The sequence below is a fragment of the Endozoicomonas arenosclerae genome, assembly GCF_001562015.1.
In the GTDB taxonomy this organism is placed as follows: Bacteria; Pseudomonadota; Gammaproteobacteria; order Pseudomonadales; family Endozoicomonadaceae; genus Endozoicomonas_A; species Endozoicomonas_A arenosclerae.
Window position 1 is genome coordinate 1 of sequence record NZ_LASA01000069.1, and the last position, 55,404, is coordinate 55,404.

General features: G+C 48.6%; 50 protein-coding genes and 1 tRNA gene. 30 read left to right on the forward strand and 21 right to left on the reverse strand.

The features are described from left to right. Positions 1–165 precede the first annotated feature (165 nt). Both WG89_RS10330 and WG89_RS10335 read right to left on the reverse strand, forming a co-directional pair. Positions 166–2,388, reverse strand: a complete 2,223-nt coding sequence (locus WG89_RS10330) for a hypothetical protein (RefSeq protein WP_062265240.1) — start codon at positions 2,386–2,388, stop codon at positions 166–168. A 57-nt stretch (positions 2,389–2,445) separates the two neighbouring features. Continuing rightward, on the reverse strand, positions 2,446–3,135 hold the full coding sequence (locus tag WG89_RS10335; RefSeq protein WP_153301516.1) for a hypothetical protein: 690 nt from the start codon (positions 3,133–3,135) through the stop codon (positions 2,446–2,448). A 258-nt stretch (positions 3,136–3,393) separates the two neighbouring features. Between WG89_RS10335 and WG89_RS10340 the strand changes: the two genes are divergently transcribed. The 3 genes from WG89_RS10340 to WG89_RS10350 are packed head-to-tail and all read left to right on the forward strand — an operon-like array spanning position 3,394 to position 5,063. Beyond that, positions 3,394–3,993: a YceI family protein gene (locus tag WG89_RS10340; protein ID WP_172806775.1), complete on the forward strand. Its 600-nt coding sequence runs from the start codon at positions 3,394–3,396 to the stop codon at positions 3,991–3,993. 60 nt (positions 3,994–4,053) lie between these two features. Next, positions 4,054–4,563 (forward strand): DUF2878 domain-containing protein, encoded by a 510-nt coding sequence (locus tag WG89_RS10345; protein ID WP_062265248.1) that lies wholly within the window; start codon positions 4,054–4,056, stop codon positions 4,561–4,563. After that, positions 4,560–5,063: a chalcone isomerase family protein gene (locus WG89_RS10350; RefSeq protein ID WP_062265251.1), complete on the forward strand. Its 504-nt coding sequence runs from the start codon at positions 4,560–4,562 to the stop codon at positions 5,061–5,063. The genes WG89_RS10345 and WG89_RS10350 overlap by 4 nt, the downstream gene beginning before the upstream one ends. Before the next feature lie 29 nt (positions 5,064–5,092). Here WG89_RS10350 and WG89_RS10355 read toward each other — a convergent pair whose 3' ends face one another. Further along, positions 5,093–6,919 carry an HAD family acid phosphatase gene (locus tag WG89_RS10355; RefSeq protein ID WP_062265254.1) on the reverse strand — a complete coding sequence of 609 codons (1,827 nt, stop codon included), beginning with the start codon at positions 6,917–6,919 and terminating at the stop codon, positions 5,093–5,095. 349 nt (positions 6,920–7,268) lie between these two features. Here WG89_RS10355 and WG89_RS10360 point away from each other — a divergent pair, with 349 nt between their 5' ends. After that, positions 7,269–8,657 carry a tyrosine-type recombinase/integrase gene (locus tag WG89_RS10360; protein ID WP_062265258.1) on the forward strand — a complete coding sequence of 463 codons (1,389 nt, stop codon included), beginning with the start codon at positions 7,269–7,271 and terminating at the stop codon, positions 8,655–8,657. 25 nt (positions 8,658–8,682) lie between these two features. Here the strand turns inward: WG89_RS10360 and WG89_RS30290 are convergent, their stop codons facing one another. After that, positions 8,683–8,844, reverse strand: a complete 162-nt coding sequence (locus WG89_RS30290; protein WP_153301518.1) for a hypothetical protein — start codon at positions 8,842–8,844, stop codon at positions 8,683–8,685. Then, on the reverse strand, positions 8,841–9,377 hold the full coding sequence (locus WG89_RS10365; RefSeq protein WP_062265261.1) for a hypothetical protein: 537 nt from the start codon (positions 9,375–9,377) through the stop codon (positions 8,841–8,843). The genes WG89_RS30290 and WG89_RS10365 overlap by 4 nt, the downstream gene beginning before the upstream one ends. Before the next feature lie 123 nt (positions 9,378–9,500). On the opposite strand from WG89_RS10365, the gene WG89_RS10370 reads away from it, so the two are divergent. From WG89_RS10370 to WG89_RS10420, 11 genes are all read left to right on the forward strand, one after another. Next, a complete protein-coding gene (locus WG89_RS10370; protein WP_062265263.1) occupies positions 9,501–9,695 on the forward strand; it encodes a hypothetical protein in 195 nt (64 codons plus the stop codon). Continuing rightward, the gene (locus WG89_RS10375) at positions 9,692–9,952 is read left to right on the forward strand and encodes a type II toxin-antitoxin system RelE family toxin (RefSeq protein WP_062265265.1); all 261 of its coding nucleotides are present in this window, start codon (positions 9,692–9,694) and stop codon (positions 9,950–9,952) included. The genes WG89_RS10370 and WG89_RS10375 overlap by 4 nt, the downstream gene beginning before the upstream one ends. A gap of 146 nt (positions 9,953–10,098) precedes the next feature. Then, entirely contained in the window at positions 10,099–10,812 is a 714-nt protein-coding gene (locus WG89_RS10380) for a hypothetical protein (protein WP_172806776.1), read from the forward strand. Positions 10,813–10,898: 86 nt separating this feature from the next. Beyond that, positions 10,899–11,099 (forward strand): helix-turn-helix transcriptional regulator, encoded by a 201-nt coding sequence (locus WG89_RS10385; protein ID WP_062265277.1) that lies wholly within the window; start codon positions 10,899–10,901, stop codon positions 11,097–11,099. Positions 11,100–11,170: 71 nt separating this feature from the next. Further along, entirely contained in the window at positions 11,171–11,560 is a 390-nt protein-coding gene (locus tag WG89_RS10390) for a hypothetical protein (RefSeq protein ID WP_062265280.1), read from the forward strand. Between the two features lie 87 nt (positions 11,561–11,647). Beyond that, positions 11,648–12,259 (forward strand): hypothetical protein, encoded by a 612-nt coding sequence (locus WG89_RS30295; RefSeq protein ID WP_153301520.1) that lies wholly within the window; start codon positions 11,648–11,650, stop codon positions 12,257–12,259. Beyond that, positions 12,256–12,720, forward strand: coding sequence for a hypothetical protein (locus WG89_RS10400; RefSeq protein ID WP_153301521.1), 465 nt, complete (start codon positions 12,256–12,258; stop codon positions 12,718–12,720). The genes WG89_RS30295 and WG89_RS10400 overlap by 4 nt, the downstream gene beginning before the upstream one ends. Continuing rightward, positions 12,717–12,968, forward strand: coding sequence for a hypothetical protein (locus tag WG89_RS10405; protein WP_062265288.1), 252 nt, complete (start codon positions 12,717–12,719; stop codon positions 12,966–12,968). The genes WG89_RS10400 and WG89_RS10405 overlap by 4 nt, the downstream gene beginning before the upstream one ends. Next, positions 12,958–14,076 (forward strand): hypothetical protein, encoded by a 1,119-nt coding sequence (locus tag WG89_RS10410; RefSeq protein WP_062265291.1) that lies wholly within the window; start codon positions 12,958–12,960, stop codon positions 14,074–14,076. The genes WG89_RS10405 and WG89_RS10410 overlap by 11 nt, the downstream gene beginning before the upstream one ends. Then, entirely contained in the window at positions 14,057–14,296 is a 240-nt protein-coding gene (locus WG89_RS10415) for a hypothetical protein (protein WP_062265294.1), read from the forward strand. The genes WG89_RS10410 and WG89_RS10415 overlap by 20 nt, the downstream gene beginning before the upstream one ends. Before the next feature lie 533 nt (positions 14,297–14,829). Then, positions 14,830–15,360, forward strand: coding sequence for a DUF1441 family protein (locus WG89_RS10420; RefSeq protein ID WP_062265298.1), 531 nt, complete (start codon positions 14,830–14,832; stop codon positions 15,358–15,360). A 272-nt stretch (positions 15,361–15,632) separates the two neighbouring features. On the opposite strand, the gene WG89_RS10425 is transcribed toward WG89_RS10420, so the two are convergent. Beyond that, a tRNA-Ile gene (locus WG89_RS10425) sits at positions 15,633–15,709 on the reverse strand. Positions 15,710–16,021: 312 nt separating this feature from the next. Between WG89_RS10425 and WG89_RS10430 the strand changes: the two genes are divergently transcribed. Beyond that, a complete protein-coding gene (locus WG89_RS10430; protein WP_062265301.1) occupies positions 16,022–16,705 on the forward strand; it encodes a transglutaminase-like cysteine peptidase in 684 nt (227 codons plus the stop codon). Then, positions 16,702–18,651: a bifunctional diguanylate cyclase/phosphodiesterase gene (locus WG89_RS10435; RefSeq protein WP_062265304.1), complete on the forward strand. Its 1,950-nt coding sequence runs from the start codon at positions 16,702–16,704 to the stop codon at positions 18,649–18,651. Before WG89_RS10430 ends, WG89_RS10435 begins: the two co-directional genes overlap by 4 nt. 55 nt (positions 18,652–18,706) lie before the next feature. Here WG89_RS10435 and WG89_RS30300 read toward each other — a convergent pair whose 3' ends face one another. After that, entirely contained in the window at positions 18,707–19,006 is a 300-nt protein-coding gene (locus tag WG89_RS30300) for a hypothetical protein (protein WP_153301522.1), read from the reverse strand. 819 nt (positions 19,007–19,825) lie between these two features. Here WG89_RS30300 and WG89_RS10445 point away from each other — a divergent pair. The 5 genes from WG89_RS10445 (at position 19,826) to WG89_RS10470 (ending at position 24,145) form a co-directional block, all read left to right on the forward strand. Further along, positions 19,826–20,878 (forward strand): DUF2333 family protein, encoded by a 1,053-nt coding sequence (locus WG89_RS10445; RefSeq protein ID WP_079253770.1) that lies wholly within the window; start codon positions 19,826–19,828, stop codon positions 20,876–20,878. Between the two features lie 64 nt (positions 20,879–20,942). Then, on the forward strand, positions 20,943–21,533 hold the full coding sequence (locus WG89_RS10450; RefSeq protein ID WP_062265309.1) for an HD domain-containing protein: 591 nt from the start codon (positions 20,943–20,945) through the stop codon (positions 21,531–21,533). An 8-nt stretch (positions 21,534–21,541) separates the two neighbouring features. After that, a complete protein-coding gene (gene yciH / locus WG89_RS10455; protein ID WP_062265312.1) occupies positions 21,542–21,856 on the forward strand; it encodes a stress response translation initiation inhibitor YciH in 315 nt (104 codons plus the stop codon). A 447-nt stretch (positions 21,857–22,303) separates the two neighbouring features. Then, the gene (locus WG89_RS10465; RefSeq protein WP_062265319.1) at positions 22,304–23,680 is read left to right on the forward strand and encodes a sodium-dependent transporter; all 1,377 of its coding nucleotides are present in this window, start codon (positions 22,304–22,306) and stop codon (positions 23,678–23,680) included. An 18-nt stretch (positions 23,681–23,698) separates the two neighbouring features. Further along, a complete protein-coding gene (locus WG89_RS10470; protein WP_062265322.1) occupies positions 23,699–24,145 on the forward strand; it encodes a YaiI/YqxD family protein in 447 nt (148 codons plus the stop codon). A 247-nt stretch (positions 24,146–24,392) separates the two neighbouring features. On the opposite strand, the gene acs is transcribed toward WG89_RS10470, so the two are convergent. The 5 genes from acs to WG89_RS10495 all read right to left on the reverse strand — a co-directional run bounded on the left by acs (position 24,393) and on the right by WG89_RS10495 (position 32,582). After that, a complete protein-coding gene (gene acs, locus WG89_RS10475; protein ID WP_062265325.1) occupies positions 24,393–26,318 on the reverse strand; it encodes an acetate--CoA ligase in 1,926 nt (641 codons plus the stop codon). Between the two features lie 163 nt (positions 26,319–26,481). Beyond that, positions 26,482–27,771: a lysine N(6)-hydroxylase/L-ornithine N(5)-oxygenase family protein gene (locus tag WG89_RS10480; protein WP_062265328.1), complete on the reverse strand. Its 1,290-nt coding sequence runs from the start codon at positions 27,769–27,771 to the stop codon at positions 26,482–26,484. Beyond that, positions 27,768–29,579 carry an IucA/IucC family protein gene (locus WG89_RS10485; protein WP_079253771.1) on the reverse strand — a complete coding sequence of 604 codons (1,812 nt, stop codon included), beginning with the start codon at positions 29,577–29,579 and terminating at the stop codon, positions 27,768–27,770. Before WG89_RS10485 ends, WG89_RS10480 begins: the two co-directional genes overlap by 4 nt. Further along, on the reverse strand, positions 29,576–30,595 hold the full coding sequence (locus tag WG89_RS10490; protein ID WP_172806777.1) for a GNAT family N-acetyltransferase: 1,020 nt from the start codon (positions 30,593–30,595) through the stop codon (positions 29,576–29,578). The genes WG89_RS10485 and WG89_RS10490 overlap by 4 nt, the downstream gene beginning before the upstream one ends. 64 nt (positions 30,596–30,659) lie before the next feature. Then, complete coding sequence (locus WG89_RS10495; RefSeq protein WP_172806778.1) at positions 30,660–32,582, reverse strand: IucA/IucC family protein; 1,923 nt, start codon at positions 32,580–32,582, stop codon at positions 30,660–30,662. 304 nt (positions 32,583–32,886) lie between these two features. On the opposite strand from WG89_RS10495, the gene WG89_RS10500 reads away from it, so the two are divergent. The 6 genes from WG89_RS10500 (at position 32,887) to WG89_RS10525 (ending at position 40,761) form a co-directional block, all read left to right on the forward strand. Next, positions 32,887–34,140, forward strand: coding sequence for an MFS transporter (locus WG89_RS10500; protein WP_062265337.1), 1,254 nt, complete (start codon positions 32,887–32,889; stop codon positions 34,138–34,140). Between the two features lie 11 nt (positions 34,141–34,151). Then, a complete protein-coding gene (locus WG89_RS10505; RefSeq protein ID WP_153301523.1) occupies positions 34,152–34,538 on the forward strand; it encodes a hypothetical protein in 387 nt (128 codons plus the stop codon). 148 nt (positions 34,539–34,686) lie between these two features. Then, positions 34,687–35,559 carry an ABC transporter ATP-binding protein gene (locus WG89_RS10510; RefSeq protein ID WP_153301524.1) on the forward strand — a complete coding sequence of 291 codons (873 nt, stop codon included), beginning with the start codon at positions 34,687–34,689 and terminating at the stop codon, positions 35,557–35,559. Beyond that, the gene (locus WG89_RS10515) at positions 35,560–36,483 is read left to right on the forward strand and encodes an ABC transporter substrate-binding protein (protein WP_062265342.1); all 924 of its coding nucleotides are present in this window, start codon (positions 35,560–35,562) and stop codon (positions 36,481–36,483) included. After that, positions 36,483–38,465, forward strand: coding sequence for an iron ABC transporter permease (locus WG89_RS10520; RefSeq protein WP_062265345.1), 1,983 nt, complete (start codon positions 36,483–36,485; stop codon positions 38,463–38,465). Before WG89_RS10515 ends, WG89_RS10520 begins: the two co-directional genes overlap by 1 nt. A gap of 97 nt (positions 38,466–38,562) precedes the next feature. Continuing rightward, positions 38,563–40,761, forward strand: a complete 2,199-nt coding sequence (locus WG89_RS10525) for a TonB-dependent receptor (protein ID WP_062265348.1) — start codon at positions 38,563–38,565, stop codon at positions 40,759–40,761. Between the two features lie 45 nt (positions 40,762–40,806). Here the strand turns inward: WG89_RS10525 and WG89_RS10530 are convergent, their stop codons facing one another. Both WG89_RS10530 and WG89_RS10535 read right to left on the reverse strand, forming a co-directional pair. Further along, positions 40,807–41,538 (reverse strand): LrgB family protein, encoded by a 732-nt coding sequence (locus WG89_RS10530; RefSeq protein WP_079253775.1) that lies wholly within the window; start codon positions 41,536–41,538, stop codon positions 40,807–40,809. Further along, positions 41,514–41,891, reverse strand: coding sequence for a CidA/LrgA family protein (locus WG89_RS10535; RefSeq protein ID WP_153301525.1), 378 nt, complete (start codon positions 41,889–41,891; stop codon positions 41,514–41,516). Before WG89_RS10535 ends, WG89_RS10530 begins: the two co-directional genes overlap by 25 nt. 78 nt (positions 41,892–41,969) lie before the next feature. Here WG89_RS10535 and WG89_RS10540 point away from each other — a divergent pair, with 78 nt between their 5' ends. After that, entirely contained in the window at positions 41,970–42,980 is a 1,011-nt protein-coding gene (locus WG89_RS10540) for a 2-hydroxyacid dehydrogenase (RefSeq protein WP_062265356.1), read from the forward strand. Positions 42,981–43,017: 37 nt separating this feature from the next. On the opposite strand, the gene add is transcribed toward WG89_RS10540, so the two are convergent. Next, positions 43,018–44,013: an adenosine deaminase gene (gene add, locus WG89_RS10545; protein WP_062265359.1), complete on the reverse strand. Its 996-nt coding sequence runs from the start codon at positions 44,011–44,013 to the stop codon at positions 43,018–43,020. 273 nt (positions 44,014–44,286) lie between these two features. Here add and WG89_RS10550 point away from each other — a divergent pair, with 273 nt between their 5' ends. Then, positions 44,287–47,964 carry a hypothetical protein gene (locus WG89_RS10550; RefSeq protein WP_062265362.1) on the forward strand — a complete coding sequence of 1,226 codons (3,678 nt, stop codon included), beginning with the start codon at positions 44,287–44,289 and terminating at the stop codon, positions 47,962–47,964. A gap of 60 nt (positions 47,965–48,024) precedes the next feature. Here the strand turns inward: WG89_RS10550 and pgi are convergent, their stop codons facing one another. From pgi to pcnB, 6 genes are all read right to left on the reverse strand, one after another. Continuing rightward, positions 48,025–49,668, reverse strand: a complete 1,644-nt coding sequence (gene pgi / locus WG89_RS10555) for a glucose-6-phosphate isomerase (protein WP_172806779.1) — start codon at positions 49,666–49,668, stop codon at positions 48,025–48,027. A gap of 131 nt (positions 49,669–49,799) precedes the next feature. Continuing rightward, on the reverse strand, positions 49,800–50,651 hold the full coding sequence (panC, locus tag WG89_RS10560) for a pantoate--beta-alanine ligase (protein WP_062265365.1): 852 nt from the start codon (positions 50,649–50,651) through the stop codon (positions 49,800–49,802). 199 nt (positions 50,652–50,850) lie between these two features. Beyond that, positions 50,851–51,645, reverse strand: a complete 795-nt coding sequence (gene panB / locus WG89_RS10565; protein ID WP_062265368.1) for a 3-methyl-2-oxobutanoate hydroxymethyltransferase — start codon at positions 51,643–51,645, stop codon at positions 50,851–50,853. A gap of 175 nt (positions 51,646–51,820) precedes the next feature. Beyond that, a complete protein-coding gene (folK, locus tag WG89_RS10570; RefSeq protein ID WP_062265371.1) occupies positions 51,821–52,318 on the reverse strand; it encodes a 2-amino-4-hydroxy-6-hydroxymethyldihydropteridine diphosphokinase in 498 nt (165 codons plus the stop codon). 114 nt (positions 52,319–52,432) lie between these two features. After that, on the reverse strand, positions 52,433–52,990 hold the full coding sequence (locus tag WG89_RS10575) for a hypothetical protein (RefSeq protein WP_062265374.1): 558 nt from the start codon (positions 52,988–52,990) through the stop codon (positions 52,433–52,435). Positions 52,991–53,119: 129 nt separating this feature from the next. Beyond that, positions 53,120–54,607, reverse strand: coding sequence for a polynucleotide adenylyltransferase PcnB (gene pcnB / locus WG89_RS10580; RefSeq protein WP_079253776.1), 1,488 nt, complete (start codon positions 54,605–54,607; stop codon positions 53,120–53,122). Positions 54,608–55,404: the final 797 nt, after the last annotated feature.

Genomic DNA, 55,404 nt, shown 5'->3' on the forward strand with positions numbered 1-55,404 from the left:
CAATCATTGGGCGGTGGAGAATAATCTGCACTGGATTTTGGACGTTGCATTTTCAGAGGACGCATGTCAGATAAGCACAGGAAATGGGGCTGAAAATTTCTCCATTCTGAGACGGCTTGCGCTGAACGCTATCAAAGCCAATAAGGGAAGTCGCAGTATCAAGAGTCACCGGAAGCTAGCAGGGTGGGACCATAAGCACCTGAAAAAGCTGCTTTGCTCAGTCGTTCTGAATTGATGCAATTGCCCTGGTACCAGAGACAGTTCCAGTGGATCTATAAAGCCATCCCTGAGTTGGAGAGCTTCTTTAAAAACGGCATGAATGACTGACTGCCATTCACCCATTGTTTCACGGGCTCCTGTTTCAAATGACTTGAATAAATCCAGGACGTTTGAAGGTATGCCCAGGTTATAGGCTAACAGCGGCCAATATTCCTCCAGATCGTGCTGATCGATAAGGTGAATGACGGCATCAATCAATTGCCGGGAAGGGGATTCATTTTCTTCCAGCTCCATCTCCAGATAATCGGTAACGATCTTCAGGTGACGGTCAAATAAAGGGGTGGAAATCATCAATGATTCCAGAAAGTTTAAGCGTGTCAGGGTCCAGTGAGCGGTTTCCAGACACTCCGTTGCGTGAACTGCGCCCTTTATAATGCTCGGGCATTGATAAACGACCAGCCTGAAAAAGTTGATGTGTCTTCTCAGTTTTGTGCAACGGGAAGTTCTGGGGCCAAAGTGATTGCACAGGTCCGTTACTATCCCGGAGGGTTTGATTAGGGCTCCTGCTCCAGGGGAGTAAATCCCCAATTGTTCAATAAAGCTGAAAAGGTTTTGGAACGTGTCGGAAGGCAGCATTGCTTCTGAACTGTTTTTTAACCATTTCATACCGAGTCGAATGGGTGTTTCGCGGGATACCTCTTCGTTGGCTTCCGGAAGATCAATACCTGTCAGGAAAAAGAAAATCACCCAGATGTGTCTGGCTACCTGAGACATGGCCTGCAGCTCGATATGGTCTACACGGCTCACGTCTTTGGATTGAAGTAAGCTTTCGAAATCGGGCAATTTAGCAGGAATTATCGGTCTGGCTGGGGGATCATCTGGCTTTGCTTCCGGGGATGATTCTTCTCTGCCTTGTGGAGACGCTTCCATAGGAGGAGGTGGCGAATTCTTGTTTTGATTCTTACCTTTCTTCTTTTTTTTAGGGGCCATCCAGATTTTTTTCAGAACGTCTTCAATACCAATTCCGGCCCAGTGGAATGGTTGTGCTTTTGAGTCCAGAATCTGCCAGTTTCGAGACCACTGCTTTCGCCAGTAGGCGTTACCATCACTTCTACTGAAACCATTGGCATCGCACCAATCCCGATATGAACTGCCGCCTTGCTGGCTGTCAGGCAAGGCGTAGCCATTTCTGTATACCTCAGGTGCTATTTTGGGAAAGAGTGGGCCATTGATAAATGCTTCCAGTTCAGCTTCAAAAGCAATACTTTGGAGACGGAAAAACTCTCGCTGGGTAATGCTGGTGATAGAGCCATCAGGCCATCGCAAGATATAGATTCGCTCTCCATCAACTTCAGTAACAGCAACCAGCAACCCCATGCTGTAAAAAAACTGGGCCAGCATATCTTTCGGTAATGAAAGTTCCTGACTGATGGAGGGAATATCAGAAGCTGGGGGGAGGTAGAATTTCAGACTATCCAGGTTTTCTACAGACAAGTCTGCTTCTGCGTATAAAGAGTGGAAGAGTTCATCGAGTGCTTCCGGGGCTTTATACACCAGTAATTGTTGATCTTTAAAGCGAACTGTCAGTCGAAGTGCGGGGGTCTTAACTTCAATCAAGAAAAGTTCTACATCATTACGGCTTGTACCCCCGGGTATTTTAATGGCTTTCTTATCGTCGTTATCCGGAACAAGATGATCCGGGTCTGGCTCGTTCCCGGGAGGGAAAGGCTCATGGATGATGTAGTGTTTTTCAGTGACATTATTCAGTGAAATGTATTCATATTCGGCAAAAAGCGGGCTGGGTATTAAAGGCTTTTCGGGTAAATACATTGGACTGCCACCATCGTGTATATGCAGGGTCAGGTTCTTGATGCAGTCGTAATGAATGATGGGGTCCTGGGAAGGCTGTTCGGGTACCAGAAAATATCTGACTTGCTTGCCAATGGGGGTATCGGGCAGAGGAAAGGGTTCAATCTGTTCAGGGATACCCGGTTCAGTCTGGTTAAATGTGGGAAGACTCTTCTGAACCTGTTGCCATTGTTGGGCTGTAATCATCAGACTGATTACAGATTCCAATGCATGGCTGGGACCTGAAATAAAAAACAGAAAGAACAGAAGGCCCCGGGTTAATTGGATCGTTTTTATCTGCCAGTAGTTGGCTGTTTTCATTCAGCTCCATCCTGAATGTCTCTGGTTCAAATAACAAATAAACAGTGGTTTTGAGGGTTAGTTGCTGCTGGGTAAACCAAAGCAACTGCGAATCAATCGGACAAAATCAAAGATCTGATGGTCGGCATAGTGTTCGCTGATAAATGTAGAGAGAACAATGGCTGGGTGCTGGGTTTCAGGCAGTGTCTGAACTACTGAATCAACCGTTGCCGTCGGGTTTTCTGAATCAACATCTACATCATGGTTATGAGCGAGAAGATGAAGGCCTGAAGTAGCAAGGGCCAGGGTAGTATCAATGGCAAAATGCATGGTATTGGTTGCCAGAAAATCCCCTACCAGTGTGTGCGTTGTGTTCCCTTGCTGATGGGCATAACTGTACTGAAGGTGCAGCTGGAGAATTTGCTGAGCAGTGAGTTCACCATACTTTACGGGGTCGGGTTTAGGGTCTGATGGGTCCCGTGGAGGTTGGGGTTGAAGCTCTTCATAGTCGTCTGGGTTTTCAGTCCTGCCATCGATAAACCGGGTTTTAGGCGGTGCTGCAGGAGCGGCTGGCTTGGCCTGGCTTTGACCGGATGCCTCCGAGGTGTAATCACAGTTGGGTGTTCTATAAGGAGTACAGGAGTCGTTAAAGGGGGTAAAAAAGCCGCAACTTTGTTTAAGTTTCAGTGACTCTATTGAAAATATTGTTCTGGCGTTGAACTCATCATCCAGCGGTGGATATTTATCGACCTGGACTGTAATACTCAAATCAGCCTGTAAAGGCTGACAAAAAATACTTATAAACAGGACTGTTATCGTATATCTGAAATGGACACCTGACAGGGCAATGAGTTTCATGACAGGCCTCAACTCTGCTGTTTCAAGGTGCGTCTAAGGATAGACCCAGATTTGAATATGTCATTAAGAGTGTTTTGGTCAGATTTGACCCTTAGGGATTTTACAGAAGAAGTCGCTGAAGATAGGATGCAGATTCAAAACGAAAAAAAGAAGAATCAGGGAAAGCTAATGAAGTTTGCCAGCATTTTAAGGGCAATTGCTCTATCGGGATTGATGATCGGCAGCGCCCAGGCACAATGGAGCCTTGATAAAAACCAGTCAGAGATCTACTTCACTTTCATTAAAGCCGCATCCGTTGGGACAGTGGGACACTTTGAGTCGTTTGAGGCCAATATCACCGACTCAGGCAAAGCAAAGCTGACCATTGAACTCAACAGTTTGAATACGGGTATTGAAAAGAGGGATGGTCGACTCAGAGATATTTTCTTCCAGACCACTCGTTACCCCAACGCTGAAGTGGAAGTGTCATTGAGCCAAAAGCTTTATGAGCGTCTGGAGGTGGGCGAAACGGATAAAGTCCGGGTTACAGCCAAGGTTTCACTGCATGGCAAAACAAGAAGAATGCGTGAGACGCTGAATGTCACCATGCTGAATGATAAGACTGTTGAAGTTTCTACGGCTAAGCCTTTGCTGCTTGATGTCAGCAAGTTTGGTTTGATGCCCGGTATTCAGGCATTGATCGATCTGGCTGGAGTCAAAAGCATTTCCCAGTCAGTGCCCGTTACTTTCAAGCTGCGTTTTAATCAGAATCCTGAAACCAAAAGCTGAACATGATCCAATCCTGCTTTCATACCGTAGAGTTCATAAAGGGTAACGGACTCTGCGACTATGGAATCCAATGGAAAATGGGTATTGATTAGCATTGCTTTTAACCTCTTCTGGTTATTAATGGTGCTGGGGCAAGATGAATACCTTTGGTTGGGGGCTTTCTTTCTGCTGGCCAGTTGGTTTGCGTCACCTGATAGTGCTCTGTTTGCTCTCCTCATTGCTGTTCAAGGCATTCTTATGGATGTCATTTTGGGCAGGCTTGGCGTATTCAGTTTCGACTCTGTTTTCATTCCCCTCTGGCTCGTTATTCTCTGGTTAGGTTTTGCCACCTTTATCTGGCATGTACGGGATCAGATTTGTGATAGATCCCCGGGGCTGATTGTTCTACTGGGCGGTGCTGGTGGGATGATGAGTTATCTGGCAGGAGCCAGACTGGGAGCAGTCACTCTGCCATGGAATAGTTACCTGACTGCTTCAATTCTGTTTGCATGCTGGGTACTGTTTTCCGCTCTGATTCTGTTATGGCTTAAGCACTATAAGAAAATGTCAGGCAAGGAGGCTGGTGTATGAAGGCTCTATTTATGACGGCTTTTATGTGGCTCATATGTATTGAATCGTTTGCCAGTTCTGCAGTTTGGGATCGCTGGAAAACCGTTGGCGAAAGTCAGCTGACCTGGGGATTCTGGGTTATTTACGATTCTGAATTGCGTACCCCGGAAGGTATTTATTCACCAGAACAGAGTCAGCTGGCGCTTAAAATTACTTATCGCAGAAATATTGATAAGGATGATTTACTGCAGGCAACTGATGATCAGTGGAAGCATCTGGGTATAAAAGAGAATCGTCGTGAAATATGGCTGTCAGAACTGGCAGGGATATGGCCCGATATTCGTAAAGGGGATCATTTGTTGTTTGTATTAAATAATGGAGAGGGATTTTTTTATCAGGCTGGAAAACTGTTAGGCAGCAGTATTGAGAATGAACATGCCAAAGCCTTTGTTGATATCTGGCTGTCGGATGAAACGGCGTATCCTGGTCTGAGGGATCAATTGACCGGCATGAGAGAATAAGCCGAAACAGTAAATCTACTTCGACTTTTTCAATGATCTTTGGTCGTTATTAAGTGCCTCTCCAGTTGGCTCAACACTTTCATATTGTCTTCAGCCACTTCTGTATGAGTTCGCCAACGCATTAATTCCAACTCGGTTCTGGCTGCTTTTGCTACATCAGTCGTGAGTTCAGGTCTACTATCCTGTTTCGCCCAGTGTTTGACCAGGGCTTTATGCCAGCCACGATAGAAGATCGGATTGGGCATAAGAATGCGACGACTGCCTATTTCTGAAGCTTCCTGTGAAGGCCAGTGGTCACAGTGGATGTCGTGGTAAGGCTCGGCATCCATTTCCAGGTCGGCGGGGTCATCGCCAACATATTGAACAATATTGTTTCTGCCAGGTATCACCTGGCCATGCCTGATGGCGTCAAAGCGACCCCGCTTGGAGCGTTCTGTTTCTCCTTTCGGGGTGTAGTCCTGACAGTCACCTTTCATCAGGATTTCATCGCCTTCTCTGAACAATCCATGTTGCTCCAGCTGTTTGCGGGTAGCTTCCCTGACTTGATTATCACTGACTTTTGCATCCAGATCAGGCCCCCTGTTGGTGACCCAGACGACGGGTATATTATGATCGCGATAGTGCTGTACCAGCTCTTTGACGCCTTCGATAGCCGAGGCGTCTCCTGATAACACATAACGATGCAGTGAGCTTTGGTTACTCATCTGTCCTTTGGCGCAAAGGCCTGCCATCCACCGACTGTTATTGACCGCAGTGCCGTCAATATCCATCACGGCCACCATTTTGGAGGTGTCCTGACCTTTGACCCGTTTTTCAAATTCGGCTCCAGCCCTGTTGCAGGTTTGCAGGGTAAGAGCGTCGTAGGAAGGACTCTGCATATACAGCAGTGCCTGCTGCATTTGTTGAGTCAGAGGCGCTGGTGGGGTCTTTTCAGGCAGTTCCGGGTCATCCCATATCTGTAACGTCTGTTGTCTTTTATCAAACTCTTCGGGGGCAGTCGTTTTAAAAGGTGCATGGGTGATGCCTTCCCAGGAAGGGCCGTAAACGGGGTTGGTCACTACAAAGCAATCATTCCCCCATCGGCTTCGGGTTTCTTCTCTGATGGTGCTTCTCAGTTGTTCTGTAGAAACTGAGGCTTTTATACCTGAGTCACCCAGCTTGTCGCCAATAAACATGGCTTTCTGGCAGTCGGCTCTGACTTCAGCAATATGCTCTGCTTTGGATTTCCCTTTGTGAGCAATCTTCACAGAATCTTCGGAAACATCCGGGAATCCGAAGGCTTTGAGCATGGTAATCGTATCACTCTGAAGGGAGGGGTCTGAACGACTGGTCAGGTAGCAGATTTTAACTTTGCCTGTGGCTGCAGCCTCTTTGAGAAATGCCTCAGCACCGCATAAAGCATAAGAGCGTTTTGCCTGAGCTTTCCACCAGGCAGAACTCCTCTCTTGGGTCATTTCATTATTGGTGCCTGTTAACCCTGCGAAGTAAGGAGTGCTTTCAACGGTTCCATCATCCAGATCAACGAATAGAGCCAACTTTTCATTATCTTTCAGGTCAGAGATGGCTTCTTTCAGTGCCTGTGTGGCATGAACAAAGGTTTGTTTCAGGGCAATATGTCCTGCTGCCGAGAGTTGCTTCCAGGCCAGCCCCATGATCAGGGTTTGATAGAGCTCACAGCGATCAACTTCCCGGCTATCCAGCTTTGCAGATGGATGAAAGGCAACGCCTTCCAACTTTTGCATGGCCTCGATGTTCAGATAGTTCTCAAGAATAAGGGTTCTGATCCGCTGGGCGATCTCTCTGACCGCATTGATTGGGTTCTGGGCTAATGAGGAAGCACTGGAAATGGCCTGCATTCTTACATCCTTATAAGAGAAGTTAATCCAATAAAGGTAAGACTGGCGGGGGGCTGGAAGGTTCCAGAGACGTAGAAACGAAAAAAGCCACAGACCGTAAAATCTGTGGCTTTCTTGCGGATATGGTGGGCCTTCCGGGACTCGAACCCAGGACCTGCCGATTATGAGTCTTTAAATATGTACTTTCGTACAATTCCATACCATTCCTTAAATCGGTTTTAAGTCCTTGTTTACTGGGTTTATTATTTCCTCATGATTCCAGACTGTACTATAGTTTTTCACTCTAGCCCGACAGAAAGAAGGCGCATTAGAAGGCGCAAAGTAGGCGCAACTATCAAAGGTGGTCAACATGGCAAAACTAACCCCACTTCAACTGAAGAACATTAAATACCGGCTGACTGAACAGGTAGGCAGTCGTGGTGATGGGGTTTTGCTATTTGAAAAAAGGAATAGCGGTACAGTTGAGGCATATTACAAATACAAGCAGCAGGGCAAAGAAAGCAAGGTAAAGTTAGGGCAATACAAGCTCACCAGAGATGGGCATGGTTTCAGCTTGGCCGAATGTAGAGACAAGGCCCAACAGCTAGCGAACACTCGCCGGGAGTGCGGAGGTGATCTGAAAGCACACCTTGAAGCTCAAGAGCTGGAGCACCAGAAGAAGCAACAAGAACTCAAGCGACAGGAAGAATTGGCAGAAAGTCAGGGCACACTTTCGGAACTGTGTGAAAACTATGTGTCATCCCTCTACAGGCAGGGAAAGAAGTCTGCGCGAGTGGTTGAGGGGGCATTTGCCTTATACGTTCAGAACCCATTCCCCAACCTGGCCAAATCCAAAGCCAAAGATATTACTGTTGAAGACATAGTAACCATTATCAGGCGCATGATAGAGAAAGGGATTACAACTACCAGTAACCGGCTGAGAAGTTATCTCCATGCGGCTTATGAATATGGGATGAAAGCTGATAATGATCCACGGGAGCAGGTAGAGCACGGCAAGCGCTTTTTTATTGAGCATAACCCTGTGTCGGCCGTACCCCGGCAAGCAGACTTTGAAAGAGTCAGAGAGCGTTATCTAAACCACCAAGAGATAAAAAGACTCTGGAATGACTTTATTCCTTCCATGCCGAACCGTAGTCCTGTCTTTGGCTTGCTGCTACGTTTCATGCTGGCGACGGCGGGTAACAGGCCAGAGCAGATAACCCTATGTCGATGGTCAGATATTGACTTTGAAAGAAGGCACTTCACTTTCATTGAGCGCAAAGGAAAAAGCGGTAATCCAAGAAAGCGTGTCATGCCACTGACTGCCCGGGCTCTGCAGATACTTGAAGAGCTGAAATTGATAACCGGCTCTCATGAGTGGCCTTTCTCCATTACGGGTAAGGCTCCGTTAAAGGTTACCAGTCTGACCCGTAGAGTTAATGAATACTGTAGTTTCTTGGAGGCTGAAGCCAAGGCAAAAGGTGAGCAGGCACCAGAACGGTTTACCTCAAAAGACATGCGTAGAACAGCAACTAACCTGCTTATCGAGTGTCGCGTTCCCCAGGAACAACGCTTTCTGATACAGAGCCGGGAAGATGGCAGCATTGAGAGCAAGCACTATGATCATTCAGACCGGTTACCAGAGAAACGGGAAGCCCTGAAGAGATACGGCGCATTTTTAGACAAGATTCTCAAGGGTGAAGCTACCAAGCTGGTGGATCTTGACCAGTATCGCCAGACCACCAGCAGGCAGGATTGATTGAGTTTCTCTTACCAGTAGCTTGTCATTCGTCCTTGTTGTCTGGTTTGACCAGATTCTCAGGATTACCAAGAGCGGTTTCTTTCTCCAGCTCTTCCTGTATTTCTTTGGGGAGCGGCTTGAAAAGCTGCTCTGCTGACTTTCTGGCTCGCTCACGAGCTTTCTTTATGCGTTCTTCGAGCGTCATAGTTTTTTCACCAGATAGCAAGGGTTCCCTTTAGTGGCGGGAACGAAAGTAAACCCAGTGTCATGAGAAGTGTAGTAATCAATAAGCTTTTGATTCATGGGCTCAACGACTCGGAGGTAATCAGCACCAATCAAGCTGGCATAGGTTTCATAAGCCAATAAAGAAATCCGGAACATATCACTTGCAAACAGTGAGTTTTTGGGAGTGCGTTCAATAAAGTCCAAACGCATACTTGTTCCGTGATAAGTGGGTCTACCCAGTGATAAAGAACACAGTCTACTGCCATGCCAAACAGACAAATCAAACGCTTTAGGGTATCGAAAGCAGTACTTTGAGGCGAACGTCCAGTCCCAATCAACCCTTCTTTCTGGCATATCCCGCCAAATCTTAAAGGCATTGAGAGCTCGGCTATCAACAGAAGACAAGTGAAGTTCTTTTTTTAATCTTCTGGGTAACTCTTCGTGGGCAAGGGTTCTTGCTTGTTGACGGAAGACTTCATAACGGCTTTTTGCATCCATGTGTGTCGCAAGCATTTACATCGATCCTTTGTTATTCTATTTCCATACCGTACCGGATCATACCACTATCCAGCGGCTTGAGCCTGGCTTTGGCAAAGCTGGAATCACAAGCTGTTATTTGGGCAGGGAGACAGCAGCATGCCAGCACAGTCAAAACCACAATATATAACCGACGATCAGGGCAACCGTGTTTCCGTGGTTCTTCCTGTGGATCAATATCAGGAACTGTTAGACGACCTTGAAGACCTGGCAACCGTAGCAGAACGCCGGGACGAAGAGACGGTATCCCATAACCAGGTTATCAAAGAGCTGAAAGCAGACGGCAAGCTATGAGCCGTTATTCATTACGCTGGAAGCGTTCAGCCCTGAAAGAACTGAAGAAGCTGCCCAAGACTACCGTCGTTAAGCTGGTGGCCCTTGCTGAATCTCTGGAGCTTGAGCCTTTCCCCTCTGGCTGCAAGAAGCTGTCAGGCACAGAACATACTTACCGGGTAAGGTCTGGTGATTACCGGATCGTGTACCAGGTACAGAGCGGTCAGCTGATTATCGAAGTGGTGAAGGTAGGCCACCGAAAAGACGTCTACCGATAAGAACAACACAGGCTTGAGTCTGTACTCGAATAGCCAGTCTAGGGCCGTACACCTGAAAAGGCGGATAACCCACCCGCCCTGATTGGCTTGCTTTGGTGGGATTGCTAGGGGTAGTGATGGTAGATAACATATACCTTCTGGATTCCTTGTCAGACGTTGATGATTTTGATGATGATTTTATAGTGGATTGGACATTAAGCTTTGACCCACTTGGTAGAGATTTGGCTGAACTGATCGAACAGTCTTCAAAGTTAGGGCTTGGACTTTTCGACTGGATAAGCAGAGAGGATGAGTTTACCGAGGACGAACTAAGAATCGCTCACTCTGCCCGTAAAAGATTAAGTGACATAGAGTCATTACTTTCAGCTGAACAAGGCAATGTGGAAAACAGTTATATAGTTCTAGCATTAGCGCAAAAGGCATTAACTTCAGTTCTCTATGATTCAAAAGAATCACTATCACCTTCCGAGTATGATGCTCTTCTTTATTTAGGTCGTTGCTTAAAGAGGCTTAACCAAGGTATGGCGCCAGATGATGCCTTTAAGGTTAAAGTCGGTCGTGGAGGTGGAGGCAGACCAACCCAAAGCAAAATATTTAAAAGAAATCTCAAGAACTCCATGACTTTATTATGTGCTGTTTACGTTGCCAGACTGATGAAAAGAGGTAGCACGCTAGATGAAGCCTGCGAGTTGGTAGCCGAAAAGATCGATGAAGAGGTCAAAGAGAGCACAGTCAGAGATTGGTACAGAAAACACTGCAAAAATATTACGGCTGAATTTATAGACAGTGAAGAGAGTCGAGACCCTTGCTTCAAGGATATTGAGCTTATTCCGCCGGCAAAAATAGCCATGGATGTTTAAAAGCTGATTTATCCATCTGACAGTTAATTGAGCTTGTCTTAGTCTGGTTTCCGTGGACACCCAAAGAACAACACGGAAATCAGACCATGACCGCACAAGCGCAAACCTATCTCACCCGCCAACAAGTGCTGACCCGCTACGGGATCGGCAACACCACCCTATACCGCTGGATGAATGACGACACTGTCAGCTTTCCCAAATCTGTACAGATGGGGCCGCGTTGTGTCCGTTGGGAGCTATCAACATTGGAAGCCTGGGAAGAACAGCGCAAGTCAGAAGCCGCTTAAAGAAAGGAACACGCTACGGGCTGCCAGTCCCCCACCGGAAAGCCCGTAACGCATCACAAGGAAAGCTCATTATGAAGCACCCCACCAAAATAGAAAACTGCCTGTACGCTTTTCTTGAAGCAGGTCCGGCAGGTTTACGACAGATTGAAGTGGCCAGCCCGAACCAGGGCTACCGATTTAAACAGCTGCCTGGCTGGTTCTGGAGTAGCTGCCTGAATACTGATGTTTCAAGACTGGGAAAACAGGGTATTCACATTGCCCGTGCGGCTGATCCATTCACCCGCAGTGATGGCGGGCAGGCTAACTTTTACCGCTACTGGATACCTACCCGCAAAGCTGCAGACCAGGCACTGACCCTGTTAAATCATTACCGGTTGAAGCGTGGCGCTGAATACTTGCCCGTGAACCAGGCGTTAATGCTGGTGGAGCAATTCCCGGTTAAGTCAGAAGGCAAATTTTAAAAACGGAAAATCCCATTATTAAGGCAGCTAAGCGGGAAATCCCGCTTTGGGCAAGTGTGCCATCCAGCGCAAAGTGAAGACCAGGCCATGAAGAAAAACAAACTCAGCCAACCTGTAGAGCAACCCTATGAAGGGCACAAAGAAGGGCAAAAGGGAAGCCAGACACGGCAACGCTACCAGCATTATGAACAACAGTCAGAGCAACAGTATGGACAACATGTCCAGACCCTCTATGACAATCACCCATTGTCAGCTCTGAAAAGGTGCGGTACTGTATCGACAGTTACAGCAAAATCTGTAACCCGGATTGAGACCCGGTATTTATTAGAGGCGTACAGCCGCTTAATGCGGTTTTTTTGTACCGATTCCGCATACCTGCCCGTTTTAATGACAGGGCTGGTGGGGCTACCTTCGGGTAGGCCGGTTTCCTCTAATACCGGTAGTCTCAACCCTTCCAGTCCTGTCACCAAATCAAGATTGAGACCTTGGGTGACAGGCTCCACAATTAGAGGAGGCCACCCTATGGCTATCACCTGTCGTCTTGCCTTACTGAAAGGCAACTCAAGCCGTCTTTGTAACCGTCGTGTACGTGGTTACATTTTCCTGTCGTTCAATTCCCACGAGCAAGCCCGGAAAGAAGCCAGCAGGCTTAATGCCGTCGTGTGTGGCTGGCAGCCAGCAGGGAGGGTAAGCGCATGAGCAAAGATCAATTTAAAGCCCTGAGTGATTACAGTCATCCGGCTTATGGTATGGCTCGCATACTGTCTGATGAATTGGTCTCTATCGATTGTGGCATGGAGCCAAGGCTCAACAGTACTGAACTGGCCAGTATCGCGGCTGCCCTCAAAGGTTGCTGTGAGAATATAGACAGGATTGCCGGAGATCTGGAAGAACAGGAAGCACCCGGCAAACCACTGTCAGAACCACCCGCCAAAACATCCCCGAAAACTCTGCTGGCCAAAGATCTGGATGAACAGAGCACCCCCGCTGAAGGTCTGGCGGAAATACTGTTTAACGGGCTGGTGAGCATCGAGGCAGACAAAGAACCCACCACCCGGCTATCAGACTTAATTCAACTGGCGGACTCCCTGAGGATCCATTGTCATTCTCTCTCGTTTCTGGCCAGCAAGCTTTTTAATGCCCTGGAAGGTGAACCATGAGCCGGCCAAACAATCAGCTGGGATTTATCGTGGCCGATCTCGACCGGCATGTTATCCCGTCAGCAGGTTTGGCAGAGCTGCTATACAACTGCCTGGCAGATATGGAAGCCAACCGGGAAAGTTCAAGGCTGACCCTTACAGAGTTAGTATACCTGGCTGACTCATTGAGAGCGCACTGTCTGGAAACCTCAGTCCATATGGACGCGCTCAAGAGCAAGTTAGAGAGAAAAGAACGCAATGACAGATAACGATAAAGCGTCTGAAGCTGGTGGACAGGCACACCCCGCCAATCAAAAGAGGTTTACCGGGGTATGGATACCCGCCTTTCTCTATGAGTATGAAGCCCTGTCATCGGCTGACCGTGAAACCCTGGCCATTATCAAAACCCTGTCCGAGTCTGGAAAGGGGTTTGTGTCAGTCTCCTATGTGGCTGAAGTTCGTAATGTGGCGAGAGAGCAGCAAAGTCGGCTTGTTACAAAATTAGAACAGTTAGGTCTGGTTGAAAGGCTGTCGAGAGGGAAAGGCAGGCCCCAGCAGATTCGGTTAGTTAACAGCCCTGATGATGGTGAGCATGACAAATTGACCTCACGTCAGAATGACCATACCCCCTGTGATGAAAACATCACACCTACCTGTGATGAAAGCATCACACCTACCTGTGATGAAAGCATCACACCTACCTGTGATGAAAGCATCACACCCCCCTGTGATGAAAACATCACACCCCCCTGTGATGAAAACATCACACCCCCTGTGATGAAAACATCACACGATAATAAAGAGATAATAAAGGATAATAATAAAAGAGATAATAAAGAGTGCGCGGCGAACGCCGCTCCAGAATATGCTGGAGTGCCTGAAGGCACCACTCACATAAAAAACACTCGACTGAATGAGTTTATTGAATGCTGGCGAATGGTTGCCGAGTCTGGACGATGGTCTGTGAAGATTGCCCACACCGAAAATCACACCATTGAATACTTTGGACCCGCTATTCAGAAAAGACTTTCGGCGTTGCTGGCGGATTGTGAGCCAAAGCAGTTAATCATGGCAATGGATAAAGCCGTAAAGCAGGCGATAACCATGACTCACTGGGATATTGAACATCCTGAACACGCTTTCGGTATTGCCTGGCATCTTGACGTGTTAGACGGTGACAACGCTCATAGCTGTCAACAGAGGGTAGAATCTGTAAGTGAAGTCTTACCAAGGCCAACACTGAAAGAAGAGCTTAGAGCGCGTCAGAGGCTGCTTACCCCTTCACAGAATCAGGTAACCCCTGATCAACTGGCCAGCTTGGTAAAACGCAAACGGCAGGAGATAGGGATCGGGGCTCATGAAAAAAGTGAAACTTGAGGTCTACCAGTGTGCTCGAGACTACGACATACGGCAGAGCATCCCCGGTGATATGAGTACTGATGAGGCGTTGTACTGGTGGGCATTGATCCAGCAGCATGCAGATAAGAAAGCCCGGGCGAACCGTAGACAGTGGCAGGTTGTTCAGGGCAGTAAGCCTGTTAAACAGCCTTTCACGGCTGAAATACAGGCCGATGGCCAGATGTGCTGGTTATTCTGAATAAAGCCTGAGCTGTGAAGCAATAGCGCTGATTGTCTTGTATAGTTATCAGTGTTCCCGCTCTGCTTAGGTATCGGGCTTTCGAGACTACATTAAGGTACGTCCGGTGTAGCCAGTCTTGAAAAGGGCGATAACAAGCCATTCAAGACTGCTGATAAAAGGCTCTATCTTCGGATTGAGCCTTTTTTGTGTCTGGGTCCTTTCCAGATCTTCAACCATGCGGGTAGGCTGACGCGCGAAATCTCACTAAATATGAAACTTTCCTTAGGGTTGGTTGTTGTTTAGTTGTCAAAGCTAACCGTCTGACCTGCCAAAACTTTCCTGATTCGATATAACAACCTGGCTAACTGATCTAGCGGTCGACACAAACTATGCAGATCCACACAGTTTACTGATGGGACCCTGACCCGTTTACAAGCTCCACGGGGAGGCGGACTCGCGGTGTTTGGTTAATTTTCGGTATAGTATGGTTGCCACCACCAGCGCAAACAAACCCGCATGGTTACTGCATAAACAACTGGAAACACTGCAAAATGGACAACGAGAAAAGGATTCCTCAGGAATGGAATATTACCCAGCTGGCAGAAGCATTTAGCTCCACCCGCCCAACAGTCAGAAAGCGGTTAAAGAGTGCTGGTTTTTTACCAGTGGGCTGTATAGCTGGAGTACCTGTTTACCTGATGGCAGACGCAGCCAGAGCCATGTATCAACCTGCCGAATTTAAAACCGGGGCTGTCTTTGGTTATTATGATTCACCCCAGCAGATGTCGCCCAGGGATCGTAAAGACTGGTTCGACTCTGAGCGTTCAAGAATGGCCGCAGAAAAGCACGCCAAAAACCTTGTACCTGCTGAAGGTGTTAGGCAGGGGTACGCTGATTATTACCGGGCAATAGTGCCGCCTTTGGACAGTCTTGTAGATGCCCTGAAAGAAATAGGGCTAACCGGTAAGGCTATCGAGCTTTCACAGAAGCAGGTAGACGCGATTAAAGAGCAGATGTATCTGACTGCCATCAAAGCAGGAGCTGAGTTAGATTCTGAAGAAGACTACCGGGAGGACTCTTAACTGCTCGTGTATGAGCAGCTTCAATAACTGGCAAGCTAAGCGGGTATTCCCTCTTAGGCCAGCTGATAGCCAACTCCTCAGATGTGATGAGTAACCAGATATAGGCTTTTCTGTCTTGGCTTTGTTAATGGATCAGGCTGGAGAGGAGGAGTTAATTTTATTCCCATTTAATACCGCTACAGTCCGACACAAAGTAGGCGCATTAGTAGGCGCAAATAGGTAGATAGCAAAAAGCCCATAGTGTTTACTAACGCTACAGGCTTTGTCTTATATGGTGGGCCTTCCGGGACTCGAACCCAGGACCTGCCGATTATGAGTCGGATGCTCTAACCAACTGAGCTAAAGGCCCCAAACACTATTTGACACTAATCCTGACCTTAACCTTTGAATGCGTAGATCGCATAAGACTTCTGGGTCATGGGGTCTTAGTGGGGGTGAATTATAAGCATATCGGAGGGCTCTCGCCAACCCTCTGATTTTAATAAAGCTTTTTCTCATCAAAAAAGGTTCTTTCAACCCGCTTGAAGGGTAAACGAGTCGTCAAACTCGGCCGGTTTTTTCTCACTGCTTCCCGTCATTGGCCGAAACAACAGGCATGAGTCTGAAACAAAACCTGTCTTTCTTATTAGGCAGTCCATGATCCGTTGATGACCGGGATGTCATGCTTAAACACTTTTTCACGCCCTGGTTGCTGGCTTCCTGCCTGGTTTTCGCTTTTGCCAGTGAATTCTATGTGGGTAAGGTATTGCTGGAGAATGTGCGTAAACATTATGGAGACAAGGCCGGAAAGCGCATGGTGGCCTGGCAGAACCTGCTGGATAGCAGCCGGGGGTTATCAGAAGCCGAGAAGCTGAAAAAAGTGAATCAGTTTTTTAATCAGCTTCGTTTTATCAGTGATCTTCGTCACTGGGGAGAAGAGGACTTCTGGGCCACACCGGTGGAGTTTCTTGCCAGTGGCGGTGGCGATTGCGAAGACTTTTCCATTGCCAAGTATTTCACCCTGCGGGAGCTGGGTGTGGCCGATGAGAAACTCAGGATCACTTACGTAAAGGCTTTGAAGCTGAATCAGGCCCATATGGTGCTCAGTTACTATCCCAAGCCCGGTGCCGAGCCTCTGATTCTGGATAACCTGGAAGGGGAGATTCTCAAGGCCAGTGTACGCAGGGACCTTAAGCCAGTGTATAACTTCAACGGTGATGGTCTCTGGCTTGCCAGGCAGAGGGGTAAAGGGGTAAGAGTAGGAAAGGCTGACCGAATCAGCCTGTGGATGGAATTAAGGAAACGCCTGCGGCTGTCAGTGGAGCAGGGAGCAACCGGAAAACCCGGGGCAGGGAAAAAACCATGACACTTATCAGGGAACTCGCAGCTTACTTAACGATTCTGCTGTTCTTGCTTTTTGGTGGCAGTCTGATCATGAGTATCAGTGATACCAGAAGCTACCTGCAACAACAGCTGGAGTCTCATGCGCAGGACACGGCTACCTCTCTGGGTCTGGCCATAGCCGCGACCGAAGCAGGCAACGTGGCTACTGTAGACTCAATGATTGATGCCATTTTTGACCGGGGCTATTACCGGGTCATTCGTTTTACCGACGCAGAAGGAAATGTACTGGTAAGCAGTGAACATGATCTGGTGCTGGACGATGTTCCAGGCTGGTTCGTCTCACTGGTCTCCTTGAAAGCCCCTGAAGTGTCTACAGAAGTAAATCGAGGCTGGAATCTGGCCGGAACCCTCTATGTTTCCAGTCATCCAGGCTATGCCTACCGCAGCCTATGGAGTAAAACCCTGCACAGTACCTGGTTGTTTGGTTGTGGTCTGTTGGTGGCCGTTCTGGGTCTGAACCTGCTCCTGAAAATCACGTTACGTCCTTTAAAACGGCTTGAACAGCAGGCCAATGCTATCTGCGAAAAGCGCTTTGATGTTCAGACCCGCTTACCCAAAACCCGAGATCTTCGCCGAGTCGTTGAAGCCATGAACCGTATGGTGGGCAAGCTGGAGCTGCTGTTTAATGAAAAAGTGATACTGACAGAAGAACTGCGACGACAATCCGTTAAAGATCCGCTGACAGGCATTCTTAACCGACGTGCTTTTGATGATCGGTTATCCAGTGAATTGATCAGTAAAGAGAGAGGAGAGTCTGGTGGCAGCTTGCTCCTGCTGCAGATAAGTGGACTGGATGATTACAACCGCGATCATGGCAGAACCGAAGCCGACCGCTTGCTGGTGGATTTGGCCAGACATCTGTGTAAGCCCATCCAGCGCTGGCAGGAGTCTTTTGCCGGGCGGCGCAGTGGATCGGAGTTCGCAGTATTTGTACCCGCCTGCGATCTGGAGCAAGCGAACCAGGTGACTGAAGCCTGCTTCCGCTCTATTGCATCTTTACCCTTTTTCTCCAGTGATGAAGGTGAGAAAAGCCTGCATATAGGCGCAGTGACACACCTTGGCAGAATCGATCAGGGTGAATTATTGCATCAAGCTGATCAATTGTTGCGGAGTGTTCAGCATAACGGAGGCAATAACTGGCAAGTTCGGGAAATAGACATAAAGGATGGCCAGCCTTACAGCCAGTGGAGTGAAGGTCATTGGCAAGAATCTCTCCGCCAGGTGCTGAAATCTCAGGAAGTAGAACTGTTTGCTCAGCCCGTTGTGGACTTTAGCGGGCAGCTGATATTCCGTGAGGTGTTCACCCGGTTAAGGTTATTGGGTGAACTGGCTTCGGCAGAAGCTTTTCTGCCCATGGTGGAACGCTTTGATCTACACGCCGATTTTGACAAGGTGGTCGTAGAAGTATTGCTGGTGAAAATGCGCAATGGTGATCCTAAAGAGCGCTTCTGTCTCAATCTGTCTCCCCGCTCCCTGCTCAACAGGGAGTTTTATGACTGGTTCCTGTCAACACTTCGGGCAGTACCGGACTTGTGCAGCAGGCTGATTCTGGAAATTCCTGAGCGAACCCTTTTGCTGGCTGGAGATCAACTGTCCGATATTGTCGATGAATTATTGGCGACCGGATGTCGTTTTTCAGTGGATCACTTTGGTATTGCCAGCCGAACCCTGTCCAGTCTGCATATGCTGAATCTTGATTACATCAAGGTGGATGGCAGCTTTGTCAGGGGCATCGCCCATAATCAGGGAAATCGCTTCTATATTCGTACTTTGGCCATGCTGGCCAGCAGCCGTGATATCCAGCTTCTGGCTCAGGATGTTGAAGAAGAGCAGGACTGGCTGAAACTCAGAGATCTGGGTGTTCAGGGTGGTCAGGGGTTCTATCTGGGTCGACCAGAGCGTCTGTAATCCCCGTCGTATATTGAATGGTCTATTCTCGGTCAGCCTCCTGGGCTTTGCAGAATTATTCTATCTTTAAAGGCTGGATAGTCATCGACTGTAGAGAGAAGCTATTGACCATAGGGGTTTGGTCATCACTGAGAGACACCAGTCTGATAGTAAGAGCTTTGCCCTGGTATTCATGATGCATTTTCGTAACCGAGCTCCAATCGCTTCTAACGGAGTGATAATTCTGAAGGTGGTGCTGGGTGAGGCTCAGACAAGGGTGCTGAGCAGATATCTTGTCTACTTCAAGTTGATGGCCGCAATAGCTCAACCCAATCTGCAGTAATTGAGAGAAGTCCAAGCCGAGAGTCGTCATCATTTCCGATTGTTCAGAATAGATATTAAAGACTGCGTTGAAGTACGTAACAAAGGATCTTACCCTTTCGAGTCTGATGGGTCTTAATTCTATCGGTGTCATATGACAGGATTCATTTCTTATAGGCTTTCCCAGGCAGTGCTGATATTCGAACGGGGAGTGACTGAAAGTAAAGGCGAAAAAAATCGGGCTGTATGACTGATATTTGATGAAATTGTCTAAAAGTAGAGCCTTTCGTCTTTGCTCGGTTTTTTCGAAATGCTTTTTAGCTTTATTGAAAGTGCTGAGGGTGAAGTTACTTTTACTATCGATACAGACTTTATCTTCAAAATAATCTCTCATGATGGCTCTGGACATCAGCCATTTCACCTCTGAGTGTAAGAGCTTGTTTGTTTCCCTCTCATTTTTGATCTCTTCTGATGCAAACTCTACGTTGAATACCCCTGTTAAAAACTGAACGGTGAACAAAATGCTTGTGTATGCGGTAAAAGCGACTGTCATTGAGCAGAACTGACGGGGTGAGCAGCAATTGTGGGGAGCTCCATAGGTGCTTGTGGAAATAAGCAATAAAAGGCTCAGAGCGCTTATTCTGGAAACGCTGGCAATAGATCTTATCAGCATCGCTTATAAACCAGATATTCAATGTAGGTTTACATTTTAGAAATGGATACTTGCTGATTCTATGCGGTATGTACCTATTTGTTTGCAGGGGTCTTCGGCTGAAGAATCAGGATTTCTTGATTGGCATATGAGCTGTGTCTTTAATACCCACCCTGAATAGAGGATAATGAACCAGACTCAGAATGGGGCAATGAGGAATCTATGGCTCTGGAAATGATAAAAGAGCGCGTGTCGTCAGTAATTCAAGGTGTCACGGGAACCCTTAGAGACAGTAAGCTCGGGGTTAAAAGTGTGGCAGTTGCTGCTGGCGCTGTAGTTATCGGTCTGACCGCTTTGGGCATGTACTGGAGCAGTGAACCGGATGCGTTCTCAGTAAAGGCCAATGCCGAGCAGATGGCTCAGGCTGACGGCGAGGGAGTAGTGGTGGGTTATACGACCACGGCTACGCTTTATCGTCTGGCTGATACCCTGCTCAACAAACCCGGTGGTTATATCCGTAATGATATTGGCCCTCCCGGAGTCTTCATGGACAACATGCCTAGCTGGGAGTTGGGGGTATTGATCCAGGTCCGTGACATGGCCCGTTCGCTGCGTAAAGATTTAAGCCGTTCACAGTCCCAGTCCCAGGAAGATCGTGATCTGGCGATTGCCGAGCCTCAGTTTAACTTTGACTCAAAGAGCTGGATTTTGCCCTCCAGTGAAAAAGAGTATCAGCGAGGTATCGACAAGCTGGGTAACTACATGCGTCGACTGCCCGATAAGCAGGACCGTGCCCAGTTCTATGCCCGTGCCGATAATCTGACCCGTTGGCTGACCGACGTTGAAACCCGTCTTGGCAGTCTGTCCCAGAGATTGAGTGCCAGTGTTGGCAAACCTCGTCTGAACACAGATCTGGCTGGTGATGCTGAAGCTTCCCAGTCCACAGAAGCCGAAACACTGGTGGAAGTAAAAACACCCTGGACCAAGATTGATGACGTCTTCTATGAAGCCCGTGGAACTTCATGGGCTCTGATTCATCTGATGAAAGCGGTAGAAGTTGACTTTGCTGATGTACTGGACAAAAAGAACGCTACCATCAGCCTGAAACAGATCATCCGTGAACTGGAAGCGACTCAGGAAACCGTTTGGAGTCCATTCATTCTTAATGGCGACGGATTTGGCATACTGGCAAACCATTCACTGGTCATGGCCAATTATATTTCTCGAGCTAATGCCGCAATCATAGATCTGCGCCGACTGCTGGAGCAGGGCTAAGATCAGATACCTTATTAATAAACGGCCTTCCTTTTGAAGGCCGTTATTGTTTTTACTGGATGGTATGGAAAATTTAAATCAGCAAATCGATTTTATTATGGAGCTGGACCGTCTGAAGGCTGTCCAGCGTCGTTGTCGCATCAAGTGTGATGATAACCGTTTTGAGAACAGCGCCGAGCATAGTTGGCACATTGCCCTGATGGCACAGGTGCTGTCAGTGTATGCCGATGAGCCTGTAAGGCTTGATCGTGTTGTGACCATGCTGTTGATTCACGACATTGTGGAAATTGACGCAGGCGACACCTTTGCTTTTGATACTGAAGGTCAGGAAAGTACGGTTGATGTCGAGGCCCAGGCAGCCGATCGTATTTTCGGGTTGTTGCCCCAGGAGCAGGCGAAAAGTTATCGCACGCTCTGGCAGGAGTTTGAAGACGCTGAAACCGCTGATGGTCGCTTTGCCAAGGCCATGGATCGTATGCTGCCCCTGTTGCAGAATTGCCGGAATGAAGGTGGCAGCTGGGTTGAACACGGTGTGGCTCGTTCCCAGGTCATCAAACGCAATGAATATCTCAAGGGGTTGGTGCCCAGACTTTGGGACTATGCTCTGAGTGAGATTGATCAGGCCACGGACAATGGCTGGCTGATAAGAGATTGAGGTGTGAAATGAGCAACAAGCTTGTTTATTCGACCGACATGGGTCGCATTAAGGAAGAAAAGCCCAAAGAAGAAACCGTTGGTGATGGTAATGTTCGGGTGCGTCCTGAAAAGAAAGGCCGTGGTGGTAAAGTTGTGACCGTGATCAGTGGCTTGCCACTGGCAGGCAATGATCTCAAAGCCTATGCCAAAACTTTGAGGAAGCGTTGTGGCGGTGGTGGTGCCGTTAAAGATGGCAACATTGAGCTTCAGGGTGACCATGTGGATGTGATGGTCGACGTCCTCAAAAAGGCTGGATACGACGCCAAGCGCTCAGGCGGTTAATCTTCTTCCCGAGTTCAGCCGGATACTGTTCTGGTATTTGGCTGACTGATCATTTCTGAATTCAATCTGCTCGAAATAATCTGATTTACGCACGGATTCCGTTCACCCTGAGCTTTTCGGAGGGTATTGGGCTTCGACAGGCTCAGCCCGAACTTATACCCCACGGAAAAAACACTCTTTTTACTGCAGGTTACGGCTCTTTTTCTGGCGGGATAAAAATTAGTCATCGCGATCTGTTTATTTTGTATACACTGGATAGATGTTGTCTTTGATTTATAGACACAGCTGTTTTGTAGTGCTTGTGGTACTTGGGTTCAATGTACTTTCGGCACTTCGGGGGAAATACAACGTTTAGGGAAGTTTGTTTATGGAAAATATTTTGTGTCATCCTAAAAAATGAAAAAGGCGGGGCAAAATGTTTTTCACGGTATAAAAAGGTAAATGCGAATGAGCCATGAGAACACCGTGTATGAGACATCAATAGAGAACGTCCCACAGTTCTCTTCCCGGTTGGGTTTTTATCTTGCTGCGGTGGGCTCAGCGGTGGGCATTGGTAATATCTGGGGTTTTCCTAGCCAGACTGCCGATAATGGCGGTGCCGCTTTTGTTCTCATCTACCTGTGTTTCTCTTTCCTGTTGGCCTGGCCCATGCTGGTGGCAGAGCTGGTGATTGGCAGGTACGGTCGTTCTGATCCTGTCACGACATTGGAAAATGTCAGTGGCAAACCCTTCTTCAGAGTGTTGGGCAAACTAACCGGTTGGTGTTCAACCATCACGGTACTTCTGATTTATACCTTCTATGCCATTATTGCCGGGTGGATTATCTGCTTTGGACTGGCACCTCTTGTTAAATTGTTTGGGCTTGATGAACTGGCTGTTCTCCTCACATCGTTCAATGCCTGGCCCACCATGATTGCGGCAGGGGCTTTTATGGCAATGGTGGCAGCGATTGTTTCCGGAGGTGTGGCAGACGGTATTGAAAAGTGGTGCAGCCGGCTAATGCCGATGCTGGTGTTGTTAATTGTGGTTCTGATCGGATTCACCCTGTCGCAGGAGGGTGCGCTTGAAGGACTCCAGTATTTTATCCTGCCAGACTTTTCAAAAGTGTTGAGCAAAGACCTGCTTATCAGTGCCCTGGGCCAGTCTTTCTTTTCTATGTCTCTGGGGGTCGGCATTATGGTGGTGTATGGCGCTTATCTGACCCGTGACAGTAATATTCCCGTGATGGCTGCCGGTGTGGCTGTGACCGATACGCTGGTAGCGGTGATGGCGGGACTGCTGATTATTCCCGGAATGTTTGTTGCCCTGAATCACGGAATTGATATCTATACCGCAGATGGCGCCTTAAAGAGTGCTGACAAACTGGTGTTTGATGTGCTTCCCCAGCTCTTTCTGCAGTTTGGTTCTTTGGGGGTGTTACTGTCCCTGGCTTTCTTTGTTCTGCTGACCATTACTGCCCTGACATCTGCAGTGTCCATTCTGGAAGTGCCTGTTGCTGTATTCCAGAGAAGGCAGATCGCCCATAGAACATCCAGTGCTTGGCTGATATCCATTGCCACTTTCCTGGTCAGCCTTTGTGTCATGATCTGGTTTGACCCACTGTTCGACTTTGTGGTCAACCTGACGACCCGTTATGCTATGCCATTGTTGAGCCTGGTTGTATGCATTTATGCAGCCTGGATCTGGTCCAGGGATCAAAAGCTGAAAGAATTGCAGAAAGGGTGTCCGGAAATTGAGCACAGTTTCTTCTGGAAAATATGGCCCTGGTATATTCGGTTTATCTGCCCAACCATGGTCATGATCCTGATCTTTTTTACTTTTTGATTTGAGTGTTCTCACGGAATGAAAATTTGGGTTGATGCTGATGCCTGCCCGGTGGTGATCAAGGAAATTCTTTTCAGAGCCGCCGACAGAACTGAAACCCCGCTGACTCTGGTGGCCAATCAGCCGCTCAGGGTTCCGGGGTCCCGCTTTATAAAATCCCTTCAGGTAGCCTCTGGCTTTGATGTAGCGGACGATGAAATCGTGAGAAGAGTCGAGCCCGGGGAGCTGGTGATTACCAATGATATTCCCCTGGCTGCTGAAGTGATTGAGAAGGGGTGTACTGCTCTTAGCACTAGAGGAGAGTTATTCACGGAAGACAATATCAAGGCCCGCCTCAATATGCGTGACTTTCTGGATACTTTGCGCTCAAGCGGTATTGAGTCCGGTGGGCCTCCTGCTTTGAGCCAGAGTGACCGTCAGCAGTTTGCCAACCAGCTGGATAAATGGCTGGCCAGCAATCGCTGAAACTTAAGTTATCGTGAAGAACCTTTTACTGCTCATGTGATAAAAGGTTCTTTCTTTAGCGTCTAGAGCGGCCTAGCGTAAATACACATACAAACTCCTTTCTGAGCTCGAAACTCCATTCGTCCTGCGCTTGATACATTCATCCTGAACTCGATACTCCGTTCATCCTGAGCTTGTCGAAGGATGCCGGTCATGCACACTTCGACAGGCTCAGTGCGAACGGTATAGGGTTTGGCGCTAGGCTGTACTAGGCTTGATCCAGAAGTTGGTTGATCACAGATGGGTCAGCCAGCGTACTCAAATCCCCCAGGTTATCCCTTTCTCCCTGAGCCAGTTTACGCAGAATCCGTCGCATGATTTTGCCAGAGCGTGTCTTGGGCAGAGCCGGGCAGGGGTGAAGGGTTTCCGGGCGAGCAAATGAGCCGATTTCACTGGCCACCAGATCGGACAGAGATTGTTTCAGCGCTTCTGTTACTTCTACGCCGTCCATAGGAGTGATGAAAGCGTAGATACTTTCACCTTTTACTTCATGGGGAACGCCCACCACCGCAGCTTCTGCGATGGCTTCATGAAGCACCAGAGCGCTTTCTATTTCAGCGGTTCCCAAGCGGTGACCTGATACGTTGATCACATCATCCATTCTGCCGGTGATCTGGTAGAAACCATTTTCATCCCGGCGAGCACCGTCTCCGGTGAAGTAATAACCAGGATATTGGCTGAAGTAGGTGTCGATGATTCGCTGGTGATTGCCATAAACCGTACGAATCTGGCTGGGCCATGAACCGGTAATCACCAGACTGCCCTGTCCGGGGCCGACGATTTCATTGCCATCGTTATCAAGAATGGCGGGGCGAATACCCAGGAAAGGCAGGGTCGCAAATCCAGGCTTCAGTGCGGTGGCTCCAGGCATCGGCGTAATCATCATGCCGCCTGTTTCTGTCTGCCACCAGGAATCAATAATCGGGCAACGCTCTTCACCCACACATTGGTAATACCATTGCCAGGCTTCCGGATTGATAGGCTCACCAACGGTGCCCAGAATTTTCAAACTATCGCGTGAAGTTCGCTTAACGTATTCATCCCCTTTGGCCATCAAGGCTCTGATCGCTGTAGGGGCGGTGTAGAGAATGTTGACCTGATGACGGTCGACAATTTCCCAGATTCTGGAAGCGTCGGGCCAGAAAGGAACACCTTCGTGCATGACCATAGTCACACCGTTAGAAAGTGGACCATAGACGATATAAGAGTGCCCGGTGATCCAGCCAACGTCCGCACCACACCAGTAAATGTCGCCTTCGTGATAATCAAAAACATAATGGAACGTGACAGTGGTGTAGAGAAGGTATCCGGCAGTACTGTGTAAAACGCCTTTAGGTTTTCCGGTAGAGCCTGAAGTGTACAGAATGAACAAAGGGTCTTCTGACTCCATGACCTCGGGGTCACAGGTGCTGGACTGACTTTCTGTCAGCTCGCGATAAGAAATATCCCGGCCTTCCTGCCATTCAATTTCTGTACCGGTTCGCTCGTAAACAACCACAGTGCTGACGTCCGGGCACTCTTCCAGAGCTTCGTCGGTATTCTGTTTGAGAGGAATCTTCTTACCGCCACGAACACCTTCATCGGCAGTAATGACAGCACGACAGCCACAGTCGAGAATACGGTCACGAAGAGAGTGAGGAGAAAAGCCACCAAAGACAACGGAGTGCACTGCACCAATGCGGGCACAGGCAAGCATGGCAAATACAGCTTCAGGCACCATGGGCATGTAGATACAGACACGATCACCCCGGTTAACGCCCTGTGCCTTTAAACCATTGGCAAGTTTGCAGACCTCATCATGCAGTTCCTGATAGGTGATCTTGCGTTGCAGATCGGGTGTGTCGCCTTCCCAGATAATGGCTACCTGATCGGCTCTGTTTTCCAGGTGCCTGTCAATGCAGTTGAAACTTGCGTTCAACTGACCACCCCTGAACCAGTTCACCTCACAATTTTTGAAGTCACCTTCATAAACAGAGTCCCAGGGACGAAACCATTCCAGGTAACGTTCTGCCTTACTGCCCCAGAACGCTTCCGGATTCTCCAAGGAATAGCGATAGAGCTTCTGGTATTTTTCTTCGCTTATCCATGCGTCTTTAAAGGCCTCGGGAACCGGATAGTTTGTTGCCTGGGTCATGGCATCTCACCTGCCTCTTCTTTTAAAAAAGTTCATCCAGTATAGAAGCCGCTGTGTTGCTGAGAGATTAATTCAAAAAATCTTCTTTTATGAAAGTGAATTATTTTTTGCACCAATGTGCAGACAGGTTCTGTGACACTCAGAGCCTGTCTGCAGATGATATTTACCAGTTGATTAAACTGCCTGGCTGATGAATTGAGAAAACTTCTCTATCAGCCAGGTCGTTGATAATGGTGGCAGATCGCCAGGCTGCCAGGCTTAGCTGAGGTTCGGCAATACCGTGGCTGTGTAAGCCGGCATTCACTGCGTAGACACGCCTGTCTTCTGGGCCATCCCAATCCATCCTGAAACTGGAAGAAAGTTGGAATCGGTTCTGCTCGTCCAGGTTCAGCCGGGATTGTATGGGCTCAAGGTATTGAGGAAGACGGTTTTCAAAGCCGGTACACAAAATAATGATATCTGCGCACAGTATTTCATCTTCACCAGAAAGAGCGTTTGCCAGTTGTAGCTCGTGGAATCCAGCTGTCGATTGGCTTAATCCCGTCAGGGTTCTGTCTGGCAGTAGATGCCAGTTGCATTGAGCTTCAGTCAGATACGTGCGGTCATAAAGTTCCCGATAAAGCTCCAGCAGATAGGCAGGTGTTATGCCGTCGCTCGCCAGCTTCTGATATTGGACAATGGTTGCTTTTCTGTCTTTGGGCAGAGCGAGGAAGCGACTGACATAATCAGGCGTAAAGTACTCATTTGTGAACGGACTTTCGTCCAGTGGCTCAAAGCTGGCCCTTCGGGAAACCCACTGAATGTCTTCAGCTTTGCCCCACTGTTCACGAAGTGTATTCAGGAAAACTTCAGCACCGGTTTGTCCGCCACCAATAATCGCTACCCGTTTGCCTCTGAAGTCCAGGTTGCGAGTCATCAGTTCACTGGCATGAAAACAGTTTTGACCCAGAAGGTTTCTGGAACATTCTGGAACAAAGGGAACTTTACCTGTGCCCAGGCAAAGGTTTTTAGCCCTGAAGGTTTCTTTGTCTGATCTAAGGGTGAAGTGGTTGTCTTCAAAGTTTACTTCCCTGACTTCAGCATCAAACTGCAGTGATTGCAGGTTTTCAGCCACCCAACTCATATAGGCGACAAACTCGTTGCGACTGATCACCATCTTCTCTGTGGATAAAAAGGAATAAAACCGCCCCTTTTCCACAAGGAATGACAAGAAAGACCAGCGGCTGGTCGGTTGTACGGCAGTGACCAGATCTTTCAGGCAGGAGGTCTGCATATGGGCACCCGGTAACATCAGGCCGGGGTGCCAGCCAAAGGAAGGCTTCTTTTCAAAAAATCGCACGTTGAGATCGGGCTGGCTGTCCAGCAGAGCCGCAAGGCTCAGGTTAAAAGGGCCAGAACCCAGTCCAGCCAGATCAAGCACTTCGGATGCTTCCTGATAATTCACTAACTTCATACTTCTTCCCTGAGTGTCATGGCTAACGGGTTGTTAAGTGGAGAGCCCAGTTCGGGCAGTGGGCGCTCAGTGCTGTCGCCATAGCCCAGCTTGAAGCGGACACGGTTGAGACAGACTCTGGCCATTTCCGGCTTGAACAGATCAAAGAGTTTGAATCGTTCTTCCAGTTCGGGGTGTTCATGGATATAGCTTTGCAACTGTTCACCCAGGAGCTGATAAAAGCGGTGTTCAGAGAAACCTTTCTCAGCCATAGCAGCAGAAATAAAGCGCAGTACCGTGACAAAGTGACCGGTTTGCAAATCATGTATCAGATATTCTGCCGGCAACCTGACTGTCACGGATCGTGCATAGTCACTCAAACTGTTGAGCTCAGGGAAAGGCTGATCTACCAGCCTTAAATCACCCTGAAAGTCTTTCAGAGCCACTCGGGAAGGTTGATTATTCTGGTCCAGAACCAGAGTGATGTTTTGTCCGTGCGCTACAAGTCCAACGCCGTATTTACAGAGCAGGTGATAAAGAGGAATCACAACGGCATCAAACAATTTACGCAGCCACTCATCGGCAGTCAGCCCTGAACGGTGAATGTACTCGTTGATGAGAGGGTAGCCATAGCCGTCTTTCTGAAACAGGGTTGCGATCAGAATGGCTTTTTCACCGGGATCGGTTTGGGCATGCACACTCTGTCGCCAGATGCAGCCCAGCATTTCATGGTAACGATAAGGTGCATCCTGTACCTGTTCGAACAGAGGGTTGGGATAAAAAGCCCCTGCCGGTTCTTCAAGAATAATGGTTCTACAGCTGGCCAGTGTTTTGTCGGTACTGGCAAGGTCATTCAACCAGCGCGAGATCATCGGGCCGGCCTTGATATAACGACCAGGGATACCCCGATAGCAGGATGTGTTCAAAATCGAGAGCGGCAACTTGATATTCAACTGTTCAGGCCGCTTCAAATTTGAGAGTGTTCTCAGGGATTGCTGAGGCAGCATCGGATCACCAAAGGCTCCGAGGTGAATGATGTGCCCTGCAGCAATCTCTGCAGCGAACATATTCACCAGTCGGTTGCTCCACTGCCAGGGGTGAACCGGTAACAGAAAAAACTGGTCGGAATCAATTTCAAAAGTCTGGCAGACTTCTCTCAGACGCTGCTGTTCTTCACTGTCCATGACGGCATTCAGAAGATCGGCTTCTTTCAGATCTTCAATCAGGGACAACTGGCACTGGCTGCGTTTCAAAGCGAGCCACTCCAACTGAATACCAGGCAGAAACTCTGTGGCATAGGCTTCATAGTCATCTTTTCCCCAGCCCAGACGACCTTTACTGACAGTGACTTTAGGGTGACCGTCAAGGAAGCATTGGAGCTGATCGTCGTCCAGTTCAATCATTTTGGCTGCACTGAGCTGGTGATAATTCTGTTGAACCCGGACTTCTGCCATCAGGGTGTTAGCCAGCTCTTCCAGGAAGTTTGCCAATGTTGCCGAGTCCAACCCGAGCTCTTCCCGTGCATCAATGAAGAACTGGCTGGCTTCCAGCGCTGATTCACTGGGACGGCTCAAATAAGTTCGACTGATTGAAGACGGATCGATCAGGAGTTGATCCCAGATGCTCTTCCAGGCATGAAAGCGGTAATGGATGCCACTCTTCAGCTCCAGAATGTATAAGCCATCCTCAACCTCAATCGGCTGAATTGCTTCTTCCCAACTGAGTTCGCTGAGGGTTTTCGACAACAGTCGCAGATTGGCGGTATGCCACTGCGCTTTTTGTGCGTCTATAGCTGAGTGATTTTGTGAAAGGGTGACTGCCTGATTCACAGCTGAACCTCCTGAAAGAAGTTCTCTCTGTAACAGTTGAGCAGTGCTGCCCGCTTGTGTGGGAAATCAAACTCTTTGACAAAAGACCAGCCTGCAGGGGCGATCAGTTTCATCAGTCTCTTGTTGTCAGCCCTGGGCTCTCCTACCAGCCTAGTGGTTCTGGGGTCATCGAGAAACAGGAAGTGAGTAAAAGCCTTGGTCCAGCTGTTGGAGTAACGCTTGCCCAGAAAGTCCATGTTGCCCACCAGAAGGTGAAACCCCCTGTCCCAGGGTTGGCAGTCGTAATAGGGTGCAATCCGATCTTCCAAAGCCCAGTAAGCTTCAAAATACCCAAAAGGTTCACCGTTAAAACTGCCAATCAGTGGCCAGGTTCGACGGTCTTTTAACAGTGACAGTAGGTACTCTTTGAGTTCTTCCCTGCTTTGGGCCATCTCCCAGAATTCTGCCACACGGGGCTGGTTCATCCAGCTGTGGAACAGATCCAGATCCTGCTCCAGATCAATGGTCCTGAACGAAACAGTGACATCATTGTGATAATCATATCGTTTATAAACGACACCTGATGGCTGTACCTCACGCAGAGGATGAACGACTCCCTTTTCATTTTCGGTCCAGATTTCCGGGATCAGTTGGGCATCTTTCTGCCAATGCCAAAGAGTGCGGTTTTGGTAGAAGCCTGAGCGGTAACTGATGCCATGACCTGTATTCTCAAGTCGTTGGTGAATCAGCCCTGATCCTGACAGCCTTTCTGTTAAAGAAGGAGCCAGATGAATCTCGCTCTGCTGGTTATTGTTTGAGAAAAGACAATCCAGCGCAGCAGCTATCAGGTGATCAGGAATAACTTCGGGTAAATCCGATTCGTTGGCGGCAGCAAGGAAAAGCCCATCCTGATCCTTCAGATTCAGTAACAGCGACTGTTCATCGTCATTGATAGCAAGACCGCTGGATGAGAGCCATTGCAGCGAGATGGTCTGATTGAGTGCTCCCGGAAGAGTGATTTTTGATTTTGTTGTCATGGCTATCCCTAAAATGCCCATAGCGAGAGAAAGAGAGTCTGAAATAATGAAACTTTGATCAGGATCAGTCGTTTTTCCGGTCAACCTGACTGAATTCGTACAGTGGATTTCTCATGGAGTGGTAAACGTCCATAGGATCCTTCAGGGTGTTCTCGTTGATATTGCAGTAGGCGCAGTAGAAGTTGCCCTTGGACCAGAGTTCTCGGCTGTCGAGTATGTAATCCAGACAGCTGGTATCACCGCGACCCTGCTTTCTCAGAGTGTTCAGAAACTGATAGAGAGACGATAAGAGTGCCTTTTCCGGGAGTATCTTGCTGGCTCCCAGGGCACTGATTACACCAAAAGTAGAATTGATCAGCAGATAGTATGTGAACAGGCGATTACCCAACTGTTCGCTGACATGGTGCTCTTTCTCTTCGTCTGCCTGTGGCAGATGATCCTTCAAAAGTTTTCTGGCGAGATGGCTATATCCTGTGCCCTGGCAATCACGGAAGTACGCTTGCTCAGGGTAGCCCTGCGGCATGCGGATCAGCAGGTTTTGCTGGTGGGCACCGAACAGCAAACCAAAGTCAGACTGTCCTATTACTAATGGTTCCACGACATTGGATAGATATTGGCCAAACCATTTCTGGGCGATAACGTCAGGCTTTGTCTTTTCCCTTACTGCCAACTCCCTGATCAGGTTGATCAGTCTGGATTCTCCGGCAGGGTTATCCTGGGTGAGGCTGGCCAGAAGCTCTGTGCAATTGTTGATAGCAGCCCGGTTGAAGGGGTTTTCACGGAGAACGATCATGGTTTCAGGCAAGACCTGGCCATCTCCACCTTTGATGGCAGCATGAGCCGGCTCGGTAATGATTTCGAAGTCCGGGTAGAGGGCTTTCAGCTCTGCGCCCACGGGTGTCTGGTATTTAACCTGATGGATTTCCTTGCCCCGGATGACTTCCTTGGGAAGCAGGTGGCGAATGGAGTTGGTCAGTTTTACGCTGAGCGAATACTTCAACATAAAGGAGGCATGAGTCGCATGGATAGAGCGCACTGAAGATGTGGCGCGCCAGTCACTGCCATGCAAGCCGTAGTCTATGAGTTTGCCCTCGCTGAGAAGCTGCTGGATGTAAGTGTTTTTCAACCATTGTTGAGCCTGCCAGGGATGGGCAGGTAACAGGGTTTGATACTCAGGAATATCACTGAGAAAACTGTTGGAAATCTCAGGGTCTTCGTCTGCCAGTCGATGGGTTAATTCATGAAAGGAAAGTTCATGAACACTGTCTGCTTCCAGAAGGCTGGCATCAATAGAAAACCAGTGCAGTTGGAAACTGTTTCCGTATTCAGGAATGAAACGTTCCGAGTCTTCAGCAGTAAACTGATCACGGCTTTTTGGGGTTGGATGAACAGAATGACCAACAAACAACGCCTGCTCGGAAGATTGGAAGTCGATAGAGCCTGAAAACACGCTTTCCAGATCATCCTGTCTTATTTCCATCACTGACTGAATGTTTTCAATGCTGCTTTTTACCCGGTTTAGAAACACCTTTCTGTGATCGGTTTCAGTATTCCAAAGTGCATTTTCTTCAATGATTAATTCAACGGCTTCGGTGAAAGCTATTTTATGGATTGAATGATCTTTATTATTAATTAAGGCGATCGGGTTAATAAACTGATGTCTGCCACTGGAAGATAAATGTTTAATGTAAATTAAAAGAGTCTTATCGCTGTTATTCAGTGGGATTGAAACGGCAGCTTCAGCCTGATCAGGAACAATCCAGTTTGATTTTACAGGTGCATCTTTCAGATAGGTGCTATGACAGTCTACAGACTCCTGTGTCCAGCCATTCCACTCTCTCAGCAAGGCATTGAAAAAACAACCCGAGCTTAGGGATTCCGCCTGTTTATAGCTATTTAAAGAACCGTTAAGAAAGCGGCTCTGATTTTTATTAGACTGGCTTTGAGTAGTTTTGGAAACTACTTGTTCAAGGGATGGAGTGGACACTGACATCATTCTCCAGATGGTCTAGTTAACTTGATTTTTCTTATCGCTCATAATTAAATAGCGAGAATTTTTATTCGTCCATGGCTGTCTTTTCAGGATCATTGAATGACAATGATCTTGTTGTTCTCTGCTTAATTTCAGAAAGCATCAAAAAATAATTAAAATCAGTAATTCTCAGCGCATGTCTTAATTACGCCACCCTCAATTCTGATTAAGGTTTTAATTCAGTGGTGGGCAAGTTGGGTTTGCATTCTAAGTGAGAATCGTTATCATTTGCAACAATTCAAAACAACAGACATGAACCATGCAACAAAATGAGCTTGGCCCTGTCGCGATAGAACCGGCTTACGAGGCCGGGGGCAGAAGAATAAAAAACCTCTGCAGGTTTGCCTCCGTGTTTATGCTTGGTGCCGGGCAAACTACGTTATTAATCAGCCTGCCGGCGATTGTTGAAGAAACGGGGCTGGGTTATGGCCTGTTGACGCTTATGGTGGCCCTGGGAACCTGCTTATTTATTTTTTCGGCCCCTCTCTGGGGGCGGATCAGTGATCGTTATGGCCGAAAACCTGTGGTGGTGTCAGGCCTTTTTGGTTTCTCAGCGAGTTTCTTGATACTGGCTCTGGCTATCTATGGTCTGATGTCAGGCCTTATGGGTCAGACGCTGGCTGTTGGTTTGATGTTTTTTGCCAGAACACTCTACGGTTTGCTGGTATCCGGTTTGTATCCTGCTGTTCAGGCCTGGTCTATAGACGACAGCAGTTTATCTGACAGGGTGCGAAGTCTCAGTCGCATTACCGCAAGCATCAATGCTGGACGACTGATCGGCCCATTGATACCGGCCATGTTGATTGCCGAGGGAAGTTTATTCCCTATTCTTGCACTGGTAGCTCTGGGTATTCCACTGTTACTGCAGGTCATACTGTTGGATACGGACAAGCCTTTAGAAAAGGATCTTAAAGAGAAAAAACAGGATCAGGGGCAGTTCAGCGCTTTGTTGAAATCAATCTGGCCAGTGTTACTGGTGGCTTGTTCTGTCACCACACTGTTTGGGCTGCTCCAGTATCTTATGGGGCCTATTCTTCAGCAGCGCTTTGGTTATGACGGCCTGGCAGCCTCTGAGGTTCTGTCATTGCTGATGATGGTGGCCGCTTTTTCAACTGTTGTGGCTCACATGCTGGTATCCCGGTGGGTTCGTGACAGGCTGCTCTCATCAATAAAAATCGGAAGTGTTTTATTACTGGTCGGCAGCTTCCTGCTGATCACGGCAGCCAATATGTTCTGGCTGGTTGCAGGGCTGATGATCAGCGCTGCTTCCGTGGCCTTATTGACGCCCGTTTACACGGCTCTGGCTTCGGCTCAGGTGGAACAGAAACAGGGAATGTTGACCGGAGTGCTCAGCATGATCCACACAGTAGGTTATACCCTGGGTGCTTTGCTGGCCGGATTAGGGGGAGTACTTGAAAATCAGTTGGCAGAAGTCTTTTGTATTTCTCTGGCTGCTTTGCTCCTGATGATTTCATTCCTTCTGATTGATTCGCCCAAGAAACGTTTTTCATAGAGAACATGCTTATGACCTCAATTCAAATGGTGGGGTGGCCCATCGTGACCGTCAGTTTTAATCGCCCTGCCAGTGATGAAGATGCCGGGCAATGGTTGAATAATCTTTCTGAACTGCTGGGTCGAGAACAGTCTTTCAGTTTGATCATTCAGGCAAAACCCAACAGTGAATTTTCGCCTGAAGCCAGAAGGCAGCTGGGTCTCTGGTTCAAGGAGAACCGGGATCTGTTGGGAGAGCATTGTTGTGGAGTAGCCAGAGTGGTGCTCTCTGAGGAGGAAGGAGAAAGAGTCGTCAGTGACAATATGAAAAAGGCCATGCCTTTCCCCATGATCTCCTGTCTCGACTTTAACAAAGCCCGGGAGTGGGCTATTGAACAGTTTAATCAAACAACAGTTTAAACTTGATATTTTAAATGATAATCATTATTATTCGCGCCCTCTGTCTATCTATTGAACACATTGCGTTCAAAACAAGTTCAGGCAGTCTGGCATTGACATAATAAATATAAACATTAGATGTCGTGTATAAGTGGCCCGGATTGCCGGTATGCCAATACGACGATTTCAAAAACAAAAAGAAACTGAGGCTATGGAACAGACTCTGACACTCGATCAGGTCAGTTTGCAGGTGGGTAAAAAAACCATTTTGCAGCCAACCTGTCTTGATATCACACCAGGAAGCATCACCGCTATTCTGGGCCCCAATGGTTCAGGCAAGAGTACTCTTCTGAAACTGTTGTCGGGTCTGACAGAGCCGAGTGCAGGTACTGTTCTGATTGATGGCCAGCCTTTGAAAACCGGTAACCGCAAGACTCTCGCAAAGAAGTTGGCGCTTTTGCCTCAGCATTCTCCTGTCCCATTGGGTATGAGTGTTGCTGATCTGGTGGCGTGTGGCCGTTACCCCCATGCAGGCCCTTTCGGGCGGCTCAAAAAAGAGGATCACAACGCAATCAATTCGGCTCTAACCAGAGTTGAGATGGATCAGTATGCCAATGAGCTGGTTGATCATCTTTCCGGTGGTGAAATGCAGAGGGTCTGGCTGGCCATGGTACTGGCGCAGGAAACCGGCATTTTGCTTTTGGATGAACCTACCTCGTGGCTGGATATTGCTCATCAACTGCGATTGCTTGAGATTGTCAGACAGCTGAACGATGAAAAGCAGATCACTATTGTCTGGGTGCTTCATGACCTGAATCAGGCGCTTCAGTACAGCGATGAAGTGGTTTTGATGAATAAGGGAAGCGTTGTCAGAAAAGGGATCGCTGAACAGGTCATGGATAAAGACATTATTTCAGAAGTCTTTGGGGTAGAGACCCATGAAGTTCAGTTGAAAGGCAAAAAGGATTCGTTGTTTTTACCGGTAGGCGAATATCAGCGTAGAAGTGATATTCGCGTGGTATCGGACAGGGAAGTAGCTTGAATGTTTGCTGTTTTCAAATACCTCCATGTCCTTGTCTTTTGGATGGTCTCTTCAGTGGCGGTCTCTTCAATAGTCAGGGCATCAGTAGTTGCTCCCGAGTTGCCTGAAGCCCCGGAAAAAATTGTCGCTTTGAATTGGACTCAGGCTGAGATGTTACTGACTCTGGGCATTAAGCCAGCCGGTGTGACGTCGATCAAAGGTTATCGGAAGTGGCAGTCCAATGATCCGGTGCTGCCAGAAGGTGTTACCGAACTTGGACAGAGAGCTGAGCCTGGCCTTGAAGCGATTGCTGCACTGCAGCCTGATCTGATACTGGGCTATAAATGGCGTCATAGTCGTATATCTTCCGAGCTGGGTGCTATTGCCCCTACGGTTCTTTATAAGCAGTACCCCAGTAACGAAGACCCGGTGAATTACTTCATCAGAATGCAGGGCATTTTTCGCTCTGTGGCTCAATTATTGAGAAAGGATGCTCTGGCAGAAGCAAAACTGCAGGAAATGACAGCCGCTTTGGTAGAGGCCCGACAGATTATTGAAACGGCAGGCCTGGCGGGTCAGAAAGTAGTTGTCGGCAAGTTTGTTGGAATGGGGCTGGGTCTTCGGGTTTATGGAGATTTGTCTCTGGCCGGGGCGATTGCCAACGAGATAGGACTGGTTAATGACTGGCATACATCCCTGCCTGGACGAGACTTTACCCATGTTGATTTATTGAAGCTGACCACGATTGGTGATGCCAGTCTGATAATCATTGGCAGCCAGCCTGAAAATCTTCCCGACATGGCGAACTCTCCGATCTGGAAAGCCTTGCCAGCAGTCAAAGAAGGCAGAGTTTATTACTTGCCTGCTCTATGGTCGTTTGGTGGTCCAGCATCGGCTGCGCGAATGGCTTCTGCTTTTGCCCGCCATTTGGCTCCGGAGGTTTGATGTTTATTCTGGAGTCTTTAAAGTCGACGGCTGTCTTATTTTTCCTTGTTTTACTGGTGACCGTTTCATTAGCGGTCGGGCCATCCGATATCGATCTCAATTTGCTCTATGGCTTACCGTTTTTGCCGGAGGCAACCTCCGGGTCGATGGCTGCTGACATTGTAACCTGGCTGCTGTTGCCAAGGACGCTGATGGCTCTGTTATGTGGAGCCGCTCTTGGAGCTGCAGGAGTTTTGATTCAAGGTGCTACAAGAAACCCTTTCGCCAGCCCGGCGACACTGGGCGTCAATTCGGGGGCTATGCTGGCGATTGTTCTGGGCTCTGTTTTCCTGCCTGAGATTACCGATCAATATCCTGTTGTTGTGGCCTTTGCCGGAGCTGCCCTGACCACCTTACTGGTTTTCAGGCTGGCTACTGCTATCAGTGATTCTCCTGTCAATCTTGTCCTTGTGGGTATGGCTATCACCCTGTCTCTCGGTGCTTTAAGTGCCGGGATGCTGATGTTTTTTGAGAACCGGCTCGACGGCTTATATACCTGGGGAGCAGGAAACCTGGCGCAGTTTGATTACACCGCAATCAACAGCAGCTGGCCGGTGATTTCAGTGATGGCGGTTTCAGCCCTGTTCTTAACCCGAAGACTGGATCTGATCGAGCTGGGCAATGATCAGGCAGAAAGTCTGGGCGTTAATGTCAGGCAAACAGTAGGTCTGTCACTGATTATTGCGCTGTTATTATCGGCAACGGTTGTCAGTCAGGTTGGGATGATCAGTTTTGTCGGCCTAATTGCTCCTCACATTGCCCGCGGTCTGGGGTATCACTCAGCCTGGACCCGACTGCTCGTTGCCAGCCTTTTAGGCGCATTGTTGTTACTCAGTGCTGATGTGCTTGCCCGGGTGATTCCCTTTCTGATCTCTGAAGCTCACTACAGTATTCCTGCCGGAGCCATGACAACGGTGGTGGGTGCTCCATTTATGATCTTTCTTCTGACTCAGCGTAAAAGAATCAGCAGCCTGGCAACGGCTCCCAGAGAAACCGGAATACGTGCTCTTTTCCATTTCTCGCCTTCAAAAGTCCTTCTGGGTCTGGGGGCGGTGCTGATGGTCGTTCTTTACTTCAGTCTGTTCAGCCAGCTGGATCTGACCTGGCTTAGCCTTCGCTGGCCCCGGGTTATAGCGGCAGCCTTTGCCGGTGCTGCATTAGGCGTTTCTGGTCTTGTATTGCAAAGCCTGATGAGAAACCCCTTGGCCAGTCCGGATGTTTCAGGTCTAACGACAACAGGTGTTCTGTTTGTGGTGCTGGGTATTGTCCTGATTCCAGGTCTTGAGCGGCTTGATATGGCAGTACTGTCGATGATTGGCAGTGGCTTTGCTCTGTTTCTTTTGCTCTTTCTAAGCAGGGTGACAGGCTTTAATCCACAGTTATTCGCTCTGGCAGGGCTTTGTCTGTCCGCAGTTTCAGCCACCCTGATCAGTGTGGTGCTGGTGTTAGGCAGTAATCAGTCCAGTGAAGTGCTTTTGTGGCTATCCGGCAGTACTTATGCGGTTAGCAGTGAACTTGTTTATCTGTTGTCTCTGACGACGTTAATCCTGATTCCTGCGCTGATGTTGATGTGGCGAAAGCTCGACATTCTTCAGCTGGGAGAATTCTGGCCTGCCTTATTGGGCATCAGGGTAAAAGTTTCCATTATTCTGCTGATGATGCTGGTGGCTTTGCTGAGCTCACTCAGTGTTGCGACAGTGGGGGGGATTTCTTTCATTGGTCTGATGGCTCCACATATCTGTCGTGTAACTGGAATGTCCAGCCATCGCCATTTGATTCCAGCTACAGCCTTAACCGGAGCATTACTGCTGGTTATCAGCGACTGGCTTTCTCGATCATTGATGGCACCTTTTGAAATTCCTTCTGGCCTGCTGGTGTCCGGAGCCGGTGGCATTTATTTCATTCTGCTGCTGATCAGCGGCAAATACGTTCAAAGTCGTTAATTCTTAAATCTGAATCAGAGGCCTGCAGGAAGCAGGTCCGGAACAATTACAGGGATTTGATGAGAATGATAATCACTATACAGGGAGTCCCTCACACATGAAGGCAAATAAAGCGCCTCTTGCCATCGCAATTACCATGGCTCTGGGCAGTCAGAGTTCTTTTGCAGAAACCAATGATTCAGTGACGCAGCTGGAAAAGATAGTCGTGACGGCTTCTCGTTCTGAGTCCAGTATTTCTAATGTATCTGGCACTGTTCAGGTGATCAGTCAGGAAGAAGTGGCCCAGCAAAGTCAGCCCGGTCAGAAGTTGGCAGACCTGCTTGAACAGCTGGTGCCGGGTTTTGGCCCAAGTACCCAGACCGTTACCGACAGAACCCAGAGTATCCGTGGTCGTAAAGCTCTGATTCTGATTGACGGTATTTCCCAGGCAGACAATCGTCAGATCAGCCGCCATCTCAGTACCATTCGTCCTGAAAATATTGAGCGTATAGAAATCGTTTCAGGTGCCAGTGCCATTTACGGTGGCGGTGCTACCGGTGGCATCATCAATGTCATTACCCGTAAGCCGGAAGATGGCGATATCCAGTTTGCCTCCGAAGCCGGTATCAAGGTATCTGGAGATGAACTGAGTACCTACACATTGAATCAAAGCATCAGTGGCAGGCAGGGTAACTTTGATTATCTGGTAAGTGGTACTTATGAAAGCAGAGATGGTATTTTTGACGCGGATGGTGACCGGGTGAATCCTGATCCATCTCAGTTGAGCCGAAGCGATACCGATACCAAAGACGCCTTGGTCAAACTGGGCTATGACTTTAATGTTGAGCAGCGTCTGGAAGCCACGCTTCAGTACTTTGATGATCAGATGGATTCGGATTATGCCGCAGACACTTCATCTATTACGACAGGAAGGATTGCAGATACACCTGCACCGGTCAAAGGACTGGAGTTGAAGGATCAACCCTACAGCAAGAGAAACTCTATTGATCTGGTCTACAGCGATGCCGATCTTTTAGGAAACAACTTCCAGCTGCAAACCTATTATCGTGAACGTGAAGCACGTTTCTACCCATACCCCAACGTCATTGGCAGCAGTATTTTTGTCAATCAGTCGACGTCTACTGCAGAAGTCTTTGGAGTTAAGCTGCTGCTGGATAGGGAGCTGACTGATACATTAAGAATCTCCTACGGTCTTGATTACGATATCGATAAAGGCAAACAGCGTGGACAGTTACATGACCTGCAGAAGTACATCGCCAGCGGAGGCAAGGTCATCGTACCTACAGGGTCTTCTTATGAATACGGTCCGGATGTAGAAGCGAAGACTCTGGGACTGTACTTGCAGACATCCTGGGATCTGACCGATCAGTTAGCAATGAATGCCGGAGTACGTCATGAACGTGCTGAAGTGGATATCAGTGACTACAACCCTCTGGCAGAAACCTGGTTGTTACCTGAAGCCTTCAGAACGGTTTTGAAAGGTGACGTCAGAAAGTACGACGACAACTTGTTCAATATCGGTATGGTTTACCGTTTGAATGACAGCAACGAAGTATTTGCCAACTACTCTCAGGGTTTTGAAGTGCCGGATGCTTCAAGAATCTTGAGGAACGCGGTGGCTCCTACCAGTCCATTGGCTGCAAATCCTGCTATCAACGGTACCAATGTTTCTGAAGCCAATCTGGATGCCATTAAGACAGACAGCTATGAGCTGGGCTGGCGTGGACGTTTTGACAGCCTTCTGGCCAACGCTTCTGTCTTTTATAACGAATCCGACAAAACCATTACGTTTAACTCTGATTACAATGTCGATCTGCTCGATCAGAAAAGAAAAGTCTATGGTATTGAAGGTTCCCTTGAGTATTTCCTGAATGACAACTGGAGTCTGGGTGGTAGCTACGCCTTTACTGAAGGTCGCAGCTATTACAAGGAGGTTGATCGCTGGCTGGACTTGCAGGCTGCTGATGTATCCCCGGAAAAATACATTGCTTTTGTTTCCTATGATCAGGAAGGCATGAATGTTCGACTTCAGTCCACTACCTTTGCAGATTATGACAAAGGCAAGAAAGTATCGGGCGGTAAAGTCGTCAGTCTGGATATTGAAGGCTATACAACGGTGGACTTACTGGCGTCTTTCGATCTGCCGGTAGGTACTTTGAAAGCAGGTATTACCAACTTGTTTAACAAAGATTACGAGACTGTTTATAGCCAGTGGGCCAGAACCACTTACAGTGGCATCAGTGCTCATAAAGCAGAAGGGCGTGCTTACACTCTGAGCTATAGAGTGGAGTACTAAGAAAAAAGGCTGCCGGGTAGAGCTACCCGGCAGTTGTCTGGTTAATCAGCTCATCCAACCCAGAACCGTTGGCACAACCCAGGGTGCCAGCAGGGCACTGATACTGGCAGAAAGAACCAGTGCCAGTGCGCTATAAGCGCCTTCCTTTAAAGAGCTCTGAACAATTCTGGCGGTGCCCAAAGCATGGCAGGCTGTGCCCATAGCAATCCCTCGGGCTTTCGGGTCTGTGATTTTCATCAGTGAAAGCAGCGGTAATCCAAAAATGGCACCCATTAATCCTGTCAGGATAACGGCAATGGCGGCCAGAGACGGGACGCCATTCAAGTTATCCACAATCATGACAGCAATTGGCGTGGTAACAGACTTGGGTGCGAGAGATATAGCCACCTGCCCATCCGCTCCGGCCAGAATGGCCAGTACCACTGTACTGACCAGGGCAAAGAGGCTGGAAGTAAAGACCACCAGAATGACCCCGGGAAGTTCCCGGTGGATTTCTCGCATCTGTTGATAAAGAGGGACACCCAAGGCCACGACGGCCAAACCCAGCAAATGACTGAGCCAGTCTCCACCCTGTTGATAATCCGAGTAGGGAATCTTGCCAGCGAGCAATATTCCCACCAGTACCAGAATACTGATCAGTACCGGGTTTAGCAGGGAGTGTTTAAAACGATTCTGCAGTTTCCAGGCAATCAGGTATACCAACACAGTGAGCGAGCAATACAAAAGGCCTTTCATCGGTGAGATCGACAACATCATTGTTGGGAGCGCTCCAGCCATTGGAATAACCAGCCGGCAACGGCCATGATGATTACCGTTCCCACAATACTGGTGATCAGCAGAGCACCCAGACTGCTGGCAAGCAGATCCAGCTGATCGATCACGCCGACCCCGATGGGGACAAATAACAGGGACATCCAGCGAACAAGAAACCCTGCCCCCGCCTCGACCCAGGATAATCGAATGAGACCACTGCCCAGCAGGGCAGCCAGAAGCAGCATGCCGATAATGCTGCCCGGAAGCACGTGGCCAATCCAGACACTGACCAGATCACCTGTCCACAGACAGGCCATCAAAATAACGACACTGCTTAGCCAGGCAGCCATACGTCGGCATACAAAGGCTATTTTCACTAAAAAACTCCGCTATGATGGTTTATCAAGCTCATGGCTGTTTACGCTCATGGAACAAGAAAGGAAACTGGACCGACCATGAAAATCTGCATCTTTAATGCCAAAAAGTACGACCGTGAATTCTTTGACCAGTGTAATGCCGGATACGGTTTTGAACTGGAATACTTTGATATTCATCTGGATGAAAAAACAGCTCACCTGGCCAGGGCGGGTGACGCCGTCTGTGCTTTTGTAAACGATGACCTCAGCCGGCCGGTTCTGGAAGTACTGGCAGAGCATAATATCAGACTTCTGCTCATGCGCTGTGCCGGATTTAACAATGTTGATCTGCAAGCGGCGGACGAACTGGGTATTACTGTAGCAAGAGTTCCTGCTTATTCTCCCGAAGCTACGGCAGAGCATGCGATAGCCCTGATCATGACCCTCAACCGGAGAATTCATAAAGCCTACCAGAGAACCCGGGATGCGAACTTCTCACTGGAAGGTCTGATTGGCTTTAACCTGCATGGGCGGGTCGCCGGTGTGGTCGGCACCGGCAAAATTGGTATGGCGGCAGCCCGTATTCTGAAAGGTTTTGGTTGCAAACTGTTGGGGTACGATCCCTATCCTAACAAGGCATTTGAAGAGCTGGGTGGAGAATATGTTTCACTCCATCATCTGCTGCAACAAAGCAAACTGATTACCCTGCACTGTCCTTTAACGGACGACAACGAGTACATGATCAATGAGGATGCTTTCAATCAGATGCAGCCTGGTGTGGTGCTCGTGAATACCAGTAGAGGAAAACTTCTGGACTCGGTGGCGGCCATGGAGGCACTGAAAAAGGGCATATTGGCCGGATTGGCGCTGGACGTTTATGAGAATGAACAGGATCTGTTCTTTGAAGATCTATCCGATGAAGTGATTCAGGATGATGTGTTTCGGCGATTATCTGCCTGCCACAATGTGATCTTCACCGGGCATCAGGCCTTTCTGACGGAAGAGGCGCTGACCGCTATTGCTGAAACTACATTGATTAACGCCAAAGCTTTTTCTGAAGGTAAAACGTCGGGCAATGAAATCTCTGGTGAAGCACCGGACCTTCACTGATGATCAGGACTGAGGCCTGATCATCAGTGACAAAGCCTTATTGTTTAGCGGCTTTTAAGGCTTCTTTCTCGGCGTCACTGAGGAAGGAAATAGTCAGACCGTTTTCCTGTGCCTGACGAATCTGTTCCTGGGACAGACCTGCTGCAGGTGCAGCCACTTCATACTCGTAAGGCAGCTCAATACCTTCTACCGCAGGATCATCCGTGTTAAGGGTGGCCAGAACACCGTGCTCCAGGAATTTCTTGAGAGGGTGCTTCTCGATGCTTGGGAAAGTGCTGGTCTGGATGTTGGAGGTCAGGCAGGACTCAATACCAATGCGATGCTCAGCCAGGTAATCCATCAGAGCCGGATCTTCAATTGCTCTGACACCGTGACCAATTCGGGTGGCTCCCAGATCACGAATAGCCTGCCATACGCTCTCAGCGCCAACTGCTTCACCGGCATGAACAGTAACATTCAAACCCGCATCACGAACCTGTTTGAAGTGTTCAACAAACAGTTCACCAGGCTTACCAAACTCATCACCTGCCAGATCAATAGCTACCAGCTTGTCCTTGAAGGCCAGGCAAGCATTCAGTTCTTGCTGACAGGCTTCCTGGCCAAAAGTACGGCTCATAATACCTATCAGGTTCGCTTTGACACCAAAGTCACGGCTGCCTGCTTGCACACCTTCTACTACAGCTTCTACTACACCCTGAGGATCAAGGTTGTGAGTCATGGCCATGTAGTAGGGGCTGAAGCGCAGCTCGGTGTAATCGATTTGAGCGTTCAGAGCGTCTTCAACATTCTCATAAGCAATACGACGGCAGGCATCGTAATCCGCCAGAACTTTTACACCCCAGTCCAGCTTGGACAGAAAGCTCACCAGGTCCGGCTCGTTGCTCATAACGCGGACATGGGGAATCAACTCTTCCAGGTTGTTGGCGGGTAATTCCAGGTTATGTTGTTGGCCCAGCTCCAGAATGGTTTGCGGGCGAATGTTGCCGTCCAGGTGACGATGAATGTCGGTGAGGGGAATGGACTTGTCAATCATGTTACTGCTGCTCTCATCAATTGTTAGGTGCCTGTAGCTCCCAGGCTCAGGTCAATTATATTCAGCTGTTCAGATCAAGCTGTTTTTGGGAAATGCATATTACAGGGAATTAGCCATAAGTCTAAGGCGAGAGTAGCAGAGTTCCGCATTTGGAGGACAAATTCAGTCAGTATTGCTGACAGGGCAGTCATTCAGGGCCTGACAGGGGAACAAGCCATAACCGCTATAGTCAAAATTTTTATGAATTTTTCAATTAGTAAAGGGAGTATTACTATGGCCAGTCCTCTAGATTCGACAAAACCTTCGCTTGTTCCTGAGCTTCTGATTAAAGACAAAGGTCAGATGAGTCGGGACGATTTAAAAGACAATTCACCGGTTGCGGCAACCAAGTTTGTCATTCATCGACTAAGAGCACTTAAGCCTATGGTTGGGAGTGAAGTCGCTCTTGGTCTCGGATTTGGTCAACTTACTCCTCCAACATCTGTCAGCGTAAAAGAGCGTTCAGTAGAGTCTACGAGCTATCTTGCCAGTTGGACGAGCTGGGGAGCTACGTCAACTTCAACTGATCCCGCTGTTTCAGATGAAGACCTGGAAACCCTGATCAAGGAAAGAGAAGGATACTATAAGTACGCAGCAAGATTGCATGAACGTGCGCAAAGTCTTTTTCAGGCTGTTGAAACAGCTCATCAAGCCATTACGAATGATCTTCCAGGTCTTGAAGAAGCCTATCAAAAGCAATGCAAACACCATGAAGACACTCAAAAGCTGGCCAATGAAGTGCTGGATGAATATGACAGATTGAAAAAAACCTTGCTGAAAGATATTCAGGAACAAGACAAGGGTCTGTTTGATCATTATCAGAGGGATGCATCCGATGAAAACCTCTTCCTGGCAGTCAAGGAACACTTGGCTAATACAAAGAAAGGTTTGGTTGAAAAAGATCGAGAAATTGATCGCTTGAAGCAAAGACTTGATGAGCAGTCAGGTAGTAGCTCCGAACTGCGTCAGCGAGATGAGAAAATCGCAGAGTTATCACAGCAACTGAAGCACAGTGAAGAACAAATGATCTTGGCTCTGACTGAACAGGACAGAATGGGTCGTGTTGATCAATGGGCAGGAAAACTGGCAACTGACTTAAATGAGGCACGCAGTCGCTTATCACTGTTTGAGAGTGCGCTGAAAAAATCGCGTGAAGAAAAATCACAACAGTCCAGACGCGCTGATGATCTTGATTTCAGATTGAATCAGTTGACAGTCCAGTTGCGGGAGGAAAGAAAATCGGGAGGTAAACTTTCGGAACTGGAACTTCAAAACAGACGTCTGAATAGAGAGTTGCTGAGCGCACAGGCTAACTTCCAGGCTGCAACAGAACACTTGGAGAAGTTTGCAGAGTTAGAACAGAGAAACGAGCAGTTAGAAACCCAGACAAAAAGCCAGATGCGGGATTTGCAGAGAATCAGGGGTGAGAGAGAGCAGGCTAACTCAAAAGTGGCGGCCATTGAGGGGCATCTAAGAAGCCACTCTGCAGAAATGAAGAAAGTCTCTATGGCGAAAAAGGAAGCTGAAGCAGGCTTGAGCCACCTGAAAAGCCAGATTCAACAGTTGGAAGCCAAGCTGAACTCAGAGAGAGAGCGTGCCGGTAAATTGCAGACCGACAAACTGTCTTCTGACAGTGAGGTGCGTCGACTCAGAAGTCAATTTGCCAGTCAGGTCAGTGATGCAAGGATTCAGGCCAGTCAGGCAAATATCCAGCTCCATAAGGAACTGGAAGAGAAAAAAGCGGAGTTTGAGAAAGAAAGAGTCCATTACCATAAGCTGACGGGTCAGCTTGAAGCTCTCACAGCTCAAATGAAGAAAGAGAGAGAGAAAGCCTCCAGATATTTCAACACAAGCCAAAAACTGGAACAGGAAGCCCGGTTACGTGAAGAACGTTTAACCCAGCTGGAATCTCTAAAAACGCAATTGGAAAAACAGTTGAGTCGTACCCAGGCTGAGCTGAAAACCTCCACCGGGCGTACTACAACCCTGGAAGGTCAGCTTCGTCTGCAAAGTACTGAACTTGAAAAACTCAAAGGCAAAGATGCAGAGCTGAAAGTCAGTAAACAACATCTCTCACAGGTTCGGGCTGAACTGAGAGAGACTAAGGATCTCTGGCAGAAAGCGACTATGGCAGAAAAGAGTGCTCAGGAAGAACTGAGGAAGAAAAAGGATGAAGTGAGATCCTGGGTGACTGAATCCAAGCAGTGGAATACTGCAAAGGTCACTCTTGAAGGCCAGGTTGAAGCTCTGGGAGGTAAACTGAACAAACTCCTATCCGAAAAGCAGAAAGCTGAAACTGAAGTATCCCAACAGTCCAAGACCGTTGAGAGCCTGAGAAAAGCTCTGCAGGAGGCCGAAACACGACTGAGGCTGGCTTCAAGTCAGGCTAAAACGGATCAGAGCACTCAACAGAAAGAGGTTGAGACACTGACTCTTCAGGTCGCGGAACTGGATCGCCTTAAGAAGAAAGCCGAAGAAGAGCTACTGGCATCAGAGGCCAAGTTCAAGGAGGACTATAGCAAGTCTGAGCATAGAGTGAGTGAACTGACTGAACAGTTAATCACTTTGAAAGACCAGCTCAGCAGTGTTTCTGAGGCAGAACAAAGAGCGAAGAGTGAAGTGGCTCAGGCAAAGGCGGGCTGTAAAAAGTTTGAAAGTGAATCTGTTCGTCTGGGTCAACAGGCAGAATTACTTACTAAAGAAGTCCGTAGACTCACAGAAGAGCAGAAGCAGCAGAAGAAGACCAAGATGGAGCTTGAGAAAACGCTTGTTGATATGAAAAGTGAGATGGAAATGCTCAGGGCGAAAGCAGGCAAAACCGATGCTTTTGAGCAGGAACTTCTGCAGAGGCGCAAGGAAGTCTCTGATCAGAAAACACAGCTTTCTCAAATGGATAGGGAGCTGAAGGCTCAGCTCGAAGATCTGAGGCAGAAGCTGGATGAGTCAAGCAGGAGGCTTCATGAGGAAGAAGGGGCCAAGTTAGGCATGCAGCTGGATTACAACACAGCAAACAGTCAGCTGGAACAACTTCGCTCAGAGTACGCCACTGCGATGGCGGAAATTGACAGGTTGAAGGACTTGACCGAAAACAGTGGGCTACCTCCGAAGCTTGGCCCAGGTTTTGACTTCCAGGAATCTGGCGTTGAATTTGAAGACGGTGGAGCCTACGTGAGTCTCAGTCAATCTGTGAATCAACCGGTCTCTTTAGCTCAACCTATGTCCACTATTGAAGAGACCAGTTTGACCAGTTATCAGGCTCGTGGTCCTCGAGGAGTCACTCACTTTGAGTACGAAAATCTGATGAGGAAGAAGGACGAGCTGGAGCAGCAGATATCAGATCTCAGTGAAGAACTCAGAATTTCTCGACAGACTGAGAGAGATCAGACATTACGTGCTAAACAGGCCTCTCGGGAAGTTGGGGAGACCAAAATGCAGTTGATGGAAGTTAAAGCCGAAAACCAACAGCTTGCGAGGACTGAAAGTGACCGGACTGAAGAGGCGAAAAAACTGCGTGAAGAGGTCAGAAAACTGACCAGTGATAAAGCACAGCTTAAGATTGATATGCAATCTGAGGTGGATGAAGCTAATGACTTTGCAGAAAAAACGGGTATCCGAAATGGTGAGTTGGAGATGGAATTTAAGCACCTGAAATCCAAGGTGGACGATCTTGAGTTCCGTCTGGAGAGAGATATGCCTACGGTTATGCAGGAGAGCCGTGATCTGGAGCGCCAGAACGCTGAGTTGGAACAGAGGAATAAAAAGCTTGAAGAAACCAACGAAGTCTTTCGTGAAGGGCTTACTGGAATAATTCAGCTGTTCCGAGCTCACTTGCCCGAAGGTGATGAAGACGATAAGTTACTGGATGAAAAGATCCAGGCCATGGCTGCATACTTGTTGCCAAAGCAACAGTAATAGGCGGTCATAGGGAGCAAACGGCATCTGTCAAACAGATGCCGTTTTTTCTAGCCTGAATCAGGCATTAAACCGTTTGAAACGATTAACCAGCCCATTGGTGGAGCTGTCCTGATCAGAAGTGGCTCCACTTTCTTTTAAGCGATCGTATACGCGGTTGCCCAGAACTTTACCCAGTTCCACGCCCCACTGATCAAAAGAGTTGATCTGCCACATTGTTCCCTGAACAAACACCTTCTGTTCATAAAGTGCAACCAGAGCGCCAACCACTTCAGGTGTGATCTTCTCTGGCACAATCATGTTGTTTGGACGGTTGCCAGGAATCACCTTGTGTGGAGCCAGAGTGTCGACGTCGGCACTGTTCATGCCTGCAGCCGTGAGCTCGTCACGGACTTCATCCAGGTTTTTACCCTGCATCATGGCCTGACTCTGGGCCAGCGCATTGGCAAACAGCCAGGGATGCTGTTCTCCCAGTGGATTATGGCTGGTGGCCGGGGCAATGAAGTCTACAGGAATCAGTCGTGTACCTTGATGAAGAAGCTGATGATAAGCGTGCTGATCGTTGGTGCCTGTGCCACCCCAAATAACGGCACCTGTCTGGTAATCGACACGACTGCCATCCTGACGGGTCTGCTTACCATTACTTTCCATATCCATCTGTTGCAGGTGACCAGGGAAATCACGCAGGAAGTAGTCGTAGGAAATCACGGCATGGGATTCTGAACCGAAATAGTTCTGATACCAGACACCCAGCATGCCCAGAATGACGGGCATGTTCTTTTCCAGAGGTGCTTCGGCAAAGTGTTTGTCCATCTCCCAGGCGCCTTTCAGCAGCTTCTGGAAGTTTTCAAAACCTACGACCAGGCTGACCATCAGGCCAATAGTGGACCACAGAGAGTAACGGCCACCCACCCAGTCCCACAGAGGCAGAGTGTTTTCCTGGGCAATACCAAACTCATCAATGGCTTTCAGGTTGGTGGAAATCGCTACAAAGTGTTTGCGAATGTCGGACTCGGCGCAGCCTTTTTGCAGCATCCAGGCACGGGCAGCCTGGGCATTTTGCAGTGTTTCCAAAGTGCCAAAGGATTTGGAGGCGACGATAAACAGGGTAGTTTCCGGATCAATCTTACGGAACACTTCAGTAATTTCGTTAGGGTCAATATTGGCTACGTAGTGATGCTCCAGTCCTTCAACATGATAGGGAGTCAGAGCATTGATCGCCGTCTTCAGACCCAGGTAGGAACCACCAATGCCAATGTTGACGATATGCTTGATGGATTTGCCAGTGAAACCTTTCCACTCGCCTGAGTGCACAGAATCGGTAATGCCCTTCATGCGTTCGTGAGTATCACGAATCTTGGGCATCACATCTTCACCGTCCACCATAACGGGTTCTGTACCAAAATTGCGCAGAGCGGTGTGAAGCACGGCGCGTTTTTCGGTGTAGTTGATTTTCTCACCCTGGAACATGGCCTTGATGGCTGCAGGCAGTTGGGCTTCTTCAGCCATCTTGATCAGGGATGACATAACGTCGTCGTTGATCAGGTTTTTGGAGTAATCCAGAAACAGACCTGCGGCTTCCAGGCTGTAACGCTCAAATCGTTTTGTATCGGCAGTAAACAGATCTCGCAGGTGAGTGCCTGCCATCTGCTGTTGCAAAGTTTCCAGTGATGAAGAAGTGGAAAGATGTTTAAGAGGGGTCATGATGCAATTCAACCTCTGGAGGGTGAGAGGAAACAGACAGAGAGACCAATACGTCTTCTGACTTTTATGTGCGTCAGGGCAGGAGTGAATACTGCAGACTCCGGATAAAAAAGCCTGCAGTATTCGGGCCATCACAGATCGACTGTGATGTTATCAATCAGTCGGGCTTTGCCCAGGTAACCGGCTGCCAGAATCACCAGCTGCTGATCTTCAGGGCCGGCTGGCAGCAGGGTGTGGGTACTGCTGATATTAAAGTAGTCCGGTTTGAATCCGGCCTGGGCCATTTTGGCAAAAGCATCTCGACGCAGCAGGTCGTAGTCACGTTCGCCGGCAAGAATTGCTTCACGGGCAGATTGCAGACAACGATAAAGCGTAGGTGCAATTTCCTCTCGCTCCTCGCGGGTCAGGTAACCGTTACGGGAACTCATGGCCAGGCCGGTTTCTTCGCGGGCAATGGGTGCGCCCACAATTTCAACAGGCATGCACATATCTCTGGCCATCTTGCGAATAATGGCCAGCTGCTGAAAGTCTTTTTCGCCAAAGACAGCGACATCCGCACGAACAATGTTGAACAGTTTGGTGACAACGGTGGCAATGCCTGTGAAGAACCCCGGGCGGCTCTTACCACAATGCATACCATCCAGAACTTCGACACTGACGTGGGTGTGGTTTTCGCTGCCTTCCGGATAAATTTCTGTGGTCTGTGCGGTGTAGAGAAGATCAACACCCTGTTCGATCAGCAGCTGTTGATCCTGTTCCATGGTGCGCGGGTAAGAGTCGTAATCTTCGTTTGGCCCAAACTGTAGCGGGTTGACGTAAATACTGACGACTACGACATCACAGAGCTCCTGGGCTTTTTCAACCAGAGTCAGGTGACCACCGTGCAGGTTACCCATGGTCGGCACAAAGCCAACGGTTTTGCCTTCAGCTTTGCAGGCCGCTACTGCGTCCCGGATTTCAGTGATGGTATGAAGTGTTTTCATAGTGAGTGACTAGATTGTCAGTGATTTTAATAAGCCGGTATTTTTGCATGGCTCATGGCTGTGTACTACGAAAATGAAGCCTTGGGGCTATGTAAACATTTTCAGAGCATGAGCCGGATCTCTTTCCGGCTTTGGGATTCAAAAGTGGATTGAGCATAGTTCTCAGCCAGATTTTTCAACAGTCTGGCTGAGGAGGAACTCAATCGAAGCTGTGTTCCTGACCCGGGAATGTACCGTCTTTCACTTCAGCAACGTATTGAGCTACGGCTTCCTGGGGAGAAGCACTGCCTTTCATGTAGTTTTTGACGAACTTGGGTTTGTGGCCCGGCGTCAGGTGCAGCATGTCATGGATGACCAGCACCTGACCGTCGGTAGCGTCTCCGGCACCAATACCAATAACAGGAATCTCAACCGCTTTGGTGATTTCCCGTGCCAGGTCACTGGGTACACACTCCAGCAGTAACATAGCGGCACCGGCAGCTTGCAGGTCTATGGCGGCCTGGATCATGCTGTTGGCTCTTTCTTCTTCTCGACCCTGAACCTTGTAGCCACCAAAGACATTAACAAACTGTGGCGTGAGTCCCATATGGATGCAAACAGGAATACCCTGTTGCTTAAGACGGGTCACAATGGGAGGCAGCCAGCCTTCCCCTTCCAGTTTTACCACTTCCGCGCCTGCCTGCATGATTCTGGCAGCACTGACCAATGCCTGCTCTTCAGTGGCGTAGGAAGCAAAGGGAAGATCAACCATGATCATGGAATCGTGGGCGGCTGTGGCTACACAACGGGTGTGATAACACATGTCATCAACGGTGACGGGAACGGTACTGCTTTTACCCTGTATGACATTACCCAGGGAATCCCCTACCAGGATGACTTCAACCCCTTGAGTGCTGACCAGGTGAGCGAGTGTCGCGTCGTAAGCCGTCAGACTGGTGAATTTCTCGCCGGACTGTTTCATGTCGGCCAGGGTTTTCAGGGTTACTTTAGCCATCTATCAGGACCTTAAGCCAGTCGCTTTGGGAGTAGGCTTCTTGCGGCGAGCATAAAAGCCATCATCAGGAAAGGGAAGAACCGTTACTGTCTGGTTGTTCCCTGCCTATCTATTGCTGTGGGCATTTGCCAGTGGCGGATTATACGCAATGCTTTGATAGCTGTCAGTTCCTGGATCAGAGCCAGGGATACTTTTCTGCCATGACGTCGAGGCCTGAGGTGCCGACTTCCTGAAGTAACTCTTTTGCTTGTTTCCCGTTGGGAAGGGTCAGATCGGGATCTATATCCAGAAGAGGGCAGAGCACAAAATTTCTTACGTGCATCTGATAGTGAGGGATTGTCAGTCGCTCTGACTCAATCACTTCGTTACCGTACAGGATGATATCCAGATCCAGTGTTCTCGGCCCCCAGCGGACGGTTCTGACCCTGCCATGAGCATTCTCAATGGATTGCATGGCATCGAGTAATGCCAGTGGCTCCAGAGTGGTTTCAATACGAACGGCTGCATTGCAATAATCGGGTTGTCCTTCGGGCCCCACTGGTTCACTGATGTAGAGTTTTGAACAGCCTGAAAGCTCTACTTCCGGTAAAGAGTCAATGTCATCCACGGCTCTCTGCAATTGCAGGCCAGGGTTTTCCAGGTTGCTGCCCAGGGCTATGTAGGCGGTGGTCATACTTCAGATCCAGTGGTTTATGAATTGGCTCAAGGCTATTTCAGGCCGAGCCAACAGCGCCGTAGTTTCTCACATCGAGCTCTATGGTTGGAAGCAGCGAAATGAGCTTTCAGGTCATTGGTGGAGCCATAAAACAGGGCTTGGTGGTTGAGGGAGAAGAATTCGGTCATTAATGGATTGAAGCGTGTGTTCCAGACGATCCGTCAGGTAATCTATCCTGTCGTAATTCTCGAATGCATAACAGTAGAGCCTCATTGTCCGGGTGGGCAGACCATCAATAAAAAACTGAAGCGAAGGATAAAAATAGTCTCTGATAACAAGATTGCTACTGGTTGGCAGCCTGCCGGAAAGCCCTGCTGAAAACGGGTCTCCGATGGTTTGGGGGCGAAAATAGAGTTTTAATGCCTGGAGCGGTTCGACATTCAGGCAGTCATCTGGCCAGATTGCAGGCCAGAACTGATTGTGGAGAAAAGCGGTACCTGAAGCCTGGTGACCAGCAACGATCAGGGCGATGAAGTCACTCCAGAGATCCATCTCACGCAGGCAGTCCTCTTTTGTGGGGGCAGTGGTAGCCTGAAGCCAGGAGCTGATGGTGACTATCAGCATGGTTATCGCATAAAGAATCGTGCTTTTAATAATTGCTGATCGTTTCTGTCCTTTCTGATCCTTCATTTCTGTTTATACACCCAGACAATTGTCAGGCAGTAAACATAGCAAAAACTTTTTGGAAACAGAGGGGCAGTCGGGTCGAAAGATATGGCAGTTGTTTACATTGAAATCACTGCCATATCGTTTGCAGAGTTATTGGGGCTTGTTCATCACCGGAGGGCGTTTGCGTGGTCGGCGTTTACGGCGCTTTTGACCCCCTTTGTTGCCACCTGGGCGGGAACGAAGGTCGCGAATCATGCCGTTTCTGTCGTGCTCGGCAGAGTCCTGAATATCAGTCCACCATTGACCCGCACCGTTCAGGTCTTCACCGGCAGCTTCCCTGAGAACCAGAAAGTCATAAGCCGCACGGAACTTGGGGTGCTCCATCAACGATTCAATGGATTTAGGCTGACGGCGCTCCAGGCGATACTGCATTTCCCAGATATCCCGGACCACCATGGTGAAACGTTTTGGCACTGCAGTATGGGCGCACTGGTTGTCCAGTACCGTCATTGCCGCTTGTTGCAGAGCCGGAGCCGGTGGAACACCTTGTTCTCGCAAGTCTCTGGTCAATCTTTGCAGAGGTGCCCAGAGGAACGCAGCAAACAGGAATGCTGGCGTTACAGGTCTGCCACGGGCAATGCGTGAATCAGTACTCTCCAGAGCCTTGATGATCAGCTCTTCTGCGCATTCATCCTGAGCTTCCAGGCTATGATGAGTCGCCGGAAACAGGTATTGAAGCAGGCTGTACTCACGCATGAGGTGGAATGTTTTCACCCCGTTACCGGATTGCAGTAGCTTCAGGACTTCATCAAACAGCCTGGCTGAAGGGATATCGTTTAACAGGTGAGCCAGATCAAAGATGGGGTCCGCTGTGGCGGGGTCCATTTCAAAATCCAGCTTGGCGACAAAGCGCAGAGCTCGCATCATTCTGACCGGGTCTTCATGATACCTTTTGACCGGGTCACCAATCAGCTTCAGGGTACGGTTTTCAAGATCCCGGACACCGCCACAATAGTCGATAACGGAGTAGTCACGCACATCGTAGTAGAGCGCATTAACGGTGAAATCCCGACGAATAGCGTCGTCTTTCATGGAGCCGTAGACATTATCCCTGAGGATTCGTCCGGAGTCTGAGTGGTGGGATTTATCTTTGCTGTGGCTGTCATCCTGACTTTCAGCATCATGACCGGCTCTGAAGGTGGCTACTTCAATGACTTCCCGGCCAAACAGGATATGGGCAAGTTTGAACCTTCGTCCAATGATGCGGGAGTTGCGGAACAGCCTGCGAACCTGTTCCGGTGTGGCATTGGTGGCCACATCGAAATCTTTGGGATGGTGATCAAGGTATAGATCCCTGATGCAGCCGCCCACCAGGTAGGCTTCAAAGCCGTTGCTGTTCAGCCTGTGCAGGACTTTAAGGGCATTTTCGCTGATTTCCCGGCGAGAGATAGGGTGATTTTCGCGGGGAATGCGAATCTGGTCTTCAGAGCTGATGTCGTCAGTCTCTCGAATGGGGTCGGGTTCTGGAAGCTGCGGCTCAGAGGATGCAGGTTCTTTCTCTGGAGATGGCTTAAGCCAGAAGTAAGCAGCAAGCAATATGGCCAGCACCACTAAAACTGTAATAATGATGCCTGTCATGATGAGTTTTGCATGAAATCTTTGTTGGTTAGTCAGTAATACCGTCGTGGTGGATCAGATGTACTGCTCCAGTCTGGCGTACATCATAGCATTCCCGTGGGGGATGTTGACACCGGTTTATGGTTCAAAGGGCTTAAAGTGACTATTGGGAAGGCTTGGAAAGAAAAGAAAAAAGGGGGAACTGAGTTCCCCCCTTGGCTGACGGACGATTTTTATTTTTATTATTGTCGTCAAAGTTCGTAAGTGGATGATTTTGCTGGCTACCTGTTCCGGATCAACCAGAAGGCATACCGCAAAACAATCAACTTACCTTTGCCCTTGTTTTTATTGTTATGCGGGCGAAGCTTTTTATTTTTATTATTATGCTTAATTCTTATTGTTTGGTCTGTTCTATGGCATAGGTTGTGCCAACTTTTTTAACCTGTTGATTTTATTGATGAAATGATTTTTTTCTCTGCTGGGGCGGGAAAAATGCAAATAGATTTTGTTACCCTCGCAACAAATAGGTATTGATACGTAACGTCTAGCAGCCTGTCGGACTTGAACCCATAAACGCAGTTCAAGTAATTTCAGACTCTGACTATTCCGGAGAGAACTTATAAAACCCTCTCCGGCGCATTACATTTTCAACTTGTCCTTATGATTTTTCTCACTCTTGGCCTCAGATCAGCCCAATAGTGCCACAGATAAGTCGCCAACAAGACCAGTTCCAACCACTGCTCTTCATTCACTTGTTTCAGGCTGAACATCCGCCTCAAGTTATACGCAAGACAAACCAGCGACCACTCTTTTGTCAC

Bases quoted from the DNA above. Each gene is read 5' to 3' on its own strand.
- WG89_RS30290 (WP_153301518.1), bottom strand. From the start codon at position 8,844: ATGACGCTCGAAGAACGCATAAAGAAAGCTCGTGAGCGAGCCAGAAAG.
- WG89_RS10525 (WP_062265348.1), top strand. From the start codon at position 38,563: ATGAAGGCAAATAAAGCGCCTCTTGCCATCGCAATTACCATGGCTCTG.
- WG89_RS10480 (WP_062265328.1), bottom strand. From the start codon at position 27,771: ATGAAGTTAGTGAATTATCAGGAAGCATCCGAAGTGCTTGATCTGGCT.
- WG89_RS10510 (WP_153301524.1), top strand. From the start codon at position 34,687: ATGCCAATACGACGATTTCAAAAACAAAAAGAAACTGAGGCTATGGAA.
- WG89_RS10405 (WP_062265288.1), top strand. From the start codon at position 12,717: ATGAGCCGGCCAAACAATCAGCTGGGATTTATCGTGGCCGATCTCGAC.
- WG89_RS10470 (WP_062265322.1), top strand. From the start codon at position 23,699: ATGAAAATTTGGGTTGATGCTGATGCCTGCCCGGTGGTGATCAAGGAA.
- WG89_RS10410 (WP_062265291.1), top strand. From the start codon at position 12,958: ATGACAGATAACGATAAAGCGTCTGAAGCTGGTGGACAGGCACACCCC.
- folK (WP_062265371.1), bottom strand. From the start codon at position 52,318: ATGACCACCGCCTACATAGCCCTGGGCAGCAACCTGGAAAACCCTGGC.
- panC (WP_062265365.1), bottom strand. From the start codon at position 50,651: ATGAAAACACTTCATACCATCACTGAAATCCGGGACGCAGTAGCGGCC.
- acs (WP_062265325.1), bottom strand. From the start codon at position 26,318: ATGACCCAGGCAACAAACTATCCGGTTCCCGAGGCCTTTAAAGACGCA.
- WG89_RS10450 (WP_062265309.1), top strand. From the start codon at position 20,943: ATGGAAAATTTAAATCAGCAAATCGATTTTATTATGGAGCTGGACCGT.
- pgi (WP_172806779.1), bottom strand. From the start codon at position 49,668: ATGACCCCTCTTAAACATCTTTCCACTTCTTCATCACTGGAAACTTTG.
- WG89_RS10445 (WP_079253770.1), top strand. From the start codon at position 19,826: ATGGCTCTGGAAATGATAAAAGAGCGCGTGTCGTCAGTAATTCAAGGT.
- add (WP_062265359.1), bottom strand. From the start codon at position 44,013: ATGATTGACAAGTCCATTCCCCTCACCGACATTCATCGTCACCTGGAC.
- WG89_RS10375 (WP_062265265.1), top strand. From the start codon at position 9,692: ATGAGCCGTTATTCATTACGCTGGAAGCGTTCAGCCCTGAAAGAACTG.
- yciH (WP_062265312.1), top strand. From the start codon at position 21,542: ATGAGCAACAAGCTTGTTTATTCGACCGACATGGGTCGCATTAAGGAA.
- WG89_RS10370 (WP_062265263.1), top strand. From the start codon at position 9,501: ATGCCAGCACAGTCAAAACCACAATATATAACCGACGATCAGGGCAAC.
- WG89_RS10550 (WP_062265362.1), top strand. From the start codon at position 44,287: ATGGCCAGTCCTCTAGATTCGACAAAACCTTCGCTTGTTCCTGAGCTT.
- pcnB (WP_079253776.1), bottom strand. From the start codon at position 54,607: ATGACAGGCATCATTATTACAGTTTTAGTGGTGCTGGCCATATTGCTT.
- WG89_RS30300 (WP_153301522.1), bottom strand. From the start codon at position 19,006: ATGATGACGACTCTCGGCTTGGACTTCTCTCAATTACTGCAGATTGGG.
- WG89_RS10540 (WP_062265356.1), top strand. From the start codon at position 41,970: ATGAAAATCTGCATCTTTAATGCCAAAAAGTACGACCGTGAATTCTTT.
- WG89_RS10340 (WP_172806775.1), top strand. From the start codon at position 3,394: ATGAAGTTTGCCAGCATTTTAAGGGCAATTGCTCTATCGGGATTGATG.
- WG89_RS10430 (WP_062265301.1), top strand. From the start codon at position 16,022: ATGCTTAAACACTTTTTCACGCCCTGGTTGCTGGCTTCCTGCCTGGTT.
- WG89_RS10500 (WP_062265337.1), top strand. From the start codon at position 32,887: ATGCAACAAAATGAGCTTGGCCCTGTCGCGATAGAACCGGCTTACGAG.
- WG89_RS10350 (WP_062265251.1), top strand. From the start codon at position 4,560: ATGAAGGCTCTATTTATGACGGCTTTTATGTGGCTCATATGTATTGAA.
- WG89_RS10355 (WP_062265254.1), bottom strand. From the start codon at position 6,919: ATGCAGGCCATTTCCAGTGCTTCCTCATTAGCCCAGAACCCAATCAAT.
- WG89_RS10515 (WP_062265342.1), top strand. From the start codon at position 35,560: ATGTTTGCTGTTTTCAAATACCTCCATGTCCTTGTCTTTTGGATGGTC.
- WG89_RS10385 (WP_062265277.1), top strand. From the start codon at position 10,899: ATGACCGCACAAGCGCAAACCTATCTCACCCGCCAACAAGTGCTGACC.
- WG89_RS10330 (WP_062265240.1), bottom strand. From the start codon at position 2,388: ATGAAAACAGCCAACTACTGGCAGATAAAAACGATCCAATTAACCCGG.
- WG89_RS10465 (WP_062265319.1), top strand. From the start codon at position 22,304: ATGAGCCATGAGAACACCGTGTATGAGACATCAATAGAGAACGTCCCA.
- WG89_RS10420 (WP_062265298.1), top strand. From the start codon at position 14,830: ATGGACAACGAGAAAAGGATTCCTCAGGAATGGAATATTACCCAGCTG.
- WG89_RS10505 (WP_153301523.1), top strand. From the start codon at position 34,152: ATGACCTCAATTCAAATGGTGGGGTGGCCCATCGTGACCGTCAGTTTT.
- WG89_RS10520 (WP_062265345.1), top strand. From the start codon at position 36,483: ATGTTTATTCTGGAGTCTTTAAAGTCGACGGCTGTCTTATTTTTCCTT.
- WG89_RS30295 (WP_153301520.1), top strand. From the start codon at position 11,648: ATGAAGAAAAACAAACTCAGCCAACCTGTAGAGCAACCCTATGAAGGG.
- WG89_RS10415 (WP_062265294.1), top strand. From the start codon at position 14,057: ATGAAAAAAGTGAAACTTGAGGTCTACCAGTGTGCTCGAGACTACGAC.
- WG89_RS10575 (WP_062265374.1), bottom strand. From the start codon at position 52,990: ATGAAGGATCAGAAAGGACAGAAACGATCAGCAATTATTAAAAGCACG.
- panB (WP_062265368.1), bottom strand. From the start codon at position 51,645: ATGGCTAAAGTAACCCTGAAAACCCTGGCCGACATGAAACAGTCCGGC.
- WG89_RS10530 (WP_079253775.1), bottom strand. From the start codon at position 41,538: ATGGCTGGAGCGCTCCCAACAATGATGTTGTCGATCTCACCGATGAAA.
- WG89_RS10390 (WP_062265280.1), top strand. From the start codon at position 11,171: ATGAAGCACCCCACCAAAATAGAAAACTGCCTGTACGCTTTTCTTGAA.
- WG89_RS10400 (WP_153301521.1), top strand. From the start codon at position 12,256: ATGAGCAAAGATCAATTTAAAGCCCTGAGTGATTACAGTCATCCGGCT.
- WG89_RS10435 (WP_062265304.1), top strand. From the start codon at position 16,702: ATGACACTTATCAGGGAACTCGCAGCTTACTTAACGATTCTGCTGTTC.
- WG89_RS10360 (WP_062265258.1), top strand. From the start codon at position 7,269: ATGGCAAAACTAACCCCACTTCAACTGAAGAACATTAAATACCGGCTG.
- WG89_RS10345 (WP_062265248.1), top strand. From the start codon at position 4,054: ATGGAATCCAATGGAAAATGGGTATTGATTAGCATTGCTTTTAACCTC.
- WG89_RS10365 (WP_062265261.1), bottom strand. From the start codon at position 9,377: ATGCTTGCGACACACATGGATGCAAAAAGCCGTTATGAAGTCTTCCGT.
- WG89_RS10490 (WP_172806777.1), bottom strand. From the start codon at position 30,595: ATGACAACAAAATCAAAAATCACTCTTCCGGGAGCACTCAATCAGACC.